At 61.0% G+C, this 57,671-nt stretch carries 40 protein-coding genes, 1 pseudogene and 1 riboswitch (1 of these 42 running past the window's edge); of the genes and pseudogenes, 27 read left to right on the top strand and 14 right to left on the bottom strand.

Features of this window, described 5'->3' with window-relative positions; genetic code table 11:
- Positions 1 to 298: 298 nt before the first annotated feature.
- The 4 genes and pseudogenes from AC3WN7_RS02515 to AC3WN7_RS02500 all read left to right on the top strand — a co-directional run bounded on the left by AC3WN7_RS02515 (position 299) and on the right by AC3WN7_RS02500 (position 2,866).
- A complete protein-coding gene (locus tag AC3WN7_RS02515; protein ID WP_007971835.1) occupies positions 299 to 529 on the top strand; it encodes a hypothetical protein in 231 nt (76 codons plus the stop codon).
- The gene (locus tag AC3WN7_RS02510) at positions 526 to 828 is read left to right on the top strand and encodes a cell division protein ZapA (RefSeq protein WP_007981180.1); all 303 of its coding nucleotides are present in this window, start codon (positions 526 to 528) and stop codon (positions 826 to 828) included. The genes AC3WN7_RS02515 and AC3WN7_RS02510 overlap by 4 nt, the downstream gene beginning before the upstream one ends.
- 100 nt (positions 829 to 928) lie before the next feature.
- Positions 929 to 2,002: pseudogene (locus AC3WN7_RS02505) on the top strand (HAMP domain-containing protein); the annotation flags it as partial.
- Between the two features lie 18 nt (positions 2,003 to 2,020).
- A complete protein-coding gene (locus AC3WN7_RS02500; RefSeq protein WP_409077336.1) occupies positions 2,021 to 2,866 on the top strand; it encodes a methyl-accepting chemotaxis protein in 846 nt (281 codons plus the stop codon).
- Between the two features lie 117 nt (positions 2,867 to 2,983).
- On the opposite strand, the gene AC3WN7_RS02495 is transcribed toward AC3WN7_RS02500, so the two are convergent.
- Complete coding sequence (locus AC3WN7_RS02495) at positions 2,984 to 4,786, bottom strand: acyl-CoA dehydrogenase (RefSeq protein ID WP_102673192.1); 1,803 nt, start codon at positions 4,784 to 4,786, stop codon at positions 2,984 to 2,986.
- A gap of 256 nt (positions 4,787 to 5,042) precedes the next feature.
- Positions 5,043 to 8,993: a trifunctional transcriptional regulator/proline dehydrogenase/L-glutamate gamma-semialdehyde dehydrogenase gene (gene putA / locus AC3WN7_RS02490; protein WP_102673191.1), complete on the bottom strand. Its 3,951-nt coding sequence runs from the start codon at positions 8,991 to 8,993 to the stop codon at positions 5,043 to 5,045.
- Between the two features lie 461 nt (positions 8,994 to 9,454).
- On the opposite strand from putA, the gene putP reads away from it, so the two are divergent.
- The gene (putP, locus tag AC3WN7_RS02485) at positions 9,455 to 10,939 is read left to right on the top strand and encodes a sodium/proline symporter PutP (protein WP_102673190.1); all 1,485 of its coding nucleotides are present in this window, start codon (positions 9,455 to 9,457) and stop codon (positions 10,937 to 10,939) included.
- A gap of 81 nt (positions 10,940 to 11,020) precedes the next feature.
- Here the strand turns inward: putP and AC3WN7_RS02480 are convergent, their stop codons facing one another.
- Entirely contained in the window at positions 11,021 to 11,515 is a 495-nt protein-coding gene (locus AC3WN7_RS02480) for a DUF2165 family protein (RefSeq protein ID WP_102673189.1), read from the bottom strand.
- 207 nt (positions 11,516 to 11,722) lie between these two features.
- Here AC3WN7_RS02480 and AC3WN7_RS02475 point away from each other — a divergent pair, with 207 nt between their 5' ends.
- Complete coding sequence (locus AC3WN7_RS02475; protein WP_095964657.1) at positions 11,723 to 12,559, top strand: 23S rRNA (adenine(2030)-N(6))-methyltransferase RlmJ; 837 nt, start codon at positions 11,723 to 11,725, stop codon at positions 12,557 to 12,559.
- An 83-nt stretch (positions 12,560 to 12,642) separates the two neighbouring features.
- Here AC3WN7_RS02475 and msrA read toward each other — a convergent pair whose 3' ends face one another.
- The 5 genes from msrA to aceE form a co-directional block, all read right to left on the bottom strand.
- Positions 12,643 to 13,293 (bottom strand): peptide-methionine (S)-S-oxide reductase MsrA, encoded by a 651-nt coding sequence (msrA, locus tag AC3WN7_RS02470; protein ID WP_102673187.1) that lies wholly within the window; start codon positions 13,291 to 13,293, stop codon positions 12,643 to 12,645.
- Positions 13,294 to 13,466: 173 nt separating this feature from the next.
- Positions 13,467 to 16,160 (bottom strand): putative bifunctional diguanylate cyclase/phosphodiesterase, encoded by a 2,694-nt coding sequence (locus tag AC3WN7_RS02465; protein WP_095964659.1) that lies wholly within the window; start codon positions 16,158 to 16,160, stop codon positions 13,467 to 13,469.
- 229 nt (positions 16,161 to 16,389) lie between these two features.
- Complete coding sequence (locus AC3WN7_RS02460; RefSeq protein WP_102673186.1) at positions 16,390 to 17,784, bottom strand: alkaline phosphatase D family protein; 1,395 nt, start codon at positions 17,782 to 17,784, stop codon at positions 16,390 to 16,392.
- Positions 17,785 to 18,053: 269 nt separating this feature from the next.
- Positions 18,054 to 20,006 carry a dihydrolipoyllysine-residue acetyltransferase gene (gene aceF, locus AC3WN7_RS02455; protein WP_102673185.1) on the bottom strand — a complete coding sequence of 651 codons (1,953 nt, stop codon included), beginning with the start codon at positions 20,004 to 20,006 and terminating at the stop codon, positions 18,054 to 18,056.
- Between the two features lie 11 nt (positions 20,007 to 20,017).
- On the bottom strand, positions 20,018 to 22,663 hold the full coding sequence (gene aceE / locus AC3WN7_RS02450; RefSeq protein WP_015093183.1) for a pyruvate dehydrogenase (acetyl-transferring), homodimeric type: 2,646 nt from the start codon (positions 22,661 to 22,663) through the stop codon (positions 20,018 to 20,020).
- A 383-nt stretch (positions 22,664 to 23,046) separates the two neighbouring features.
- On the opposite strand from aceE, the gene glnE reads away from it, so the two are divergent.
- The 15 genes from glnE to AC3WN7_RS02375 all read left to right on the top strand — a co-directional run bounded on the left by glnE (position 23,047) and on the right by AC3WN7_RS02375 (position 41,240).
- Positions 23,047 to 25,986, top strand: a complete 2,940-nt coding sequence (glnE, locus tag AC3WN7_RS02445; RefSeq protein WP_102673184.1) for a bifunctional [glutamate--ammonia ligase]-adenylyl-L-tyrosine phosphorylase/[glutamate--ammonia-ligase] adenylyltransferase — start codon at positions 23,047 to 23,049, stop codon at positions 25,984 to 25,986.
- Positions 25,987 to 26,293: 307 nt separating this feature from the next.
- On the top strand, positions 26,294 to 27,328 hold the full coding sequence (waaF, locus tag AC3WN7_RS02440) for a lipopolysaccharide heptosyltransferase II (protein WP_102673183.1): 1,035 nt from the start codon (positions 26,294 to 26,296) through the stop codon (positions 27,326 to 27,328).
- Position 27,329: 1 nt separating this feature from the next.
- Positions 27,330 to 28,391, top strand: coding sequence for a lipopolysaccharide heptosyltransferase I (gene waaC, locus AC3WN7_RS02435; RefSeq protein ID WP_007971808.1), 1,062 nt, complete (start codon positions 27,330 to 27,332; stop codon positions 28,389 to 28,391).
- The gene (locus AC3WN7_RS02430) at positions 28,391 to 29,512 is read left to right on the top strand and encodes a glycosyltransferase family 4 protein (protein ID WP_102673182.1); all 1,122 of its coding nucleotides are present in this window, start codon (positions 28,391 to 28,393) and stop codon (positions 29,510 to 29,512) included. The genes waaC and AC3WN7_RS02430 overlap by 1 nt, the downstream gene beginning before the upstream one ends.
- Positions 29,513 to 30,319: a lipopolysaccharide core heptose(I) kinase RfaP gene (gene rfaP, locus AC3WN7_RS02425; RefSeq protein ID WP_102673181.1), complete on the top strand. Its 807-nt coding sequence runs from the start codon at positions 29,513 to 29,515 to the stop codon at positions 30,317 to 30,319.
- A complete protein-coding gene (locus AC3WN7_RS02420) occupies positions 30,319 to 31,053 on the top strand; it encodes a lipopolysaccharide kinase InaA family protein (protein ID WP_015093188.1) in 735 nt (244 codons plus the stop codon). Before rfaP ends, AC3WN7_RS02420 begins: the two co-directional genes overlap by 1 nt.
- Positions 31,050 to 31,802 (top strand): lipopolysaccharide kinase InaA family protein, encoded by a 753-nt coding sequence (locus AC3WN7_RS02415; protein WP_015093189.1) that lies wholly within the window; start codon positions 31,050 to 31,052, stop codon positions 31,800 to 31,802. The genes AC3WN7_RS02420 and AC3WN7_RS02415 overlap by 4 nt, the downstream gene beginning before the upstream one ends.
- On the top strand, positions 31,802 to 33,253 hold the full coding sequence (locus AC3WN7_RS02410; protein ID WP_102673180.1) for a lipopolysaccharide kinase InaA family protein: 1,452 nt from the start codon (positions 31,802 to 31,804) through the stop codon (positions 33,251 to 33,253). The genes AC3WN7_RS02415 and AC3WN7_RS02410 overlap by 1 nt, the downstream gene beginning before the upstream one ends.
- Positions 33,254 to 33,487: 234 nt before the next feature.
- Positions 33,488 to 33,823: a YceK/YidQ family lipoprotein gene (locus tag AC3WN7_RS02405; RefSeq protein WP_102673179.1), complete on the top strand. Its 336-nt coding sequence runs from the start codon at positions 33,488 to 33,490 to the stop codon at positions 33,821 to 33,823.
- 166 nt (positions 33,824 to 33,989) lie between these two features.
- Positions 33,990 to 35,747 (top strand): carbamoyltransferase family protein, encoded by a 1,758-nt coding sequence (locus AC3WN7_RS02400; protein WP_015093192.1) that lies wholly within the window; start codon positions 33,990 to 33,992, stop codon positions 35,745 to 35,747.
- Positions 35,731 to 36,861 carry a glycosyltransferase gene (locus AC3WN7_RS02395; RefSeq protein WP_102673178.1) on the top strand — a complete coding sequence of 377 codons (1,131 nt, stop codon included), beginning with the start codon at positions 35,731 to 35,733 and terminating at the stop codon, positions 36,859 to 36,861. Before AC3WN7_RS02400 ends, AC3WN7_RS02395 begins: the two co-directional genes overlap by 17 nt.
- Positions 36,861 to 37,757 carry an antimicrobial resistance protein Mig-14 gene (locus AC3WN7_RS02390; protein ID WP_102673177.1) on the top strand — a complete coding sequence of 299 codons (897 nt, stop codon included), beginning with the start codon at positions 36,861 to 36,863 and terminating at the stop codon, positions 37,755 to 37,757. The genes AC3WN7_RS02395 and AC3WN7_RS02390 overlap by 1 nt, the downstream gene beginning before the upstream one ends.
- Positions 37,758 to 37,765: 8 nt before the next feature.
- Positions 37,766 to 39,208 (top strand): PIG-L deacetylase family protein, encoded by a 1,443-nt coding sequence (locus tag AC3WN7_RS02385; protein ID WP_102673227.1) that lies wholly within the window; start codon positions 37,766 to 37,768, stop codon positions 39,206 to 39,208.
- Positions 39,205 to 40,359, top strand: coding sequence for a glycosyltransferase family 4 protein (locus AC3WN7_RS02380; RefSeq protein WP_102673176.1), 1,155 nt, complete (start codon positions 39,205 to 39,207; stop codon positions 40,357 to 40,359). The genes AC3WN7_RS02385 and AC3WN7_RS02380 overlap by 4 nt, the downstream gene beginning before the upstream one ends.
- Entirely contained in the window at positions 40,356 to 41,240 is an 885-nt protein-coding gene (locus AC3WN7_RS02375) for a glycosyltransferase (protein WP_015093197.1), read from the top strand. Before AC3WN7_RS02380 ends, AC3WN7_RS02375 begins: the two co-directional genes overlap by 4 nt.
- An 84-nt stretch (positions 41,241 to 41,324) precedes the next feature.
- On the opposite strand, the gene AC3WN7_RS02370 is transcribed toward AC3WN7_RS02375, so the two are convergent.
- Positions 41,325 to 43,187 (bottom strand): bifunctional O-antigen ligase/aminoglycoside phosphotransferase family protein, encoded by a 1,863-nt coding sequence (locus AC3WN7_RS02370; protein ID WP_102673175.1) that lies wholly within the window; start codon positions 43,185 to 43,187, stop codon positions 41,325 to 41,327.
- 154 nt (positions 43,188 to 43,341) lie between these two features.
- Between AC3WN7_RS02370 and msbA the strand changes: the two genes are divergently transcribed.
- Both msbA and hldE read left to right on the top strand, forming a co-directional pair.
- A complete protein-coding gene (msbA, locus tag AC3WN7_RS02365) occupies positions 43,342 to 45,144 on the top strand; it encodes a lipid A export permease/ATP-binding protein MsbA (RefSeq protein WP_095964674.1) in 1,803 nt (600 codons plus the stop codon).
- Between the two features lie 176 nt (positions 45,145 to 45,320).
- On the top strand, positions 45,321 to 46,745 hold the full coding sequence (hldE, locus tag AC3WN7_RS02360; RefSeq protein WP_102673173.1) for a bifunctional D-glycero-beta-D-manno-heptose-7-phosphate kinase/D-glycero-beta-D-manno-heptose 1-phosphate adenylyltransferase HldE: 1,425 nt from the start codon (positions 45,321 to 45,323) through the stop codon (positions 46,743 to 46,745).
- Between the two features lie 142 nt (positions 46,746 to 46,887).
- Here hldE and AC3WN7_RS02355 read toward each other — a convergent pair whose 3' ends face one another.
- The 4 genes from AC3WN7_RS02355 to AC3WN7_RS02340 form a co-directional block, all read right to left on the bottom strand.
- Positions 46,888 to 47,856 carry a hypothetical protein gene (locus AC3WN7_RS02355; protein WP_007977441.1) on the bottom strand — a complete coding sequence of 323 codons (969 nt, stop codon included), beginning with the start codon at positions 47,854 to 47,856 and terminating at the stop codon, positions 46,888 to 46,890.
- A 32-nt stretch (positions 47,857 to 47,888) separates the two neighbouring features.
- Complete coding sequence (locus tag AC3WN7_RS02350) at positions 47,889 to 48,701, bottom strand: aldo/keto reductase (RefSeq protein WP_095964675.1); 813 nt, start codon at positions 48,699 to 48,701, stop codon at positions 47,889 to 47,891.
- Positions 48,698 to 49,873 carry an NAD(P)/FAD-dependent oxidoreductase gene (locus AC3WN7_RS02345; protein WP_102673172.1) on the bottom strand — a complete coding sequence of 392 codons (1,176 nt, stop codon included), beginning with the start codon at positions 49,871 to 49,873 and terminating at the stop codon, positions 48,698 to 48,700. Before AC3WN7_RS02345 ends, AC3WN7_RS02350 begins: the two co-directional genes overlap by 4 nt.
- A gap of 201 nt (positions 49,874 to 50,074) precedes the next feature.
- On the bottom strand, positions 50,075 to 50,407 hold the full coding sequence (locus AC3WN7_RS02340) for a DMT family transporter (protein ID WP_007977444.1): 333 nt from the start codon (positions 50,405 to 50,407) through the stop codon (positions 50,075 to 50,077).
- Positions 50,408 to 50,510: 103 nt separating this feature from the next.
- On the opposite strand from AC3WN7_RS02340, the gene AC3WN7_RS02335 reads away from it, so the two are divergent.
- Together AC3WN7_RS02335 and waaA are read left to right on the top strand one after the other, a co-directional pair.
- Positions 50,511 to 51,413: a LysR family transcriptional regulator gene (locus AC3WN7_RS02335; RefSeq protein ID WP_015093203.1), complete on the top strand. Its 903-nt coding sequence runs from the start codon at positions 50,511 to 50,513 to the stop codon at positions 51,411 to 51,413.
- Between the two features lie 11 nt (positions 51,414 to 51,424).
- Positions 51,425 to 52,702 carry a lipid IV(A) 3-deoxy-D-manno-octulosonic acid transferase gene (waaA, locus tag AC3WN7_RS02330; protein ID WP_095964677.1) on the top strand — a complete coding sequence of 426 codons (1,278 nt, stop codon included), beginning with the start codon at positions 51,425 to 51,427 and terminating at the stop codon, positions 52,700 to 52,702.
- 83 nt (positions 52,703 to 52,785) lie between these two features.
- On the opposite strand, the gene AC3WN7_RS02325 is transcribed toward waaA, so the two are convergent.
- Positions 52,786 to 54,225 (bottom strand): TolC family outer membrane protein, encoded by a 1,440-nt coding sequence (locus tag AC3WN7_RS02325; protein WP_095964678.1) that lies wholly within the window; start codon positions 54,223 to 54,225, stop codon positions 52,786 to 52,788.
- Positions 54,226 to 54,430: 205 nt separating this feature from the next.
- Positions 54,431 to 54,536: riboswitch (TPP riboswitch) on the top strand.
- A gap of 150 nt (positions 54,537 to 54,686) precedes the next feature.
- Here AC3WN7_RS02325 and thiC point away from each other — a divergent pair.
- On the top strand, positions 54,687 to 56,576 hold the full coding sequence (gene thiC, locus AC3WN7_RS02320; RefSeq protein WP_015093206.1) for a phosphomethylpyrimidine synthase ThiC: 1,890 nt from the start codon (positions 54,687 to 54,689) through the stop codon (positions 56,574 to 56,576).
- A gap of 103 nt (positions 56,577 to 56,679) precedes the next feature.
- A protein-coding gene (gene cytX / locus AC3WN7_RS02315; protein ID WP_102673171.1) for a putative hydroxymethylpyrimidine transporter CytX crosses the window boundary here: on the top strand, positions 56,680 to 57,671 show its 5' portion. It continues 301 nt past the right edge of the window; the window shows 992 of its 1,293 coding nt (coding positions 1-992); the start codon lies at positions 56,680 to 56,682; its stop codon lies beyond the right edge, outside the window.

The raw sequence follows: 57,671 nt of genomic DNA, 5'->3' as shown, positions 1-57,671 counted from the left end.
AAAAGCTTTTGAAACGCAGAACCCTGTAGGAGCGAGCTTGCTCGCGATGGGCGTCAACGATAACGCGTACTGCCTGACTCAACGCGTCGCCATTGAAATCATCGCGAGCGAGCTCGCTCCTACACAAGTTGGGGGCGGGCGACGAAGTGCAGGAACCAGATTGGCTTATCACAGTCTTTAAAACTCGCGAGGAAGGTCGCCCGTCAGCAAAATCAAGGCTTTGCGCCTGTATAACCCTGGCATCCACGGTGACTTTTCTTTATCGTACGCGCCCTTTGAAAAAGCCCGGAATATCAAAATGTTGGAAGCATCCCTAAGCCAATTGGAACAACTGGTCAGCGACCTGGTGCAACAGAACCAGACGTTGCTCGGCACCAACCAGACCCTGACTGCAGAACTGGCCCAGGCCAAGGATGAAAACGAAAGCCTGCAACTGAGCCTGATGGAGCAGGAAGAGAAACAAGGCGCCACGGCGGCTCGCATCCAGGCCCTGGTTGAGCGCGTCAGCGCAGGCCCTGTCAGCGCATGAGTTACAACGCCGCAGGGGTAAAAGTCGTCTCGATCCTGGGGGAGGACTATTCGATCAAGGCACCGGCCGGGGAAGAACAAACCCTGCTGGACGCCGCGATGATGTTGAAAGCAGCCCTGGCCGAAACCAAGAGGAAGTACCCGACGCTGATCGGTGACCGACTGCTGGTGCTGGCGGCGATGAATCTGTGCTCCCAGCAGATTGAAATGCAGAAACAGCACAAGCTCGAACTCGACCGTTACCAAGAGCAAGTCAGCGCCACGGTTGAAGTGATCTCCAAGACGATCAATCAGGCCTGATCGGCTTTGCGCACAACCAAAGAATAGATTGTCGATTGGTTTGTATACAATCGGCACGGCTGTTGCAGTGTTTCAGCCTCTTATTCTTTGGGGGTGCTCCATGCAGTTCTGGCGACGCAGTATTCAATGGCAGTTGATCCTGAGCATGGGCACCGCCCTTCTGGTCAGTATCCTGATCGTGGTTGGCATTTATACCCTCGTGGTCAACCGTCTCGCCCAGAGCTATCTGGTCGAGCAGGCATTGCCGTCGAGCATCGAGGCGATGCGCAACGACATCGAGCGGATCCTCGTCCAGCCCCTCACCGCCGCGAAGGACATCGCCAGCAACAGCATGGTGCGCGACTGGTTGGCCGGGGGTGAAGACAGTGCCCAGACCAGCACCTTTGCCACCTATCTGGAAGGCATCCGCGCCGAACACAAAGCCTTTACCGCGCTGATTGTCGGCACCGCGTCCAATCACTACATCACCGAAAAGGGCCTGGACCGCACCCTCAGCCGATCCAATCCCAAAGATGCCTGGTTCTACGCGTTCCTCGACAGCAATCAGCCGCGCACCCTCAACATCGATAACGACACGGCCACCGGAGAATTGGCGCTGTTCATCGACCTCAAGGTCGAGCAGGCCGGCAAAGTCGTGGGCGTTGCCGGGCTTGGCCTGAGCATGAAAGAGCTGTCGGAGCTGATTCACAATTTCAGCTTCGGTGAGCGCGGCAAGGTCTATCTCGTGCGTTCCGACGGTTTGATCCAGGTGCATCCCGAGGCGCAGTTCAGCGGCAAACGCACCTTGGCCGAGCAGATTGGTGCTACAGCGGCGCAAGCGGTGATGAGTCAAAAAGCCGCCACCAGCAGCGGCTTCCAGCGCGACGGCGAAGACTTCCTCGCCTTGAGCTTGCCGCTGCGTGATCTCGGCTGGACCCTGGTGGCCGAAGTGCCGCAATCGCAGATCTACGCCGAAGCCCGCCGTGCCATGTGGATGAGCAGCGGCATCGGCCTGGCGGTGGCACTGGTGTGCCTGTTGCTGGTGGTGTTGCTGGCCCGTGGGCTGGTGCGGCCGATTCGCCAGGTAACAGCGGCGCTGGTGGCCATCGGTAGCGGTGGTGGAGATTTGACCCAGCGGCTGGATTCCAGCCGCGCCGATGAGCTGGGCGATCTGGCGCGCGGTTTCAATCGGTTCCTGGATAGCCAGCGCGACATGATCGGCGAAGTGCTGACAACCAGCGAGCGCCTGCGCACCGCTGTCGGCCAGGTGGCGCGGGTGGTGGACAACACCGCCGAACGCTCTGGTCGTCAGCAGGAAATGACCGACATGGTCGCCACCGCTGTTCACGAAATGGGCCTGACCGTGCAGGACATTGCGCAGAATGCCGGCAACGCGGCGTTCGCGTCACAAACCGCCCGTGATGAAGCGCTGCAGGCGCGGGAGGTGGTGGGTGGTTCTATCCGCCACATTGAAAGCATGTCCAGGGAAATCGGTGTAGCGGCCACGGCGGTGGCCGAGCTGGCTCATCAAGTGGCATCCATCGATCAGGTGCTGGCGGTGATTCGCGGGATTTCCGAGCAGACCAACCTGCTGGCGCTCAATGCCGCTATCGAAGCGGCGCGTGCGGGCGACATGGGCCGTGGGTTCGCCGTGGTGGCCGATGAAGTGCGTACCCTGGCGCGGCGTACGCAATCGTCCACCGATGAAATCCAGCAGATGATCGGCAGCCTCAAGCAAGGCGCGGAGAACGCGGTGACGTCGATGCATTCCGGGCAAGCTGCGACGGGCACGGGTGTCGAGTCGAGCCAGCGTACCGGTACCTCGTTGACCGCGATTACCGGACAGGTGGAGCGCATCAGCGACATGAACCATCAGGTGGCGACGGCGACGGAAGAGCAATCGGCAGTGACCGAGGAAATCAATCGCAACGTGCAGGGCATTTCCGATCTGGCGCGAGCGACGGCGGGGGAGGTCAGGGCTTGTCGTGAGGATTGCCAGACGTTGCAGCGGTTGGCGGATGATCTGGCGCGGCAGATGGGTGGGTTCAAGCTGGGGTGATGTGGCGTCTGCGCGGACGTCTTCGCGAGCAAGCCCGCTCCCACATTTGAAATACATTCATCTGTGGGAGCGGGCTTGCTCGCGAATGGATCTAAGCAGCACTACAAGTATTTGGAGCTAGAACCACTCATCCTGCATGCCCAGGCACACATCATCCCGCGCCTCAAGAATCGCCAGTTCATGGTGGCACCCCGGCACTTCCCATGTCAGGAAGTAGCGCGCCGCCTGCAGCTTTCCTTTATAGAAGCTCACATCCGCCGCATTGCCTTTTGCCAGCCCGTCCTCGGCACGAATCGCCTGTTCCAGCCAGCGCCAGCCGATCACCGTGTGCCCGAACACCTTCAGGTACAGCGCCGAGTTCGCCAGGCTGCTGTTGACCTTGCCTTGCGCCAGGTCGGTCAGCAGGCCGATGGTCACGGCCTGCAGGCGCGCCACCAGTTTCTCCAGCGGCTCGCGTAGCGGCGTCAGCGACTCGAACGCCTGGGCACGTTCGGCGGTGTCGGCGATCAGGCGGATCAGTTGCTTGAGCCCCGCGCCACCGTTTTGCGCCAGTTTGCGGCCCAGCAGGTCCAGCGATTGAATGCCGTGGGTGCCTTCGTGAATCGGGTTCAGGCGATTGTCACGGTAGTACTGCTCCACCGGGTATTCACGGGTGTAGCCGTGGCCGCCGAGGATCTGGATCGCCAGTTCATTGGCCTTCAGGCAGAACTCCGAGGGCCAGGATTTGACGATCGGCGTCAGCAGGTCCAGCAATTCATGGGCCTGCTTACGTTCGGCTTCGGTTTCAAGGGTGGTGGTGTCGTCGAACAGTCGCGCCGCGTACAGGCCGAGGTCGAACGAGCCTTCAACGTAGGCCTTTTGTGTCAGTAGCATGCGCTTGACGTCAGCGTGCTGGATGATTGCCACTGGTGCAGTGTTCGGGTCCTTGCTGTCCGGCACGCGTCCTTGCGGACGTTCGCGGGCATATTCCAGCGAGTACAGGTAGCCGGCGTAGCCGAGCATCACTGCCCCCATGCCGACGCCAATCCGCGCCTCGTTCATCATCTGGAACATGTAGCTCAAACCCTGGTGCGGCTTGCCCACCAGATAGCCGACACACTCACCGTTATCGCCGAAATTCAGCGCGGTGGACGTGGTGCCACGCCAGCCCATCTTGTGGAATAGCCCGGCGAGCAGCACGTCGTTACGCTGGCCGAGGCTGCCGTCATCGTTGACCAGGAACTTGGGCACGATGAACAGCGAGATGCCCTTCACCCCGGCCGGCGCATCCGGCAGCTTGGCCAGGACCATGTGCACGATGTTTTCCGACAGCGGATGATCGCCACCGGAAATGAAGATCTTGTTGCCCTTGAGGCGATAAGTGCCGTCGGACGCAGGCTCCGCGCGGGTACGAATATCCGACAGCGATGAGCCCGCGTGGGGTTCGGTCAGGGCCATGGTGCCGAAGAAACGGCCGTCGATCATCGGTTGCAGGAAGCGGCGCTTCTGCTCATCGGTGCCGAAGCTTTCGATCAGGTTGGCCGCGCCCATGGTCAGGAACGGATAAGAGGTCGAAGCGGCGTTGGCCGACTGGAAGTGTGCGAAGCAGGCTTGGGACAGTAGCGTAGGAAGTTGCATGCCGCCGGCTTCGAAACTGCGCGCGGCGTTGAGGAAGCCGGCTTCGAGGAAAGCATCCACCGCCGGTTTCACTTCTGGAATCAGGATTGCCTGACCGTTCTCGTAGCGCGGCTCGTTCTCGTCGCCTTTGCGGTTGTGCGGGGCGAAGAACTTCTCGGCGATGCTGCGGGCGGTGCCAATGGCTGCATCGAAGGTTTCGCGATTGTGCTCGGCGAAACGTTCACGCTGGGTCAGGCCCTCGGCATCGAGGACTTCATACAGCTCGAAAGCCAGATTGCGGGAACTGAGCAACGTCTCGGACATGGCGGCCTACCTTTTGTTGGGATGGGCCGAGTCTAGGCGGGGGAATAGAGGCTGAACAGGATGATTGATGAGCGTGATGGTAGGGCAGAGCGCCAACTTAACAGGCACCACAAAACAATTGTGGGAGCGGGCTTGCTCGCGAAGAGGTCGTCACATTCAACATTTAAGTTGACTGACAGTCCGCTTTCGCGAGCAAGCCCGCTCCCACAGGGATTTGATTGCCAGGCAGCTATCGTGGCTGCCCGGCTTATCGGGTTTAGCCGATGGTCATCAAACTGGCATTACCACCCGCCGCAGCGGTGTTGACGCTCAACGCACGTTCAATCACCAGGCGCTCCAGCGCAATGTTGGTTTCGCCTTGCGACAGACCCTGCACACCGACAATCGCACCGGCACGCTTGGCCACCTGCTGGCAAACCGCACGCAACTGGTCGGAATGGCCGTGATGCACAACCGCGTCAAACACCACTTCGTCCTTGTTCCAGTCGGAAACCAGCTTGATGCGCGCCTGAATATCCTTCGGCAGGCGTGCGAACAGCGCCTTGGTCAGTTCACCTTCCGGCCACACCGCCGAACCGCCGACAGCCAGTACCGCCGCCAGTTGAGTCAGCAGGTCGCCTTCGACTTCCGCCAGGCACAGCACGTGTTCCCGTGGCAGGATCGCGTAGCTGTTGCGCTCGCCGGTCGGGCCGGCCAGAACGCGGGTGATGCCGCTTTGCGATTGCGCGGCGAACTGCACGCACAGGGTGCTCAGGTCGGCAAACTTGTGGCTGTCGGCCCAGGCTTTCAGGGCGGTCAGCGGCTTGCTCATGGCGTCGCGCAGTCGAACGTCCGGTGCTGCGGCGGCATCGCCACGAGCGAAGGATTGTTCGATCGCATCCGCAGGACGGGTCGAGAGCAGGCGGTACAGGTACAGCGGGCCACCGGCTTTCGGACCGGTCCCCGACAGGCCTTCGCCGCCGAACGGCTGCACGCCGACCACGGCACCGACGATGTTGCGGTTGACGTAGACGTTACCGGCATTGACGTTGTCGATCACCTTGGCGATGGTCTCGTCGATGCGGGTGTGCACGCCCAGGGTCAGGCCGTAGCCGGAAGCGTTGATCTGGCCGATCAGTTGATCGATGTCCTTGCGCTTGTAGCGAACCACGTGCAGCACCGGGCCGAAGATCTCCCGTTGCAGTTCGTCGAAGCTTTCCAGTTCGATCAGGGTCGGCATCACGAAGGTGCCGCGTTTGACTTCTTCAGCATCGGCGATGGCCACCTGGTACACGCTGCGACCTTTGTCGCGCATGGCCTGGATGTGCTTCTCGATGCCGGCCTTGGCTTCGGCGTCGATCACCGGGCCGATGTCCACGGACAGACGCTCAGGGTTGCCGAGACGGCTTTCAGCCATCGCGCCCTTGAGCATTTCGATGACGCGGTCGGCGGAATCTTCCTGCAGGCACAGGACGCGCAGGGCCGAGCAACGCTGGCCGGCGCTGTCGAAGGCCGACGAAACCACGTCGATCACCACTTGTTCGGTCAGTGCCGAAGAGTCGACGATCATCGCATTCTGGCCACCGGTTTCGGCGATCAGCGGGATCGGACGGCCCTGGCTGTCCAGGCGGCCAGCGATGTTGTGTTGCAGCAAGCGTGCGACTTCGGTGGAACCGGTGAACATCACGCCTTTGACGCGATCGTCGCCGACCAGACCGGCACCCACGGTTTCACCGCGACCCGGCAGCAGTTGCAGCACGCCCTCGGGAATGCCGGCTTCGAGCAGCAGGCGCACGGCTTGAGCGGCGACCAGCGGAGTCTGTTCCGCAGGCTTGGCCAATACCGGGTTGCCGGCGGCGAGGGCGGCAGCCACTTGACCACTGAAGATTGCCAGCGGGAAGTTCCACGGGCTGATGCACACCACTGGACCCAGCGGGCGGTGAGCGTCGTTGGTGAAATCGTTGCGTGCCTGCACCGCGTAATAACGCAGGAAGTCCACGGCCTCGCGAACTTCAGCGATGGCGTTGGCGAAGGTCTTGCCGGCTTCGCGGGCCAGCAGGCCCATCAGCGGCTGGATCTCGGCTTCCATCAGGTCGGCGGCACGTTCCAGGATCGCGGCGCGTTCGGCGGGCGGGGTGGCCTGCCAGATCGGTGCAGCGTTGAGGGCGCACTGGATCGCGTTGTCGACGTCTTCGACGGTGGCTTCCTGCACATGGCCGACCACGTCACGCAGATCGGACGGGTTCAGCACGGGAGCCGGGGCTTCGTTGCTGGACGCGCAGCCGAGTATCGGTGCGGCTTTCCAGTGGTTGTGCGCGGTAGCGAGAAGTGCGCAGGACAGCGACGCCAAACGATGTTCGTTGGCCATGTCGATGCCGCTGGAGTTGGCGCGTTCGGCGCCATACAGGTCACGCGGCAGCGGAATGCGCGGGTGCGGCAGGCCGAAACCACCTTCCACGGTTGCCATCTGCTCAATGCTGGCTACCGGATCGGCTACCAGTTCCTGGATCGAAATCGACTGGTCGGCAATACGGTTGACGAACGAGGTGTTCGCGCCGTTTTCCAGCAGGCGACGCACCAGGTAAGCCAGCAGGGTTTCGTGGGTGCCGACTGGCGCGTACACGCGGCACGGACGGTTCAGCTTGCCTTCGGAGACTTTGCCTACAACCTGTTCGTACAGCGGTTCACCCATGCCGTGCAGGCACTGGAACTCGTACTGGCCCGGGTAATAGTTCTGACCGGCGATGTGATAAATGGCCGACAGGGTGTGGGCGTTGTGCGTGGCGAACTGCGGGTAGATGACTTCCGGCACCGACAGCAGCTTGCGCGCGCAAGCGATGTAGGACACGTCGGTGTACACCTTGCGGGTATAGACCGGGTAGCCTTCCAGGCCTTCGACCTGGGCGCGCTTGATTTCGCTGTCCCAGTACGCGCCTTTCACCAGGCGGATCATCAGGCGATGACGGCTGCGACGAGCCAGGTCGATCACGTAGTCGATCACGTACGGGCAACGCTTCTGATAAGCCTGGATCACGAAACCGATGCCGTTCCAGCCGGTCAGTTGCGGCTCGAAGCACAGGCGCTCGAGCAGATCCAGCGACAGCTCGAGGCGGTCGGCTTCTTCGGCGTCGATGTTCAGGCCGATGTCGTACTGCTTGGCCAGCAGGGTCAGCGACAGCAGGCGCGGGTACAGCTCATCCATCACGCGCTCGTACTGGGCGCGGCTGTAGCGAGGGTGCAGGGCCGACAGCTTGATGGAAATGCCCGGGCCTTCATAAATCCCGCGACCGTGGGACGCTTTGCCGATCGAGTGGATGGCTTGTTCGTACGAGGCCAGGTACTTCTGTGCGTCGTGCTCGGTGAGTGCAGCTTCACCCAGCATGTCGTAGGAATAGCGGAAGCCCTTGGCTTCGAACTTGCTGGCGTTGGCCAGGGCTTCGGCGATGGTTTCGCCGGTCACGAACTGCTCGCCCATCAGGCGCATGGCCATGTCGACGCCCTTGCGGATCATCGGTTCGCCGCTCTTGCCGATGATGCGGCTCAGGGACGAAGTCAGGCCGGCTTCGTTGTGCGTGGATACAAGCTTGCCGGTCAGCAGCAAGCCCCAGGTGGCGGCGTTGACGAACAGCGAAGGGCTGTTGCCCAGGTGCGGGTGCCAGTTACCGGTGCTGATCTTGTCGCGGATCAGGGCGTCACGGGTGCCTTTGTCCGGGATGCGCAGCAGCGCTTCGGCCAGGCACATCAGCGCCACGCCTTCCTGGGACGACAGGGAGAACTCCTGCAGCAGGCCCTGGACGATGCCGGCACGGCCGCCAGCGCTCTTCTGATTGCGCAGTTTTTCAGCAATCGAGGCGGCGAGTTTGTTGGTGGCTTCGGCCATCGGGGCCGGCAGGCGAGCCTGCTCGATCAGCATCGGCACGACTTCCGGCTCAGGGCGGCGGTAGGCGGCGGTGATCGAGGCGCGCAGTACCGACTGCGGCAGGATGCTTTCGGCGAATTCGAGGAAGCACTGGTGGGCGTGATCCAGAGGCGCGTCGACGCTGTCGTCGGAATCCTTGGTCAAACCGCTCAGCTCGGTCAGGGTTGCACCACCCTCGAGTTTTTCCAGGTAATTGAAGATTGCCTGCTTGATCAACCAGTGCGGCGTGCGATCAATCGAGGTCGCGGCGGCCTTGAGGCGTTCGCGGGTCGGGTCGTCAAGTTTGACCCCAAGGGTGGTGGTAGCCATGTTTTTATCCTCATGTTTGCCACGACTGCGTGGCATCAGCTGGCGCCAAGATTAGCCGTGCAACTGTTGAGGTGCAACCGGGTGCAACCCTTTTTTTGTCGGAATATTACGCGACTCGTCAGGAAATAAATTCTGGTACGTCTGTACCGCGCTTGCTTGGTGCTTTTTCTTCTAGCAAAGCGGCTGGACTGCGCTAAAAGGGAGCAAAAACCGTAGGATTTGTCGCAAATTGAAAAGGGTGCAACTTATTCTCAAGAAACAGGTTGCACCATATTTACTTTGTTGAATAGCATTCGCGCCCAAGGTGCAACCCGAACAGAAACCGGGTGCTCCGGCTGATGGCTTTCCTGGGGAAACATCAGTCATAAATGCGCGGGAATCCGGATCGTCTGTCAAACGTATGCGTTTGCGAGCGGTTCACCAGCCGCCGCTACATAAAAACAAAGCCAGGGCGTAACTTAATGAGCGTAAGCAATCCAACCCTGATCACGTTCGTGATCTACATCGCAGCAATGGTGCTGATCGGCTTGATGGCCTATCGCTCCACCAACAACCTTTCCGACTACATTCTGGGCGGTCGCAGCCTGGGCAGCGTCGTGACTGCACTGTCCGCCGGTGCCTCCGACATGAGCGGCTGGTTGTTGATGGGCTTGCCCGGCGCGATCTACATGTCCGGTCTTTCCGAAAGCTGGATCGCCATCGGCCTGATCGTCGGCGCCTACCTGAACTGGCTGTTCGTCGCCGGCCGTCTACGTGTACAGACCGAGCACAACGGTGATGCACTGACCCTGCCGGACTACTTCGCCAGCCGCTTCGAAGACAAGAGCGGCCTGCTGCGGATCATCTCTGCGGTCGTGATCCTGGTGTTCTTCACCATCTACTGCGCTTCCGGCATCGTGGCCGGTGCCCGTCTGTTCGAAAGCACCTTCGGCATGTCCTACGAGACGGCGCTGTGGGCCGGTGCTGCGGCGACGATTGCCTACACCTTTATCGGCGGATTCCTGGCCGTAAGCTGGACCGACACCGTACAAGCCACCCTGATGATCTTCGCGTTGATCCTGACGCCAATAATCGTGCTGCTGGCCACTGGTGGTGTCGACACCACCTTCCTGGCCATCGAAGCGCAAGATCCAAGCAACTTCGACATGCTCAAGGGCACCACTTTCATCGGCATCATCTCGCTGATGGGCTGGGGTCTGGGCTACTTCGGTCAGCCGCACATCCTCGCGCGCTTCATGGCGGCTGATTCGGTGAAATCGATTGCCAAAGCCCGTCGCATCTCCATGACCTGGATGATCCTGTGCCTGGGCGGCACCGTGGCTGTGGGCTTCTTCGGTATCGCCTACTTCTCGGCACACCCGGATGTGGCTGGCGCGGTTTCCGAGAACCACGAACGTGTGTTCATCGAACTGGCCAAGATCCTGTTCAACCCATGGATCGCGGGTATCCTGCTGTCGGCCATTCTGGCTGCCGTCATGAGCACCCTGAGCTGCCAGTTGCTGGTGTGCTCGAGCGCCCTGACCGAAGACTTCTACAAGACCTTCCTGCGTAAATCCGCTTCGCAGCTGGAACTGGTCTGGGTCGGTCGTGCCATGGTGTTGTTGGTTGCCCTGGTGGCTATCGCCCTGGCAGCCAACCCGGAAAACCGTGTACTGGGTCTGGTGAGCTACGCCTGGGCCGGTTTCGGTGCCGCATTCGGTCCGGTCGTGTTGATCTCCGTGATCTGGAAAGACATGACCCGCAACGGCGCACTGGCCGGTATCCTGGTCGGCGCGATCACCGTGATCGTCTGGAAACACTTCGAACTGCTGGGCCTGTACGAAATCATCCCGGGCTTCATCTTCGCCAGCCTGGCGATCTACTTCGTCAGCAAAATGGGCACGCCGACTGCCGGCATGTTCCAGCGTTTTGAGGCTGCAGAGCGTGATTATCGTCTGAACAAGTGATGAGTGATGGGGGGGACGCTTCCCGTCCCTGATAAAAGAACGGCTCGCAGCTTTATGGTGCGGGCCGTTTTTTATTGGGGATCAGTCAAGATCGGAATCGGGCTGATTCAGAAAGATCAGCACGCCCAGTATTGCCATGTAGAACCTGAAGGCTGCGTCCTGACCATTCCAAATGTCGGATTGCCACATCAGAAACCACTCACCTCCAACAACCATGAAGCCGAAAAACCACACGAAAAACCCGGTCGTCAAACCCGCTACGGCCCACTTCCTGGCCTGTCTGAACTCATGCCCACCGGCTGACCGTGAGCGCCAGAGTTGTAGTGCGCCGTAGCCAAGAAGTCCACAGGTAATGGCCTCGCCAAGGATGATCAGCCAGTAAGCCCCATGCCACACCCAAGGCAGATCAATTGCGCGATACCGGGCGGCGTTGTCAGGGAAGGTGGTATCCATGCTCAGCACATGCCGGACGAAGTTGAAGTTGGAACCGTAGTCGGTGATGTTGTTGAACACGGTCATGAAGGCGAATGCGGCGAGCGCCAGGGTCATTGCAATCTTTGCGTAGCGAATGGTCATTTGTGCGTCCTTTGCTTTTTTCGACAAAGAACGCTATCACACCGGTTTGCAGGTTCGGGAGTCTTCCTGTGGTGAGGCGTTTCTGAATTTATCGAGTGATGGTGCGTGCTTGTTGCCGCTATGAATGCTCGAAGTGTCCGCTCAGCCGCGAACCCCTGACTTGCCGGCCGGTAAAAGGTAAACTCCCCGGCCTTCGCAGGAGCAACCATGAATTATCGTCACGCCTTCCATGCCGGCAATCACGCCGATGTGTTCAAACACCTGACCTTGACCCGCCTCATCGCCCTGATGTCGCGCAAGGAGCAGCCGTTTGCCTATCTCGACACCCATGCCGGCATCGGTCTGTATGACCTTCAGGGTGACCAGGCCAGCCGTACCGGTGAGTACCTGGAAGGCATTGCGCGTTTGTGGGGTCAGCCGGATCTGCCGATCCTGACCGCCGATTACATGCAGGTGCTGCACGAGATGAACCCGGATGGCCAGTTGCGCTATTACCCGGGGTCGCCAGAGCTGGCGCGACGTTTGACTCGCCCGCAGGACCGCGTGTTGCTCAACGAGAAGCACCCGGAAGACGGCGTGCTGCTCAAGGACAACATGGCCGGCGATCGTCGGGTCAAGGTGCACCTGGGCGAAGGCTGGCATGTGTCGCGGGCCTTGCTGCCGGTGCCGGAGAAGCGTGCGGTGATGTTGATCGATCCGCCGTTCGAGAAGCTCGACGAGATGCAGCGTTGTGCCGCGTCGCTCAAGGAAGCGATTGGCCGGATGCGCCAGACCGTGGCGGCGATCTGGTATCCGGTGAAGGATCAGCGTGCGCTGCGTCGTTTCTACCAGGATCTGGCGGGTACCGGTGCGCCGAAGTTGTTGCGGGTGGAGTTGCTGGTGCATCCGTTGGATACGCCGAACAGTCTGAATGGCTCCGGGTTGGCGATTGCCAATCCGCCGTGGGGGCTGGAGGAGGAGTTGCGTGAGCTGCTGCCGTGGTTGTCCGAGAAGTTGGGACAGACCCAGGGTGGGTGGCGGATGGATTGGTTGATTGCTGAGTAGCAGCTGCAAGTTTCAAGCTACAAGCTGCAAGTTGAAGTTGCGAACACAGGGCTTGCAGCTTGAGGCTTGCAGCTTGTCACTGCTTATATAGGGCAGGTCACGCCTGTACCGCCGATGCCGCAGTAGCCTTCCGGATTTTTGGCCAGGTACTGCTGGTGATACGTCTCTGCAAAATAGACGGTCGGGGCCTGGTCGATTTCGGTGCTGATTTCACCGAGGCCGGCCTTGGACAGCTCAGCCTGGTACGCTTCTTTGCTCTTGAGCGCGGCGTCCAGTTGTTCAGGCGAGGTGGCGTAGATCACCGAGCGGTACTGGGTGCCGATGTCGTTGCCCTGACGCATGCCCTGAGTCGGGTTGTGCAGTTCCCAGAACATCGCCAACAGCTCCTGGTAGCTGACCTTGGCCTTGTCATACACCACCAGCACCACTTCGGCGTGGCCGGTCAGCCCCGAGCAGACTTCTTCGTAGGTCGGGTTTGGGGTGAAGCCGCCGGCGTAACCCACAACCGTGCTGACCACGCCGTCGCGCTGCCAGAAGCGGCGTTCCGCACCCCAGAAACAGCCCAAGCCAAAGATCGCGAACTCGACGTCCTCGAAGAATGGACCCAGCAGAGGGGTGTCTTTGAAGACAAAGTGCTTCTCAGGCAAGTTCATCGGGGTTTCGCGGCCAGGCAGAGCTTGTTCTTTAGTAGGGAGCACGTTTTTGTTCACCAGAATTTCCGAGCGCAGAACCATGATCAGTCCTCTCAGTCAGGTTGGGTTGTAAATAAACAGACCGTCAGTGTGCCCAAATACTGCTGGTTAAGCACTACCAAGGTGGGAGCGGGCTTGCTCGCGAAGGCGTTGGGACAGTCGACATCAATGTTGCCTGATCTACCGCTTTCGCGAGCAAGCCCGCTCCCACAAGGTCAGGCGATTGGGCCACGCGGGTAGCGTTTGAGCTTTTCGATCAGCTCATTGCCCGGGATCGGACGGTCGAACAGGTAGCCCTGGCCGACGTCGCAGCGGTGACGGCGCAGGAACGACAACTGCTCGGCGGTTTCGATGCCTTCAGCCACGACCTTGATTTTCAGGTTGTGGGCCATGGCGATCACCGCGGAGGTGATTTCCATGTCGTCCTGGTTGTCCGGGATTTCGTGGATGAAGCTTCGATCGATCTTGATGATGTCGATGGGGAATTTTTTCAAGTAACTGAGCGACGAGTAACCGGTGCCGAAGTCGTCCATGGCCAGGGTCAGGCCCAGGCGCTTGAGCTGGTCGAGTTGCAAGTGGGTGTCTTCGGTGGCCTCCAGCAGCAGGCCTTCGGTCAGCTCCAGCTCCAGCAAATGAGCGGGCAGGGCTTCTTCCTTGAGGATGGCGGCGATGGAGGCCACCAGGTCCGGATCGGAGAATTGCTTGGGCGACAGGTTGATCGCCACTTGCAGGTTGCCCAGGCCGGCGGCGGTCAACGCTTTGCTCATGCGGCAGGCCTGGCGGGCGATCCATTTGCCGATCGGAATGATCAGCCCGGTTTCTTCGGCCACGCTGATGAACTGATCCGGGCGGATCATGCCCTTTTCCGGATGATCCCAGCGCAGCAATGCTTCCATGCCCAGCAAGCGGCCGCTGCGCAGGCACAGCTTGGGCTGGTAGAACACGTCGAGTTCGTTCTGTGTCAGGGCGCGGCGCAGGTTGTTTTCGACGAACAGCTTGTAGCTGGCCTCGGCGTTCAGCGCTTCGGTGAACACTTGCACCTGATGTTTGCCGTTGGCCTTGGCCTTGTGCAGCGCCAGCCCGGCGTTGCGCATCAGGGTTTGCGGGTCGCGCCCGTGCAGCGGCGCGCAGGCCAGGCCCACGGAGCCGGTGACGCTGATCAACTGGTTGTCGACGAACATCGGTTTGTCGAGGGTCGCCAGCAACTGATTGGCCACCTGCTGACCCATCGTGAGGTCGCTGTTGTCCAGCAACACGGCGAATTCGTTACTGGCGAATCGCGCCAGGCTGCCGCTCGGGATCAAGCTGTTGCGCAGGCGTCGGGCCAGACTGATCAGCAATTTGTCGCCAGTCTGGTGGCCGAGGCTGTCGTTGATCCGCTTGAAGTTGTCGATGTCCACCAGCAACAGGCTGATCGGCGCGTCGCTGTCGCGGGCGAAGCGTTCATCGAGGTTGCGGATGAACGCCGGGCGGTTGCCGAGATTGGTCAGGTTGTCGGTGTAGGCAAGGCGCTCGATACGCTGCTGAGCGAGCTTTGTCTGGGTGATGTCTTCGTAGATGCCGATGTAGTGGGTCAGCTCGCGGTTGTCGCCATAAACCTTGGAGATCGACAACTGGCCCCAGTAGGGTTCGAGGTTTTTCCGGCGGCTCTTGAATTCGCCCTGCCAGCTGTTGCTCTTGGCCAGTGCCGAAGGCGCGTCGAACAGCAGTTCGCTGAGGTTTTCCAGGGCTGGAAGTTCCGACAGGCGCTGACCGTGCACTTCTTCGGTGGAGTACTGGGTGATTGCGGTGAAGCTCGGATTGACGTACTCCACCACGCCGTCGCAGTTGACCAGCAGAAAGGCGTTGGCACTTTGCTCGACCGCACGCTGGAACAGGTGCAGGGCGCTGGTAGCGGTTCGCCGGTTGTGGTTGCTGATGACTTGGGCGAACTGGTCCGCCAGTTCGCCGGCGAAGGCGATTTCATCCGACTGCCAGGCACGGGTGGCACCGATTTGCTCCAGGCACAAAACACCAACCACCTGGCCATCGACACGGATGCTGGCGTCGAGCATTGCGTTGACGTCGCGTGGGCGCAGGCTTTCGGCCATCTCCCGGGTGCGCGGGTCGTGCATGGCGTTATGGGCGTCGATGGCGCGACCGGTGTGCAGGGCGTCGAGGTAATCGGGGAACACGCTGACGTCGATCGGCTGCGGCAGCAGGTATTCCTGATTCGTGCGGTGATAGGCCGAGATCGGCACCAGCATCGAACCTTCGAGGCTCCACAGGCTGGCGCAGTCGATTTGGTAAATGTCGCAGGCACTGCGGGTGATCAGCTCGGCGGCTTCGCGCAAGGAGTTGTTGCTGCTGTAGCGCTGCCGGGTAAGCAGCAGGATCAGGTCCTGCTGGGCGCGCACCCGGTCCAGATGCAGCAGCTGCTCCTGCTGGGCGCGCTGATTGAGCTCCAGGGCGATTTGCAGGCGCGAGTTCCGGGTTTCCAGATCCAGGGCCGGTTGCAGCGGGTCATCCTCGTACAGGCCGTCAATGACCAGCAAGTAGCCGCGCAACAGGTGGCGATTGTGTTGTTTGTAGGCTTCGCCCAGTTCCAGCAGATTCAGGGAGCCGGAGGCCGTGTGCAGGGTGTAGCGGATCAGGTAATGCGTGCTTTGAGTCAGCTGGTGCTGGACCGCATCATGAAGTTGATAGCGCGCTTCCGGCTCCATCAGGCTGGCGTAGGGCGAGCCCACCAGTGCACACAGCTCCACGGCCGGCAGGCCGAACTGGCGTTCGCAATTGGGGTCGAGAAACAGGAGCGCCCAGCTGGGTTCATTAAGCCGTTCGAAACGCAGCATGCCGAGCCGCGAGGGCACAGGCAACTGCGTCACTACCTCGGCCACCATACGGCTGGCGGCATCGGGTTGGCTTTTCATGGAGGGAAACTCGCTTCGAATATGCTGAACGCGCTGGGCTCACGCCCTCTTTACTGTTGCCTGCGGCAAGGTTGCATCATTGCGACACCGACTGACAAGAGAGATGAAGGCTAAGTGCTATAAGAATATGTCGGCAGGCGCGAAGATTTCTGCAGTTTCCCAAAAAAGTACGGCTATTGATCAGGTCGCAGCCTTGAGGGGGCGTCTCGAAGGCTGCAATTTTTTGCCATCAGCGCAAATTGATGTCTGTCGATTGCAGCAACTTGCCATCCCGATCGTGGTAATTCACCTGAATGCGCTCTGCATCGATGACCAGGTGCGCGAAGTTATCCTGGCTGATGACCTTGCCGGTCAATTCCTGCCGATATTCGCCAGCGGCGTTCCCTGCCAGCGGCCGGTCGAGGATAAAGCTGGATTGACTGGCATAGGGCAGCAGTTTGGTGTTGCACAATGGCGACGACACGATGGTGTGCACTTCGAAGTCCGGGTCTTCGCTGTGGGTCAGTCGGCTGGTCAAGGAGGCGTGGATGTCACCGGAAACGAAAATGACATTCTTCAGCCAGTGTGAACGAATGAACTCCAGCAACCGCAATCGTTGCGCGGGAAAACCGGCCCAGGCGTCATTCCCATCGTGTTTGGCGTCGGGAAAGAACATCACACTGGTAACCACCAGCTTGACCCGGGCGGGGCTATGGATCAGCCATTGGCACAAGGCATGTTCCTGTTCGAGATCAAGCATGCGTCGATCATCGGCGGACAAGTCGCGCCGGGTGCGACTATCGGTGACGAACCATTCGATATCGCCATCGGCGAACTGATACCAGTAGTGATTCGGGATCCGGCTGATCCGGCCATCGTCAAGTAATTCAAATACCGGGCTGTGGCTAGCTTGATATAACTCATATGCAGTGATGGCGTTTTTGTATAAGACCTCATCGGTCGAACTTTTCTTGTCCGGCCAGTTGTCTTTAATTTCATGATCGTCGAGGATCATGTAAGTCGATACGTTGGCCATTAACCTGGAAATATGCGGTTGGGAGAAAGCCGCATGGTATTTTGCGAGTATTTGCTGATATTCGCGGTCAGGCGCAAAAAAATTCAAGTCATCGGCATAGATCTGGTCGCCAGTCATCAGTACTGCGCTGACCGGTGGGTCGGCTTGCTCTGCCAGTTGTGCCATCGAGGCAAATATCCGGTCACCCTGTTGTGGTGCCGACGGGATGCCAGCTGTCATCCGCAGGTAACGACATGAGCCGACGAAATAGGCTTGTGGCGTACCGGCGGCGCCAGACCGGGTGCGCAAGCGATAGAGCTCTGGTGGCCATTGCAGCGGCAGTTCCTGCAGCGAATCTGCTGTGTGTTCGGTACTCTGGGTGCTGAACCAGCCGGCCTGGTATTCGTACTCGGTATCGGCGGCCAGGTTATTGAGAACAATGACATCGGACATGTCCTGCAGGTATGTCAGCCTTGCAAAGACACTGTTAAGCCATTGTTCATGCCCGGACTGCCGATAACGAATGCCGGCAAATACGGGCGCACTGTTTTGCGCTTGTCCGCGTACAAAAATACGCGCGTGATTAGTTGTTGTATGGCCAATAATCGGGCCGACAGTTGGTTTTAGCATGCTTGAGTCCATTCGCTGCCAGTTAATCAGGGAGTTGGTTGTTTCGGATGTTATTGGGTGTTAAGCCAAGACTAATTATTTGGCCTGAATAAATACCTGGCAGAAATGGATTCAAGTTGTGGGCAATAGCAGCCACAAATGTAGGAAGGTGTTTAAACAAGAACTTCAGGCAAAAAAAGCCCCGCCAAATTGGCGGGGTTGAGGTACGAGCGTGGCGCTCGGAAACGTGGAACGCGATCGGCCCTCCGGTGAAGGAGGGCCGGTCGGTATTACAGGAGCATGGTGCGGATGTCGCCCAGCAGGTCGCTCAGACGCTTGGTGAAGCGTGCAGCAGCGGCGCCGTTGATCACGCGGTGATCGTAGGACAGCGACAGTGGCAGCATCAGTTTCGGCTGGAAGGCTTTGCCGTCCCAGACTGGCTGGATGGTGGCCTTGGAAACACCGAGGATCGCCACTTCCGGCGCGTTGACGATCGGCGTGAAGCCGGTGCCGCCAATGTGGCCGAGACTGGAAATGGTGAAGCAGGCGCCTTGCATCTCGTCCGATGAAAGCTTCTTGGTCCGGGCTTTTTCAGCCAGGGAAGCGGCTTCGGCAGCCAGTTGCAGCAGGCTCTTCTGGTCGACGTTCTTGATGACCGGTACCAGCAGGCCATCCGGGGTGTCGACGGCGAAGCCGATGTTCACGTACTTCTTGCGGATGATCGCTTTGCCGCTTGGCGCCAGCGAGCTGTTGAAGTCCGGCAGTTCCTTGAGCAGGTGCGCGCAGGACTTGAGCAGCAACGGCAGGACGGTCAGCTTGACGCCGGCCTTCTCTGCAACGGCTTTCTGGGCAACACGGAACGCTTCGAGTTCGGTGATATCCGCCGAATCAAATTGCGTCACGTGCGGCACGTTCAGCCAGCTGCGGTGCAGGTTGGCCGCACCGACCTGCATCAGGCGGGTCATCGGCACTTCTTCGATTTCACCGAAGCGGCTGAAGTCCACGACCGGAATCGGCGGGATGCCCGCGCCACCGGTTGCGCCGGCAGCAGCGGCCGGTGCTTCCTTGGCCTTCTGCATCATGGCCTTGACGTAAACCTGCACGTCTTCTTTCAGGATGCGGCCGTGCGGACCGCTGGCGCCGACGGCGCTCAGCTCGACGCCGAACTCGCGGGCCAGTTGACGCACGGCAGGGCCGGCGTGAACTTTCGCGCCCGGCTTGGCTGGAGCGGCAACCGGGGCAGCAGGTGCGGCGGCAGGTGCAGCAGCGGCTTGAGCCGAAGCAGCAGCGCTCGGAGCAGCAGCGGCAGGTGCGGTCGCAGCAGCCGGAGCAGCGCCTTTGACTTTCAGCTTGAGGATCAGGTCGCCGGTACCGACTTCGTCATCGAGCTTGATGGAAACGCTTTCCACCACGCCAGCGGCTGGCGATGGAATCTCCATGCTGGCCTTGTCGGATTCCAGGGTGATCAGCGACTGGTCGGCCACAACGGTGTCGCCGGCCTTGACCAGGACTTCGATGATCTTGGCCTTGCCCGCCGAACCGATGTCCGGAACGTGGATGTCCTGGACGCTGTCGGCAACCGGTGCAGCCGGAGCTGCTGCAGGTGCCGGTGCAGCGGCAGCAACTGGAGCGGCAGCCTGGGCCGGGGCGGCAGCCGGTGCCGCAGCACCTGCCACTTCCAGATCCAGGATCAGGTCGCCGGTGCCGACTTCGTCGTTGAGCTTGACGCTGATGGCCTTGACCACGCCAGCGGCAGGCGACGGGATTTCCATGCTCGCCTTGTCGGACTCCAGGGTGATCAGCGATTGATCAGCCGCAACGGTGTCGCCAACCTTGACCTGGATCTCGATGATCTGGGCCTTGCCCGACGAACCGATGTCCGGCACGTGCACTTGCTGAACGCTGGCGGCAGCCGGCGCAGCAGCAGGGGCGGCAGCTGCAGGAGTAGCAGCCGGCTTGGCTTCAGCCTTGGCCGCCGGTGCAGCGGCAGCCGCAGGGGCCGCAGCGGCACCTTCGACTTCCAGTTCCAGCAGTTCGTCGCCTTCTTTCAGGCGATCGCCCAGCTTCACTTTCAGGCTCTTGATGATACCGGCCTTCGGCGCAGGCACTTCCATGCTCGCCTTGTCCGACTCAAGTGTCAGAATGCTCTGGTCGGCTTCGATACGGTCGCCGACCTTCACAAACAGTTCAATTACTTCACCTTCACCGCTGCCGATGTCAGGTACGCGAATGAGTTCGCTCACAGAATCTCTCCTCAGCAGTCCAGTGGGTTGCGTTTTTCCGGGTTGATACCGAACTTGGCGATGGCCTCGGCCACAACCTTAGGTTCGATGTCACCACGGTCAGCCAGTGCTTCCAGGGCTGCCAACACCACGAAATGACGGTCGACTTCGAAGAAATGACGCAGTTTCTTGCGGCTGTCGCTGCGGCCGAAACCGTCGGTGCCCAGGACTTTGAATTCCTTGGACGGTACCCACTGACGGATCTGCTCGGCGAACAGTTTCATGTAGTCGGTAGAGGCGATGACCGGACCCTTGCGGCCGTTCAGGCACTCTTCGACGTAGCTCAGCTTAGGCTTCTGGCCAGGGTGCAGGCGGTTGCTGCGCTCAACGGCCAGGCCGTCGCGACGCAGTTCGTTGAAGCTGGTAACGCTCCACACGTCGGCGCCGACGTTGAACTCTTCACGCAGGATCTTCGCGGCTTCACGGACTTCACGCAGGATGGTGCCGGAGCCCATCAGCTGAACGTGGTGCGCCGCTTCGCGGTTGTCTTCCTCGAGCAGGTACATGCCTTTCTTGATGCCTTCTTCGGCACCGGCCGGCATGGCTGGCTGCTGGTACGACTCGTTCATCACGGTGATGTAGTAGAAGACGTCCTGTTGCTCTTCGGTCATCTTCTTCATGCCGTCCTGAATGATCACCGCCAGCTCGTAGCCGTAGGTTGGATCGTAGGTGCGGCAGTTCGGGATGGTGGCAGCCAGCAGGTGGCTGTGACCGTCTTCGTGTTGCAGGCCTTCACCGTTCAGGGTGGTACGGCCGGCGGTGCCGCCGATCAGGAAGCCACGGGTGCGGCTGTCGCCAGCGGCCCAGGCCAGGTCGCCGATACGCTGGAAACCGAACATCGAGTAGAAGATGTAGAACGGCAGCATCGGCTGGTTGTGGCTGGAGTACGAAGTACCGGCAGCGATGAAGGAGCTCATGGCGCCCGCTTCGTTGATGCCTTCTTCGAGAATCTGGCCCTTCTGGTCTTCCTTGTAGAACATCACCTGGTCTTTATCGACTGGCTCGTAGAGCTGGCCGACGGAGGAGTAGATGCCCAACTGACGGAACATGCCTTCCATACCGAAGGTACGGGCTTCGTCAGGGATGATCGGCACGATGCGCGGGCCGATTTCCTTGTCCTTGACCAGTTGCGCGAGGATCCGCACGAAGGCCATGGTGGTGGAGATTTCACGGTCGCCCGAGCCGTCAAGGATCGCCTTGAGGGTGTCCAGTGGCGGAGTCGGGATGTTGAAGCTCTTGGCGCGACGCTGAGGCACGAAGCCGCCCAGTGCGGTACGGCGCTCGCTCAGGTAACGGGCTTCGGCGCTGCCTTCTTCCGGTTTGAAGAACGGCAGGTTTTCCAGCTCGTCGTCCTTGACCGGGATGTCGAAACGATCGCGGAACAACTTCAGGCTGTCGACATCGACTTTCTTGGTGTTGTGCGCAGTGTTTTTCGCTTCGCCGGCACCGGTGCCATAACCCTTGATGGTCTTGGCCAGGATGACGGTCGGTTGTTCTTTGTGGTTGACCGCTTCGTGGTACGCCGCGTAGACCTTGTACGGGTCGTGGCCGCCACGGTTGAGTTTCCAGATCTCGTCGTCGGACAGGTCTTCAACCATCGCCTTGAGTTCCGGCGTGTTGAAGAAGTGTTCGCGCACGAACGCGCCGTCTTTGGCTTTGTAGTTCTGGTACTCGCCGTCGATGACTTCGTCCATGCGGCGTTGCAGGATGCCGTCGACGTCCTTGGCCAGCAGTGGGTCCCAGAAACGGCCCCAGATGACTTTGGTCACGTTCCACTGAGCACCGCGGAACACGCCTTCGAGTTCCTGGATGATCTTGCCGTTACCGCGAACCGGGCCGTCGAGGCGCTGCAGGTTGCAGTTGATGACGAAGATCAGGTTGTCCAGCTTCTCGCGGCCGGCCAGGGAGATCGCGCCCAGGGATTCCGGCTCGTCGCACTCGCCGTCGCCCAGGAAGCACCAGACTTTCTGTTTGCCTGGCTGGATGAAGCCGCGGTGTTCCAGGTACTTCATGAAGCGTGCCTGGTAGATCGCCTGGATCGGGCCCAGACCCATGGATACGGTCGGGAACTGCCAGAAGTCAGGCATCAGCCAAGGGTGCGGGTAGGACGACAGGCCCTGACCGTCGACTTCCTGGCGGAAGTTGTTCATCTGGTCTTCGGTGATGCGGCCTTCCATGAATGCGCGGGCGTAAACGCCTGGCGAGGTGTGGCCCTGGAAGTAGATCAGGTCGCCGCCGTGTTCGTCGGTCGGGGCCTGGAAGAAGTAGTTGAAGCCGATGTCATAAAGGGTCGCACTGGAGGCGAAGCTGGAGATGTGACCGCCGAGGTCAGAATCTTTCAGGTTCGTACGCATCACCATGGCCATCGCGTTCCAGCGTACCAGCGAGCGAATGCGGCGTTCCATGAACAGGTCGCCAGGCATGCGTGCTTCGTGGGTAACGGGGATCGTGTTGCGGTAAGGCGTGGTGATGGCGTAAGGCAACTGCGAACCGCTGCGGGTCGCCAGTTCACCCATACGGGTCATCAGATAGTGAGCACGGTCTTCGCCTTCTTTGTCGAGAACCGATTCCAGGGCGTCCAGCCATTCCTGGGTTTCGACGGGATCGAGGTCTTGCATGGCTTGCTCCAGGGCGGAAAGGCTACCAGAATCGGTTGCCTGAGTTAGCGACTGGCCTTGTGGGCAGACGTTATGAATTCTTGGATTGCCGACAGGTTGTTCCGGCGGCGTGTAGTTTTACTACAAATCTTCCGGCATTTCAGCCCGTCTAATGTATATACGAGTAGTAAAACTACAGATGAGCGGCTTGTGGCCCCCGGCTGCGTTGTGAGAATAATCGTTAAGGTTGGTCTTTTTCCAACTACAAAAGGTAAAAGCTTGATGCTGGCTGCCAAAATTAAAGAAATTTCAGCTATTTCTAACTTTTGTTCGACGCTCCCTCAGGTAGTGGGTTTTCGCAAACCACTACATGCAGTCCGTTGTACGCCGATCAAGGATAGACCATGAGCCTCCCTTCGCTTGCCGAACTGCCCGCCATTCTCCAGCCGTTTGTCACCCGTGCCGAGCAGTCGTTCCGGGCTGCCGTCGCCACTCTGGACGATGATCACGGGCTGTCTGCCTGGTCGCCGGAGCGCTGGGCGCAATTTGCCCGCGTCACCGCCGCCAGCGATTTCGTGATTGAACAGTCTGTTCGTGACCCTTTGATGTTGCTGCAACTGGTGCAGTCCGGTGAACTGGACCGCAGTTACGCGCCGGGTGAATTGTGCGCGCAGATCGCGGCCGCCGTGAGCACGGCCGAGACCGACGATCTGCTTGGCCGTGCCCTGCGCCGCCAGCGCGCGCGCCACCAGGTGCGGATCATCTGGCGCGACCTGACCCGCCAGGCCGATTTGGTCCAGACCTGCCGCGACCTCTCGGACATGGCCGATGCCAGCATCGATCAGGCCTATCAATGGTTGTACGTGCGGCATTGCCAGCAGTTCGGCGTGCCGACCGGGCGGCGCAGCGGCGAGCCGCAGCAGATGGTCATCCTCGGCATGGGCAAGCTCGGTGCCGTGGAGTTGAACCTGTCGTCGGACATCGACCTGATTTTCGCCTATCCCGAGGGTGGCGAAACCGTCGGCGTGAAGCGCGCGCTGGATAACCAGGAATTCTTCATTCGTCTGGGCCAGCGGCTGATCAAGGCCCTGGACCCGATGACCGTCGACGGCTTTGTGTTCCGCGTCGACATGCGCTTGCGCCCCTACGGTTCGGCGGGCGCGCTGGTGCTGAGCTTCAATGCGCTGGAGCAGTATTACCAGGATCAGGGTCGCGACTGGGAACGCTACGCGATGATCAAGTCGCGGGTGGTGGCCGGCGACCAGATGGCTGGCGCGCAACTGCAAGAGATGCTGCGGCCATTCGTTTACCGGCGTTACCTGGACTTCTCGGCCATCGAAGCGCTGCGCACCATGAAGCAGTTGATCCAGCAGGAAGTGCGGCGCAAGGGCATGGCCGACAACATCAAGCTCGGATCCGGCGGCATTCGCGAAGTCGAGTTCATTGCCCAGGCGTTCCAGCTGATCCACGGCGGCCGCGATCTGAGCTTGCAGCAGCGCCCGCTATTAAAGGTGCTGAGCACGCTGGAAGGTCAGGGTTATCTGCCGCCGGCGGTGATCAGCGAGCTGCGCGAAGGCTACGAATTCCTGCGTTACACCGAACACGCGATTCAGGCGATCGCTGACCGCCAGACACAAATGTTGCCCAGTGGCGAGCAGGATCAGGCGCGCATTGCCTTTATGCTGGGTTTCGCCAACTGGACGGCGTTCCACGAACAACTGATGTATTGGCGTGGCCGCGTGGCCTGGCACTTCGGGCAGGTGATCGCCGATCCCGACGAAGAGCAGGGTGCTGAAAGCGAAGTGGTGGTCGGCGGTGAGTGGTTGCCGCTGTGGGAAGAGGCTCAGGACGATGAGGCTGCTTGCCGCCAACTGGAAGAAGGTGGTTTCAAGGATGCGCCCAAGGCCTTGAACGCCTTGGCCGGCTTGCGCAGCAGTCCGCAATTGCGGGCGATGCAGCGTCTGGGACGCGAACGTCTCGATGCGTTTATTCCGCGTTTGCTGGCGCAGGCCGTGGAGCATGCCAATCCGGATCTGGTGCTGGAGCGCGTGTTGCCGCTGGTTGAAGCCGTGGCCCGTCGCTCCGCGTACCTGGTGCTGCTGACCGAGAACCCTGGCGCCTTGCGGCGTTTGCTGACGCTGTGCGCCGCGAGCCCGTGGATCGCCGAGCAAATCACCCGTTTCCCGCTGCTGCTCGACGAATTGCTCAACGAAGGCCGACTGTTCAAGCCGCCACTGGCGCCAGAACTGGCCGCCGAGTTGCGCGAGCGCCTGACGCGGATTCCCGAGGACGACCTCGAACAGCAAATGGAAGCGCTGCGTCACTTCAAACTGGCGCACCGCTTGCGGGTGGCCGCCTCGGAAATCGCCGGCAGCCTGCCGCTGATGAAAGTCAGCGACTACCTGACCTGGCTCGCCGAAGCGATTCTTGAACAGGTGCTCGCACTGGCCTGGCGCCAGACCGTGGCCAAGTACGGCACGCCGCTACGCACCGATGGCACCTTGTGCGATCCCGGCTTCATCATTGTCGGTTATGGGAAAGTCGGCGGCCTGGAACTCGGGCATGGTTCGGACCTGGACCTGGTGTTCATCCACGACGGTGATCCGCAAGCTGAAACCGATGGGCCCAAACCCATCGACGGCGCGCAATTTTTCACCCGTCTGGGGCAGCGGATCATTCACCTGCTGACGGCGCAGACCAACTCCGGGCAGTTGTATGAGGTGGACATGCGCCTGCGGCCGTCCGGTGCGTCGGGATTGCTGGTGAGTTCCCTGGGGGCGTTTGCCCGTTATCAGGAGAACGAAGCCTGGACCTGGGAGCATCAGGCGCTGGTGCGGGCGCGGGTGCTGGTGGGCAGTCAGGATGTCGGCCAGGCCTTCGAGAAAGTCCGTGCCGCGATATTGGGCAAGACGCGTGATTTGCCGACCTTGCGCCAGGAGGTCAGCGAGATGCGCGCCAAGATGCGCGATAATCTTGGCAGCAAGAGCACGGCGGCCGGTACCGGGGCAAATGCCTTCGAAGCCACGGCGCCGTTCGATATCAAGCAGGACGCCGGAGGTATCGTCGATATTGAATTTATGGTGCAATACGCGGCCCTGGCGTGGTCCGAAACACACCCGCCATTGCTGCGCTGGACCGATAACATCCGCATTCTGGAAGAGCTGGAGCACGAAGGGCTGATGCCCGTCGAAGATGCCAGCCTGTTGCGTGAGGCGTATAAAGCATACCGTTCCGCCGCCCATCGACAGGCTCTGCAGAAGAACCCGGGAGTGATACCGGCCGACCAGTTCGCGGACGAACGGCAGCAGGTCATGCGGATCTGGCGTGAGCTGGGGCTACGCTGAAACGCGTCAATCGGAGCGACAAGATTCAAAGGTGGGAGCGGGCTTGCTCGCGAAGGCGGAGTGTCAGTCGATAGAGATATTGAATGTGATGGCCCCTTCGCGGGCAAGCCCGCTCCCACAGTAGATCTGCAGTGTCATGCCGATCGAAGTACACCAATACCCAATGTGGGAGCGAGCCTGCTCGCGATAGCGGAGTGACAGTCGACAGCAATGTTGAAGGTGATGACCCATCGCAAGCCAGCATGCTCCCGCAGAGATTCTCGAGGCGGGGAGGCGTAGGCCTCCCCGGTTCGTTTATGGAAACCACATGAAAATTCTGATCGTTGGGCCCAGTTGGGTCGGTGACATGGTGATGGCGCAGACACTTTTCCAGTGTCTCAAGCAACGCCACCCGCAGTGCGAAATCGACGTGCTGGCCCCCGAGTGGAGTCGGCCGATTCTTGAGCGCATGCCCGAAGTTCGCCAGGCCTTGAGCTTTCCGCTCGGTCATGGCGTGCTGGAGTTGGCGACGCGCCGGCGCATCGGCAAATCCCTGGCCGGCCAGTACGACCAGGCGATCCTGTTGCCCAATTCCCTGAAGTCGGCGCTGGTGCCGTTCTTTGCCGGCATCCCGAAGCGCACCGGCTGGCGTGGCGAATTCCGCTATGGCCTGCTCAATGACGTGCGCACGCTGGATAAGGATCGTTATCCGCTGATGATCGAGCGCTTCATGGCCCTGGCCTTCGAGCCGGGCGTCGAGTTGCCGAAACCCTATCCGCGTCCGACGCTGCAGATCGACCCGGTCACCCGCGAGGCGGCGCTGGCCAGGTTCGGCCTGACCCTCGACCGTCCTGTGTTGGCCCTGTGCCCCGGCGCCGAGTTCGGCGAGTCCAAGCGCTGGCCGTCCGAGCATTACGCCAAGGTCGCCGAAACGAAGATTCGCGAAGGCTGGCAAGTCTGGCTGTTCGGTTCGAAAAACGACCACGCCGTGGGCGAAGACATTCGCGCGCGGCTGATTCCCGGCCTGCGTGAAGAATCGGTCAACCTCAGCGGCGGCACCTCGCTGGCCGAAGCCATCGACTTGATGTCCTGTGCCGATTCGGTGGTGTCCAACGACTCCGGCCTGATGCACGTCGCTGCCGCGCTGAACCGCCCGCTGGTCGCGGTCTACGGCTCGACGTCGCCGGGTTTCACGCCACCGTTGGCCGAGCACGTGGAAATCGTACGCCTGGGCATCGAGTGCAGTCCGTGCTTCGATCGCACCTGCCGTTTCGGCCATTACAACTGCCTGCGCCAACTCATGCCGCAGGCCGTGAACGAAGCCTTGCAGCGGTTGCAAGGCACTGTGGTCGAGGTCAAATAGCTTGCGGGTTCTGTTGATCAAGACGTCTTCGCTGGGCGATGTCATTCATGCGTTGCCGGCGTTGACCGACGCGGCGCGGGCGATTCCCGGCATCAAGTTCGACTGGGTGGTGGAAGAAGGCTTTGCCGAAATCCCGACCTGGCATCCGGCGGTGGGCAAGGTGATTCCGGTGGCGATCCGTCGCTGGCGAAAAAACATCTGGCAGACCATCAAGAGCGGTGAGTGGAAGCGCTTCAAGCAAAGCGTTCGCGCCACGAAATACGACTTGGTGATCGACGCCCAGGGCTTGCTGAAAAGCGCCTGGCTGACCCGTTACGTCAAGGCACCGGTGGCCGGCCTCGATAAAAGCTCGGCGCGCGAACCCATCGCTGCGCGCTTTTACAATCGGCGTCTGGCCGTTGCCCGCGGGCAGCACGCGGTGGAGCGAGTGCGTCAGTTGTTCGCCATCGCCTTGGGCTATGACTTGCCAAAAGGCATGGGCGACTACGGTCTGAATGTCGAGCGCCTGGTGGAATTGCCGCGCAAGAACCCGTACGTGGTGTTTCTGCATGGCACTACCTGGGACACCAAGCACTGGCCTGAAGCTTACTGGCGCGAGCTGACCGAGCGGGTCGGCTACCTTGGCGTTGGGGTCAAGTTGCCTTGGGGCAATGCGCAGGAGAAAGCCCGGGCCGAGCGCATCGCTGCCGGTTTCAAACACGCCGAAGTGTTGCCCAAATTGAACCTGGCCGGTGTTGGCAAGGTGCTGGCTGGCGCGCAAGCCTGCGTGGCGGTGGATACCGGCCTGGGCCATCTGGCTGCCGCGCTGGATGTGCCGACGCTGTCGCTGTTCGGTCCGACCAATCCGGGCCTGACCGGCGCCTACGGCAAGGTGCAGATTCACCTGGCCAGCGACTTCCCGTGTGCGCCGTGCCTGCAAAAGAAATGCACCTATCAACCGACGGCCGAAGATGCCCGTCAATTTGACCTGAAACGCGAGTGGCCCCTGTGCTTCACGCGTCTGAACCCCGAGCGTGTCGCCAGCCGACTGAGCACGTTGTTAATGGCTGAGGAGCTGCGCTGATGCAATTGGCATTTGTCCTGTACAAATATTTTCCGTTTGGCGGCTTGCAGCGCGATTTCATGCGCATTGCCCTGGAGTGCCAGAAGCGCGGCCATCAGATTCGCGTCTACACGCTGATCTGGGAGGGCGACGTACCGCCGGGTTTCGAAGTGCTGGTGGCGCCGGTCAAGGCGTTCTTCAACCATCGACGCAACGAAAAACTCAGCGAATGGATGGAAGCGGACCTGGCCAAACGACCGGTCGACCGCTTGATTGGCTTCAATAAGATGCCGGGCCTGGACGTCTACTACGCCGCCGACGGCTGCTTCGAAGACAAGGCGCAGAACCTGCGCAACTCGCTCTACCGCCGCTGGGGCCGCTATCGCCACTTCGCCGAATACGAGCGCGCGGTGTTCGCCAGGGATGCGAAGACTGAAGTGCTGATGATTTCCGAGGTCCAGCAGCCGCTGTTCATCAAGCATTACGACACGCCGCTGGAGCGTTTCCACCTGCTGCCACCGGGTATCGCTCAGGACCGTCGCCGACCGGCTGATGCTGATGACATTCGCGCCGGGTTCCGCGCTGAGTTCGACCTCAAGGACGACGAACTGCTGCTGGTGCAGATCGGCTCCGGGTTCAAGACCAAGGGCGTCGATCGCAGCCTCAAGGCACTGGCGGCGCTGCCTGCCGAGTTGAGGAAGCGCACCCGGCTGTTTGTAATTGGCCAGGATGACCCCAAGTTATTCCAGATGCAGAGTGCGACATTGGGGTTGGGCGACAACGTCACGTTCCTCAAGGGCCGCAGCGATATCCCGCGTTTCCTGTTGGGTGCCGATCTGTTGATCCACCCGGCGTACAACGAAAACACCGGCACCGTGCTGCTCGAAGCACTGGTGGCCGGCTTGCCGGTGTTGGTGAGCGCGGTGTGCGGTTACGCCCATTACATCGCCGAGGCCGATGCGGGCCTGGTGTTGGACGAGCCCTTCGATCAGGCGCAGCTGACGCAATACCTGACCGGCATGTTGAACGACGCTCAAGCAAGGGCGGCCTGGAGCCGCAATGGTCTGGCCTTCGCCGAAACGGCCGACCTCTACAGCATGCCGCAACACGCGGCCGATGTGATTCTGGCGGAGCACGCTTAAATGAAGTTGATGCTGGCTGAACCGTTCAAGAGCCTCTGGGCCGGACGCGACCCGTTCGCCGAAGTCGAGGGGCTCAAGGGCGAGGTGTACCGCGAGCTGGAAGCGCGCCGGACATTGCGCACGGAAGTCGACGGCAACGGGTTTTTCGTGAAAATCCACCGTGGCATCGGCTGGGGCGAAATCTTCAAGAACCTGCTCACGGCCAAGCTCCCGGTACTGGGTGCCGGCCAGGAGTGGAGGGCCATTCAGCGCCTGCAGGAAGCCGGCGTGCCGACCATGACCGCTGTCGCGTATGGCGAGAAGGGCAGTAACCCGGCCGACCAGCACTCGTTCATCGTTACCGAAGAGTTGGCGCCCACCGTCAGCCTCGAAGACTTCAGCGTCAACTGGGTCAAGCAGCCGCCGGAGCCAAAACTCAAGCGCGCGCTGATCGCCGAAGTCGCACGCATGACCGGCATGATGCACCGCTCCGGGGTCAACCACCGCGACTGCTACATCTGCCATTTCCTGCTGCACACCGACAAACCGGTGACCTTTGATGACTTCAAGCTTTCGGTGATCGACCTGCACCGCGCCCAGACCCGTCCGGCGATCACCTCGCGCTGGCGCAACAAGGATCTGGCCGCCCTGTACTTTTCCGCCCTGGACATCGGCCTGACCCGCCGCGACAAATTGCGTTTTCTCAAAGGCTATTTCCAGCAGCCGCTGCGGCAGATCCTGAGCGAAGAAGCCGGGCTGCTGAGCTGGCTCGATGGCAAGGCCAACAAGCTCTACGAGCGTAAACAGCGATACGGGGATGCGCTCTGATGTCGGGTTGGAAACTGGAACCGGCCTACAGCGATCTGGCCGATGACTTCGGCAGCCTTGAGGCGGTGTTTGCGCTTCAGGGCGAGCGGTTGACCAAGGACCTGCTCTCCGAGGTCATTCGCGTTCAGCGCAATGGCGTCAACTATTACGTCAAGCGCTACGTGGGTGCCGGCAAAGGCTTGCGGCGTTACCTCGGCAAGCCTCGGGTGAAGATGGAGTGGCAGAACCTCAAGCGTTTCGCCAAGTGGGGCATTCCCACGGCCGAGGTGGTGGCCTGGGGGCTGGAACGTCGCGGTGCGGCCTACGCTCGCGGTGCGATGATTACCCGGGAACTGCCGCGTACCGAAGACTTGTCGGCACTGGCCGAGCGACGCGATCCGAAACTGTCGGATCGCGCCTGGGTCGATGCCGTCAGTCGTCAGTTGGCCCAGTACACCCGGACCATGCACGATCACCGCTTCACCCATAATGATCTGAAGTGGCGCAACCTGTTGATCGACGACGAGGCTCGACTGTTTCTGATCGACTGCCCCAATGGCGATTTCTGGCGCGGTTTCTGGCTCAAGTACCGAATCACCAAGGATCTGGCGTGCCTGGACAAGGTTGCCAAGTATCAACTGTCGGCTACCCAGCGCCTGCGCTTTTACCTGCAATACCGCAACCGGACCCGGCTCAACGCTGCGGACAAGAAACGCATCCGGCACGTGGTGAGATTTTTCGAGGGACGCGAATGACTGATTTTCTGGCCGCTGAAGACCGTGCGCTGCTTGAGCGCCATGGTCTCGGCACGTTCGAGGCGCTCTGGGCCAAGCAGCTCGATGCGGTGGACGAACCCAACACCGGTCGCGGCGGCTGGAGCAGCGTGTTTCGGCTGGATCTGGAAGGTCATGGCTACTACCTCAAGCGTCAAAGCAACTACCTGACCCGCACCTTGCGCGCGCCGTTCGGCGAGCCGAGTTTTGCCCGTGAGTTTCGCAACATCTCCCGTTACCGGAAGATGGGCATTCCGGCGCTGGAAGCGGTGTTCTACGGGCAGCGCAAGGTCAATGGCGAAGTCCGCGCAATCCTGCTGACCCGCGCCCTGGATGGCTGGGACGACCTCGACTCGTTGTTGCAGCGCTGGGCTCAATTGAGCCCTGAACAGCACTCGGAGATCCTCAAGGCCAGTGGCGAACTGGCCCGGCAACTGCACGCTGCACGCCAGGTGCACGGGTGTTTCTATCCCAAGCACATTTTCATGCGTGCCACCGGCCACGGCTACCAGGCTCAATTGATCGACCTGGAAAAGACCCGGCCGCTGCTGTACGGGCAGCGTGACCGCATCAAGGACCTGGAACCGCTGACGCGCCGCGCGCCCGAGTGGGGCGAATCGCAGCTGCGGCAATTGCTGGCGGCCTATCTGGATCAGCCGCAGGACAGCTCGCTGATCGACAGCTGGCTGCAGCGCTTGACCGCACGGCGCAGCCAAAAGGGGCCACGTTGATGCGTTTGTCCGAATTGAAATCCGCTGGCCGCCATCCGGCTTTGCCGCTGAGCGTTTCGCTGGCCGATGCCGCCGGCCCCGCCGATTTGCAGCTGTTGAGCCTGTTGCGGGTATTGCCGGGGCAGCGTTATGTCGGTGCCGGTGTCTGGCGTGGCCGGCCGGTGTTGGCCAAGTTGCTGGTCGGCAGCAAGGCTGCACGGCATTTTCAGCGTGAACTGGACGGCGTGCGCCGACTTTCCGACCAGGGCCTGACCACGCCGCAGTTGTTGGCCGACGGCCTGAAAGACGGCGAGGGTGGCTGGCTGCTGTTTGATTTCCTTGAGCATGCCGAAAGCCTGGGCGACACCTGGAAGCAGGTTGAGCAGCAGCCCGTACTGTCCGATGGACAAGGGGCGGTGCTGGCCGAGGCGTTGGGTGCAATCGGTCAGATGCATCGCAAGGGCCTGTGGCAGGAAGACCTGCACCTGGACAATCTACTGCGCCAGGGCGGCCGCCTGTACCTGATCGATGGGGCCGGTATCTGCTGCGAGACGCCTGGCCAGCCGCTGTCGCGGCAGAAAGTCCTGGAAAACCTCGGGGTGTTCTTCGCCCAGTTGCCGAAGTCGATTGAACCCTTCATTGAAGAGTTGCTGGTGTATTACCTGCTCAGCAACGGCGAGCACGCCTTGCCCATGGAGGCGTTGCAGAAGCAGATCGACAAGGTCCGCAACTGGCGCCTCAAGGACTACCTGATCAAGGTCGGTCGCGAGTGCACGCTGTTCAGTGTCCAGCGCGGCGCCTTCGGACTGCGGGCGATTCGCCGCGAGGAAGAGGCGTCCATGGTACCGGTGCTGGAGCAGGCCGATGCCTTGCTCGATCAGGGGTATCTGTACAAGACCGGCGGTGCGGCGAGTGTTGGCAAGGTCGAGGTGGATGGCCGCACGCTGGTGATCAAACGCTACAACATCAAGGGTTTTGCCCACTGGCTCAAGCGTTTCTGGCGCCCGAGCCGGGCCTGGCATTCATGGCGCGAAGGCAATCGCCTGGCGTTCCTCGGGATTGCCACGCCCAAGCCGCTGGCGTTGCTGGAGAAGCGTTTCCTGTGGCTGCGCAGCCGGGCGTACCTGATCACCGAGTATCTGCCGGGGCCGGACATCATCGAGCGTTTTGCGCCCTATGTTGAAAGCGGTGACGCACCGCAGGCCGAACTGGCGGCGCTGGATCATCTGTTTGCCGAGCTGATTCGTTTGCGTATCAGTCATGGCGACTTCAAGGGCCATAACCTGTTCTGGCAGCAGGATCGCTGGGCGTTGATCGACCTCGACTCGATGTGCCAGCACGGCTCGCTGACCAGTTATGCACCGGCATATGCGCGGGATCGGGCGCGGTTCATGCGTAACTGGCCTGAAGGCAGTGCGCTTTATCAGGTCATCGATCAGCGTTTGCCCAAAGATATCTCCAGCGCGGCCTGAATCGGACCTTTGGTCCTTTCGCGAGCAAGTCGGATCGCCGCACCGCCGCTCCCACAGTGGTTCCGGTCGCTCAGAAATCCCTGTGGGAGCGGGCTTGCTCGCGAAGGGGCCGGAACTGCCAACCGAGAAAGCAGACAGGTTCTTGTGAACCGTCCTACGCGATCTTGGGAAGCCATGAACTGTGGCCGAAATCGCCCCGATGCTAGTTTGCCTGACGTTCTCGGAGGGCCGGCTGTGTCGATCAAAATGGCAGTTTCATCGGGTGTTTTGTCCGTGTCGCTAATGGGCTGCGGGACCGCCGCTACGGTCCTGCAGGATGAAGCCGAAGCCGCGCACGGGCTGCGCAGGCAAAAGACCTATTGCCAGTCCATCCCCCGGGTCTATAGCGGCCTCGCTTATGACTTCTGCGTATTGAACGCACCGCCCGATCCCACGGGTGTCCTTCTACCGCTCATTTTGCTCGACCTGGCCCTGTCCGGCGCACTGGACACCGCCGCCTTGCCCTACACGATTTACCGGCAGAGCGTGGACGGCAATATCCTTGTCTACTGGCGGCCTTCGCGCGGTTAAAAGTAATCGCAAGGTCACCACCCTGGTGGCTTGCCGCTTGTAGCTAGAGGCTAGCCGCTGCTTTTACGCTATAATCCCGCCCTTTAGCTGTCTCTCGCCCCTTGCGAGGGCACATTAATTTTTGAGGCGCTTGCGCCTGCATGCAGACTAAAGAGGCTAGACCCCTGTGGCATTGACGATTCTTGGCCTGTCCGGCGCCCTTAGCCATGATCCTTCCGCAGCCCTGTACATCGACGGCAAGCTGGTCGCGGCGGCTGAAGAGGAACGCTTCGTACGCGATAAACATGCAAAGAACCGCATGCCCTACGAATCGGCGAAATTCTGCCTGGAACAGGCCGGCATCAAGCCGTCCGATGTCGACGTGGTTGCGATCCCGTTCGCCCCGATCAGCCTGTTCGGCAAGGCCCGCTGGCAGTACGCCAAGCGTTACTGGTACGCCCCGGACCGTGCACTCGACGCGATCCTGATGGGCAACCGTCGCTACAAGCGCTATCGCAACAAGATCGTCTGGTGCCTGGAGCAACTGGGCTTTGATCCGAAGAAGATCAAGATCGAGCCGGTCGAGCATCACCTGGCCCACGCCTCCAGCGCCTACCACTGCTCCGGCTTCAAAGAGAAAACCGCGATCCTGGGCATCGACGGCAAGGGCGAGTACGCCACGACCTTCTTCGGTTACGGCGAAAACGGCAAGATCCACAAGATCAAGGAATTCTTCGATCCGGACTCCCTCGGCGGCCTGTACGGCGCGATCACCGAGTTCCTCGGTTTCGACATGCTCGACGGTGAGTTCAAGGTCATGGGCATGGCGCCGTACGGCGACGCCAGCAAATACGATTTCTCGCGCCTGGCTTCGTTCGAAAACGGCGAGCTGGTGATCAACACCGACTACGCCAACGTCATCGGTCTGCGTCGCTATAAAGAGAAGGGCAAGGGTTACTACTTCTCGCCGAAGCTGATCGAGTGGCTGGGTCCCAAGCGCGAAGGCGACATCGCCGACGAGCCTTACATCCACTACGCCGCCAGCATTCAAGCGCTGTTCGAAAAGATTGCGCTGCAGATGATCGACTACTACCTGGGCGGCGTGCTCAAGGAAACCGGCAAACTGGCCTACGCCGGTGGCTGTGCGTTGAACGTCAAGCTCAACCAGAAAATCATCGCCCGCGACGACGTCAAGGAGCTGTTCGTACAGCCTGCGTCCGGTGATGCCGGTACCGCGGTCGGCGCCGCGGCCTATGTGTCTCACGCCCGTGGCGTACCGGTGGAGAAAATGGAACACGTCTACCTCGGCCCGTCGTACAGCAACGAAGACGTGATCGCCGCCTGCGCCCGTCACGAGAACAAACCGACCTGGCGCAAGCTCGACAACATGCCGGAGCAGATCGCCAAAATCATGGTCGATGGCAACCCGGTGGCCTGGTTCCAGGGCCGCATGGAGTTCGGTCCGCGTGCACTGGGCGGTCGTTCGATCATCGGTTGCCCGAGCGTGCCGGGCGTGGCCGATCGCATCAACCACCAGATCAAGTTCCGCGAGCGCTGGAGGCCTTTCTGCCCGTCGATGCTCGACACCGTGGCGCCGCAGATGATCAAGATCGATCACCCGGCTCCGTTCATGACCTTCACCTTCGAAGTGGCGGAAGAATGGAAGACCCGCGTGCCGGAAGTCGTCCACGAAGACGGCACCTCCCGCGCCCAGGTGCTCAAGCGCGAATACAACCCGCGCTACTACGACATGATGAAAGCGCTGGAAGTGCTCACCGGCAACGGCGTTTCGCTCAACACCTCGCTCAACCGTCGCGGCGAACCGATGATCTGCTCGCCGACCGATGCGCTGAACATGTTCTTCGGTTCGGATCTACAGTATCTGATCATGGAAGACATCCTGGTGGTCAAAGAGGGCGCAAACGCCTATGACACGTTCGGCTGAACGTCATGTGCTGCAGTTCTGCCACGGCTATGACGGGCCGTTCCTGGACTGCGCACGGCAGTACGCCAGCCTGTTCGCGGGGACTGGCTATCGCGTGACCACGGTGTTTCTCACCGGGGTTGCCGATGCCGAAGTCGCCGCGGGCTGCGCCTCCGACGAGGTGCTGTTCATGGAGTACAGTTCCAAGGCCATTCGTGGCCTGAAACTGGGCGCCATCGGCGATCTGCGCAAGATCGCCGCGTCGCGCAACTTCAGTTTCTGCATCGCTCATCGTTTCAAGCCTATCTATATCGCCTTGCTCGGTACCTCGTTGCCGGTCATTGGCGTGCACCACGGGTTTGAAGACTACAAGCGCGGCAGCCGCAAACTGTTCGCCCATATATTCCGCAAGCGTTTGAGCCTGCTCGGTGTGTCCGACGCGGTGCGCGACGACATGCGCAGTTGCCTGCCGAAGTGGCCTGCTTCGCGAATTCAGACGCTGTACAACCGCATCGACGTCGATGCCTTGCAAGCCACGCAGGTGTCGGCTCGCGAGGCCCGGGAAACCCTCGGGCTGGCGGCGGATGCCTGGATTGTCGGCAACGTCGGACGCCTGCATCCGGACAAGGACCAGGCCACTCTGCTCGATGGTTTCGCCCAGGCATTGCCGCAGTTGCCGGCCAACAGCCAGTTGGTGATTCTCGGCAAGGGGCGCCTGGAGGAAGACCTCAAGGCTCAGGCCCGCGAGCTGGGTATCGGCGACCGGGTGCTGTTCCTCGGTCAGGTGCCGGATGCGCGCAACTATTTCCGCGCCTTCGATGTGTTCGCCCTGAGTTCCGATCACGAACCGTTCGGCATGGTACTGCTGGAGGCCATGGCTGCCGGCGTACCTTTGCTCGCCACAGCGTGCGGCGGAGCGAAAGAAGTGGTCGAGGGCGTGGGCATCCTGTTCCCCTTGGGCGATGCCGGACATCTGGCCCAGGGCTTGCAACACCTGGCTGCCATGGATGATCAGCAACGCCGGCAGTGTGCCGAGATGATGCTCGAGCGCTTGCGCGAACGCTTTTCCGACCGCGCAGTGCGCGATGCTTTCTGGCACTTGCCGCACGTTACCGAACTGGCACAGAGGGGCTGATGCTCAACCGATTTCAAGGCTGGCGCGAGCGTGGCTGGGCGGTAGTCGACGCCTCGACTTACGCCGAAACCTGGCAGCGTTATGGCGGCAGCGTCGCAACTCATCCCATGGTGGTCGAGCGCCTGGCGCAACTGGCCGACATCCCGGTGCGCTACCTGGCCTGGATGCAGGGTGATGAGGTCAAGGCGGCGATCCCGACCTGGGGTCGCGACCTGGCCTTGTCCAAGGACGTGCTCAAGCGTCGCGGCAAGAAAGGCCTGTTCGACCTGGGTAACGCCGAGATCATCCTGCCGGCCGCGGCCGATACCCAGGCGCCCTTGCGCCATCGGGGGCGCTATCTGTCGGCGTTGAACGAGGGGCGGTTCACCGGTATCCGGTTGCAGGCCGAGCAACTGGCCATGGCTCGTACCCCCGAGGAGCTTTCGAAGAAGTTTCGCTACAACCAGCGCCGCGAATTGCGCTTGCTGGAAGAGGCGGGGGGTGTGGTACGGCCGGTATCCGAATTCTCCAGCGCTGAGTTGGCGGCGATTTATTGCGACCTGTTCCAGCGTCGTTGGGGCTTCCCGGCGACGGGTGCCGAACGCATGGCTGAGGTCATCGAGTTGCTGCGCGAGTTGCTGATCGGTTCGGTGATTTTTCTCAACGATGCGCCGATTGCGATTCAATTGGTGTACCGCGTCGAAACTTCGCAGTGGATCAGCGTCGAGTACATCAACGGCGGGGTCGATCCCGAGACTCGCGAGTTCAGCCCCGGCAGCGTGCTGAGTTTTCTCAATACGCAAAGCGCTTGGGAGCATGCCCGGGCGCAGGACAAACCGTTGCGTTTTTCTTTCGGTCGCGCCGACCGTGAATACAAGGATCGCTGGTGCAACCCTGTGCCGGTCTTCACCGTATGAGCCAAGCCATGAGCCGCAAACAGCAACTGCTCAAGCGCCATCGGCGCACTAAACGCATCGGTCTGTTGATTGCGCTGGTGCTGTTGATCGTCATCGGTGTGCTGGTGGCCTGGTGGTTGCCGCTGGTGCTGGCGGTACTGGGCTGGATGGCACACGAAGCCTGGTTTGCCGACCATCTGTTCTACTCGCCGAAAGACGATTATCAGTACAGCTTTCCCCCGTACACGCCACAGCCCAAGGTGCACCTGAGCGGTGAACATTTGCGGCTGGACGAGGGCGTGATGCTGGTCGACGACGCGACGCTGGTGTTGGCCCTGCGGGTAAAAAGCACCTGGCTGGGGCGGTTTATCGATCCGGTGGTCGAGTTGGCGGGGGGCGAAAATCCTGACCGGCAAACCTTCGAGCGGGGCGTGAACGGCCTGCGTTACCTCAATCTCAGTGGTCAGGCCCAGGCGCTGTCCCGTGGTGACCTGCGCTTGCGAGGGCGTTTCTGTCGCGTACTCGGCGAGCCTGTGCTGTGGGCGTTCGAGCATCCGGATTATCGGCGTCAGCGGGTGATGGTCATCGCGCCCCACGCCGATGACGCCGAGCTGGCGGCCTACGGTTTGTACAGCCAGGCCGACGAAACCTGGATCGTCACACTGACTGCCGGTGAAATCGAAGCCGAACACTATCGGCAGATGGGTCTGAACAAGGTCGATGCGGCCCGCTTGAAAGGCCGTCTGCGTACCTGGGACAGCATTGCCGTGCCGCGTTGGGCCGGTGTGCCCGAGGCTCACTGCGTACAGCTGGGTTATTTCTGTCTGCAACTGGCGAGCATGCAGGCCGCGCCAGCCGTGGCGGCGGGGTCGCGGGAAGCCGACCTGAGTGATACCCGACTATTTCGCCAGCTGAATCCGTTCACGCTGCCAGGCGATGCCGATGGCGCGCCGACCTGGAACAATCTGCTGGCGGATCTGCGTGAGTTGCTGCTGCGGGCCCGACCCGAGGTCATCGTCCTGCCGCACCCGACCCTGGATCCGCATCCCGATCATATCTGCGCCCAGGCGGCAGTCCTCGAGGCCTTGCAAGGCCTGGACTGGCAACCGACCACGCTGTTGGGCTACGCCAACCACCTGCACGACAACGACCGTTGGCCGATGGGCGATAGCGGTGACGGCATCGCCTTGCCGCCAGCCTTCGATTCCGTCCAGCCGATGCAGCCTTATTGTCTGCCGATGCCGCTGGAGCAACAGTGGGACAAGGCCATGGCGTTGGGCATGATGCACGACCTGCAGCCGCCGATGCCGTTCAAGCGCCGCTTGCGTCGCTTGATCCAGCGGTTGTTGGCCGGCCGGGTGCCGCCCGCCTATGGCGAGAACGAATTCTTTCGCAAGGCCGTCCGGCGCCACGAGCTTTTGTGGTCCATCAAGCACACACCAGGTAATGTTTCTCAGCGGGGAGAGTTATGAGTCAGCGGTCAAAGGTCCTGCAGCTGCAGCCTGACTACAACGTCAAAGCCCATGATTTCGCCGACCTCGCGGAGCAAATCGTCAAGGCCCTGCCCACCGATCGATATGAAGTGACCGCCGCGTTTCTGCGGGGCAAACCCGGGCCGGGCGAAGCAGTGAGCCGGGCTGATCGTTCGGTGTATTTCGAATTTTCCGACAAGTCCCTCAAGGGCATGCGCCTGAGGGCGATGTGGCAGCTGTACAAGTTCTGCCGCCGGGAAAAATTCGATGTGGTGATCTGCAACCGCTTCAAGCCGGTGAACATGATGCTGGCGCTCAACCGCTGGTTGAAAGTGCCGCTGTGCATCGGCATTTCCCACGGCTTTGGCGAGTACGACCGTTTTTACCGGCGCCGCCAGACCCAGCGCCTGATCGATCGTCACTGGCGCTTCGTCGGCGTGTCGCCAGCGGTGAAACAGTATCTGCTGGATTGTGACTGTGGCTTCACCGACCAGAATACCTATGCCATCACCAATGCCATCGACATCGAGCAGGCCGAAGGTCTGCAGCACAGCCGCGACAAGGCCCGTGAAATGCTCGGCATCGATCCGTCGGTACGGCTGATCGGTGCACTGGGGCGGCTGGTGCCGGTCAAGGGCCACATCTATTTGCTGCAGGCCTTTGCCGCGCTCAAGGACAAGTACCCGAATACTCAGCTGGCGATCATCGGTGCCGGTCGCGAAGAGTCGCGCCTGGCCGCGGAAATCGACCGCCTCGGCCTCAGCGGTCGTGCCCATTTGCTGGGGTTCAAGGAAATCGCCCTGCAGTACATTCGCGCGTTCGACATCTGGACCATGCCATCCCTGGCCGAAGGCCTCGGGCTGGCGCTGCTAGAAGGCATGAGCGGGCATTTGCCGGTGATTGCCTCGAACGTGCCGGCCATGTTGCCGCTCATCGAGGGGGCCGGTGGCCTGGCGATTACGCCCAAGGATGTGCCGACGCTGCAGGCTGCGCTGGACACCTACCTCGGGCTGTCGGATGACGAACTCAAGGCCAAGGGCGAGCAGGCTTTCCGCTATCTGCAACAACACCATGACATCGAGGAGTTCCGTCGCGAATACCTCAATCTGATCGACTCCGGCCTGGAACAGGCCCGCAAGGAACAGCCATGAACGACGCGCAACCCATCGTCACGGTCATTATCGCGTCGTACAACCACGGCCCCTACATCGAGCAGAGCATTCTCAGCGTCCTCAACCAGACCTATCGAAACATTGAGTTGCTGGTGATCGACGATGGCTCGAAGGACGACAGCGTCGAGCGGATCAAGGCGTTGCAGGCCACCCATGGTTTCGACTTTCGGGTCCAGGAAAACCAGGGGCTGACCAACACCCTCAATGGGGCGATTGCCCGGGCAAAGGGCAGCCTGATCGTGCCGTTCGGTTCGGATGACATCATGTTGCCGGAGCGAATCGCCATCCAGGTCGCACATATGGACGGCAAGCCCGAGGTCGGCATTTGCGCCGGCAACATCGAGCTGATCGATGCCGACGGCAACCTCTACCCGGAGAAGCGCCAGCGCCGGGATGTGCCGTTCCGTCGCCTGGACTTCGATGACATGTTCCTGGAGCGCAAGCCCTATCCTCCGGCCCCCACCCTGATGATCCGGCGCGAAGCACTGGAGAAGGTGGGCGGTTTCGACCCGACCATTCGCCTGGAAGATTTGCTGATCGAGTTGAAGGTGACCCATGCCGGTTACTTCATCGATGGTCTGAACGTGTTGATGGCGCGCTATCGCAAGCACGCCACCAACTCCTACAAGAACCACCGCTTCATGATCGACAGCATCCTGCGCACCTACGCACTCTTCAGCGATCACCCGCTGTACGACGAGGTGCGCTACAAGTTTCTCAATTCCATGTTCCTCAAGACCGCCAACCGTGATCGCAAGCTGGCGCGTGAGTTGCTGGCGCAGATTCCTTTCAAGGCCTGGAACAAGAAAACCTGGCGCGGGTTGGGCCGGATGTATTTCTCACGGCTGGAGAAAGACTGAGCCAGGGGTTGGAAGCTTTGCCCGGCGCGGTCGCGATAGCCGGCCGGTAGGCCGTCATCGCGATCAGCGGGCTGGTTTACGTCATCAGTGAGCCTGGGTCGAAGGGCTCCCGGCCAGCACTTGCCTGTGCAAATTATCCACGTCGGCTTTCGAGGCCACCGCGGCGTATCCCTGCAGCAGCGCTTCGAAGTGGTCCTCGAACAGCCAGCGCCGATCTTCTGCGTAGCGCTGCATGTGGCGCAGATTGCGTCGACGCAGGGAAGGGCTCAGTGATGACGGGTAGATTCGCAGGTCGGCCAGGTCGATCAGGCCGAACTCGCCGTCCTCCAGCACCAGCACATTGCCCAGGTGCAGGGAACGGAAGTAGATCCCTTTCTGATGCAGTTGAGCCATGAACTTGCCGAAGCGCTCCACCAGTGCCTGGCGCACTGCCGGGGCGGTGATGCCTTGCAGGATCTGGCGTAGCGTGTTGCCCGGCAACGGCGAGTAGTGCACCGCGGTGCTGCCGTCTTCGAACCGGTAGAGATCGAGGATTTGCGGGGTCGGGATGCCCAAGCCGCGCAGTTGCATACTGTTGACGGCAAAACGATCGGAATAGGGCGTGAAACTGCCCGAGGTATACCAGCGGCGACGGCGGAACAGCTTGAGAAAGCTGCCGTCGGTCAGGCGCAGGACTTTGGGGCCCAAGCCGTCTTCTTCGATGACTCGGGCATCGGCTGTCAGCTGCTGCAGGGCGCTTGGCGTCGCGGTCTTGATCGGCAAGTCCAGCAGGCGTCTGGCCCGTTGATTGATGCTCAATGCGGCAACCAGCGCCAGGGGGATCCACAGCAGGAACCAGTGCTCCTTGGGGCGCGAGATAATCCCGCCGCCTTCAGTCAGGCCCGCGCCGATACCGAAGGCCAGCCAGGCGGAGGCAATGATGAACAGCGGTTGCACGCGATGGCGCTGGCTACTGATGAGGCCCCATGCAAGGAAGAACAACCATGGCAGCAGGCCGATAATGCCGACGTAGTAGAGCACGCCCAAGGCAAAGCTATGGGGTTCTTGCAGGGAGTAGCCGACGCCCGGGTCCAGGCTCAACTTGGCGTTGTAGCCATGTCCGATCCACGGATGTTCAGCGACCTTGCCCAGGGTCAATTGCCAGAGCTCGATGCGGAAGGAGCTGCCTCTTGCGACGATTTTGTCGGTAAATAGCGCGAAAGTCGCCGTTCCGGCGATGAACATGGAGGCAAGCAAGAGTGCCGAGCGTCGATTCCAGCAGATGAAACACAGCCACAGCGCCGCGATCACCAGTGCAACCAGTGGCGTCCTGGAACCGGTGGCCAGCACGGCGGCGAACATGATCGCCATCGCTGGCAAGCTCAACCAAAGTATCCGGGGGCGCTTGCAGGTCATGCTCAGGCTTAGCCAGTAAGTACAGAAAAAGCCGAAGACGTGGGAGCTGAGCAGTGGATTGTCGAACGCGCCGACACCGATCAGGCGCATTTCCGGTTGGTAGATCAGGCCGAACCTGTACAGGTTGTAGGCAGAGACGATCAGCGCCAGCGTCGCGGCGCAGAACAGCAGGGGCTGAATGATTTCGCTGCGATGGCGCACCAGCAGGTAGCAGCCAACGAACAGCATCAGGGTATGCAGTGACGGTTTGATCTGACCGGCGGGGACGTCATTTTCCGGCCCCCAGTTCAGGCTGAGCAATGCCCACCCCACAAATAGCAGGACTGCAACGACGATCGGTTCGTGCAGCAGCTCCTTGGCGAGCCGCGGTCGCAAGCACAGTGCAATCAGCGCCGGAATGCTGAACAGGCCATAGTAGAGCTTGTGATGCTCACTGCGCCCCGGCAGGAAAAACAGTGCACAAAGCAGCAATAAGTAACCGAGTGGAAGGATCCACAAACAAATTAAATCGAAGATTCTGTTGGGCGTGCTGTTCAAAGCGTTTAATTGCATGCTGAGTAACTTATTCCTGAATTGAGCGACCGTACCAAGGCAGGGGTAGCGGGTGGCTATTTGACGCGCCACAATACACAGACTGTATGCGATTGCCAGAACCCTGGGGAAGCTGTGCTAAAGTCAGCGTCCTTTTCATCGACATTCGCGTGATATGACCGACTCCAGTCTCTGCGCAAGCCCATCGAGCTTGAAAATCTACTTCCGTCTGCTCGGCTATGTCCGGCCGTATATCAGCCTGTTCCTGATCAGCATCGTCGGTTTTCTGATTTTCGCTTCGACGCAGCCAATGCTGGGCTACATCCTCAAGTACTTCGTCGACGGTCTATCCAATCCTGAAGCGGCGCTGTTTCCAACCGTACCCTACCTGCGCGACCTGCAACTGCTGCAGGCGGTGCCGTTGCTGATCATCCTGATCGCCGCATGGCAGGGGCTGGGGTCGTACCTGGGCAACTACTTCCTGGCCAAGGTTTCCCTGGGCCTGGTCCATGACTTGCGGGTCCAGCTGTTCAACAACCTGCTGGTGTTGCCGAACCGGTATTTCGACAAGCATAACTCGGGGCACCTGATTTCACGTATCACCTTCAACGTGACCATGGTCACGGGGGCGGCAACAGATGCGATCAAGGTCGTAATTCGTGAAGGCATGACGGTGGTCTTCCTGTTTGCCTCGCTGTTGTTCATGAATTGGCGCCTGACACTGGTGATGGTCGCTATCCTGCCGCTGATTGCCCTCATGGTGCGCACGGCCAGCAAGAAATTCCGCAAGCAGAGCAAGAAAATCCAGCTGGCCATGGGGGACGTGACGCACGTGGCGTCCGAAACGATCCAGGGCTATCGCGTGGTGCGCAGTTTCGGCGGTGAAAAGTACGAAGAGAAACGCTTCTTCGACGCCAGTCAGGGCAATACCGACAAGCAATTGCGCATGACCCGCACCGGCGCCATCTATACGCCGCTGCTGCAACTGGTGATCTACACCGCCATGGCCGTGCTGATGTTCCTGGTGCTGTTCCTGCGGGGCGATGCGTCCGCCGGCGACATGGTCGCCTACATCACCCTGGCCGGCCTGCTGCCCAAGCCGATTCGCCAGCTGTCCGAAGTCAGCTCGACCATTCAGAAAGGTGTGGCCGGTGCCGAAAGTATCTTCGAGCAACTGGATGTCGAGCCTGAAGTCGATACCGGTACCGTCGAGCGTGATGTCGTCAGCGGCCGCCTGGACGTGCGCAACCTCAGCTTTACCTACCCTGACACCGAGCGTCAGGTGCTCAATGACATCAGCTTCTCGGTCGAGCCCGGGCAAATGGTGGCGCTGGTGGGGCGTTCGGGCAGCGGCAAGTCGACCCTGGCCAACCTGATTCCGCGTTTCTATCACCACGACAAGGGCGAAATCCTCATTGATGGCGTCGAGGTGGAACAGTACAAGCTGTTGAACCTGCGTCGGCATATCGCCCAGGTGACTCAGCACGTGACCCTGTTCAGCGACACGGTGGCCAACAACATCGCTTATGGCGACCTGGCCGGCGCACCGCGTGAGGACATTGAAAAAGCGGCCAAGGATGCCTACGCAATGGACTTCATTGCTCAATTGCCCGAAGGCCTGGACACCCAGGTCGGGGAAAACGGCGTGTTGCTCTCCGGTGGCCAGCGTCAACGCCTGGCGATTGCCCGGGCGCTGTTGAAGAATGCCCCGCTGCTGATTCTCGACGAGGCGACTTCGGCACTCGATACCGAGTCCGAGCGGCATATCCAGGCCGCCCTGGATCAGGTCATGAAAGGTCGCACCACGCTGGTGATCGCTCACCGCTTGTCGACCATCGAGAAGGCCGACCTGATCCTGGTCATGGATCAGGGGAAAATCGTCGAGCGCGGCACCCACGAGCAACTGCTGGCGCAAAACGGCTACTACTCGCGCCTCAACGCGATGGGCCTCGACGCCCCGGCCGAAGACATCGCCTGACCCCGAAAGGGCGAGCCTGGCTCGCCCTTGCGTGCCGGTGCCGTCGCCTGACGGTTCTTTTGCTCAAAAAATGAGCAAAAATACCCGGCAACTCATCCCGTTGCAGCCACCGCACAAGCCGACGCCAACCCTGTGTTAATATCGCGCCCCTGTTCATTCTGTATGTGGGTTGCACCATGAAGTTGTCCATGCCGCGATTCGATCAAGCCCCTGTCTTGGTGGTCGGCGATGTCATGCTCGACCGTTACTGGCATGGTGGTACCTCACGGATTTCCCCTGAGGCGCCGGTGCCGGTGGTCAAGGTCGATCACATCGAGGACCGCCCGGGTGGCGCTGCCAACGTTGCCTTGAACATTGCCGCCCTGGGGGCTCCCGCCTCGCTGGTCGGTGTAACCGGCGACGATGAAGCCGCCAATAGCCTGGTCAACAGCCTCAAGGGCGCTGGCGTGCGGGCTATCTTCCAGCGCATTGCGCACCAGCCGACCATCGTCAAGCTGCGGGTCATGAGTCGTCACCAGCAACTGCTGCGTATCGACTTCGAAGAACCCTTCGCCACCGACGCCCTGGCGCTGGCCGCGCAGGTCGACGAGTTGCTCGAAGGCATCAAGGTGCTGGTGCTGTCCGACTACGGCAAAGGCGCATTGAAAAATCATCAGGCGCTGATCCAGGCCGCCCGGGCCCGCGGCATTCCGGTGCTGGCCGATCCAAAGGGCAAGGATTTTTCGATCTACCGTGGCGCCAGCCTGATCACGCCGAACCTCAACGAATTCGAAACCATCGTCGGTGGTTGCGCCGATGAACACGATCTGGTCAACAAGGGCGCGCAACTGATGCACGACCTGGACCTCGGTGCCTTGCTGGTGACCCGTGGCGAGCACGGCATGACCTTGCTGCGTCCGGATCATCCGGCGCTGCACCTGCCGGCCCGTGCCCGCGAAGTGTTCGACGTGACCGGTGCCGGCGATACAGTGATTTCCACCCTGGCAGCAGCGATTGCCGCGGGTGAAGAGCTGCCTCACGCAGTGGCACTGGCCAACCTGGCGGCCGGTATCGTGGTCGGCAAGCTCGGTACGGCGGCCATCAGTGCACCGGAACTGCGTCGTGCAATCCAGCGTGCGGAGGGTTCCGAGCGCGGTGTGTTGGGTCTTGAGCAGCTGTTGCTGGCGGTCGATGATGCCCGCGCGCATAACGAGCGGATCGTGTTCACCAACGGTTGCTTCGACATCCTGCATGCCGGCCACGTGACCTATCTGGAACAGGCGCGGGCCCAGGGCGATCGCCTGATCGTCGCGATCAACGACGACGCATCGGTCAGCCGCCTGAAAGGGCCGGGCCGTCCGATCAACAGTGTCGACCGGCGCATGGCGGTGCTGGCCGGGTTGGGCGCAGTGGACTGGGTCATCAGCTTCCCGGAAAGCACCCCGGAAAACCTGCTGAGCGCGATCAAGCCGGACGTGCTGGTCAAGGGAGGCGACTACGGGATCGACCAGGTGGTCGGCGCGGACATCGTGACGGCCTACGGCGGTACCGTGAAAGTGCTGGGGCTGGTGGAAAATAGCTCCACCACGGCGATTGTCGAGAAGATCCGCAAGTCCGAATAAGGCTATAAAAGATCGCATCCTCTGTAGGAGCGAGCTTGCTCGCGATGAACTCAGCGGCACCGCATTCAATCAGTCAACACGCGGTATCGTTCACGTCCATCGCGAGCAAGCTCGCTCCTACAGGGGCTGCGATCTTTTGATTTTAAGAGCTGACCTTCTTGCGCGGCACGATTTTCTTCAGCAGCAGCTTGGCCTTCCCGCGCAATCGCGCCAAACCCGAATCCTTCCCCGGCGGGGTCAACCCCTGCTGCCTCACCCAGTCCTTCCAGCGGATTCGTTCATCGCGCACCAGCCAGCCTTCCTGTCGGGCAAAACTCTCGGCCAGGTACAGGCCGCGCGTGCTGGCCGGGTGCAGCTGATCCTTTTTCAGGGTGTAGAGCTCAGCCATCGGGTGGCCGTCCTGCAAGGGCATCAAGTACAGATCGGGGCGCTTGCGGTCGAGACGGGCGACGAGTTGATCGCCTTCCAGCCTTTCATCGACATGGAACAGACTCAGGGACTTGGCTTCCTTGGGAACGTCCAGGCGCAGGTCATAAATCAGTTGCAGCGACGCTGTCGGCAAATGCACGTAAGCCCGCGGACGCTCCATCAACGTCAGGTTGGCGCAACGCACCGGCCGCGCCGAGCCGGACAGTGGCGACAAGCGAAATGGCAGGGCTTCGCGGTAATGCAGGGCGGCCGAGTAGGGGGCCGGCAGCCAGGTGTCATTGAACCGGCCACCGAGCCAGCCCTCCGGGGTTTCCAGCAGGCATTCTTCGGCAATCTCCTGGATCGCCGTGTGCAGGGGAAGGTTCAGTTCGTGGGCCGGCACGTAACCGGAGATCAACTTGAGCACCACGTCGCCACGGTCCTGCCGACGCTGACGCACCAGCACCCAGTAGTCGCGATTCTGCCAATGCAGGGTCAGGCGCACCGAGACCCCGAGATTGGCCAGTTCCAGGGCAAATCGTTCGCTGTCGCCGACCGTGACCGGTCGACGACGTTGCAGGGTCTGGGAGAAATTCAGCGGCCTGCCGACGCTCTGGTAGCTCAGGCCTTCAGGAGTCGCTTCGACGAATAACGGCAGGGTCTTGAAGTTGCTCGGGTTCTTTCTGATGAGCGTGCGCGACATGTCGGCTCCTGCTTAAGGCCGCGTGAGCGGCGTCAGTGGCTACGTAGGACCTGGGCAACGGTCGCGACATTGTGGGCGAGGTGCAGCGGATTGATGGTCCCGACAATAGCACTGGCAACACCCGGATGTTCAAACAGCAACTCGAAACTGGCGCGCACCGGGTCCACGCCCGGACTCAGGCATACGTGACCGCTGGCGAGGGCTTTCTTGACCAGAATGGCTTTGCCGTGTGCAGCAGCATAGTCAATGACGGCCTTCTCGTTTTGTTCGTTCAGATTGTAGGTGACCATCGCGCAGTCGCCTTGCTCCAGCGCTTTCAATCCGCCTTCGACGGTCTTGCCGGAAAACCCGAAGCCGCCAATCTTGCCTTCGGCCTTGAGTTCGGCGAGGGTTTCGTAGACTTCGCAGTCATTGAGGATCGCGAGGTCGTTGCCATCGGAGTGCACCAGCACCAGGTCGATGAAGTCCGTTTCCAAGCGTTGCAGGCTGCGCTCTACCGACATGCGCGTGTGTGCCGCACTGAAGTCATGACGGGACTGGCCGTTGGCAAACTCTTCACCCACCTTGCTGACAATCACCCAATCCTGACGCTGACCGCGCAGCAGCGGGCCGAGGCGTTCTTCGCTGCGACCATAGGCCGGGGCCGTGTCGATCAGGTTGATGCCCAGGTCGCGGGCAAGCTTGAGCAGCATGCGCGCTTCATCGTCATCGGGAATCCGGAAGCCGTTGGGGTATTTCACGCCTTGGTCGCGGCCCAGTTTCACCGTGCCCAGGCCCAGGGGTGAAACCAGCAGGCCGCTGCTGCCCAGCGGGCGATGCAAGTCATGCAGGGTCGGTTGGCTCATGGCAGTAGTTGCTCCCAGGCCGGTACGCCCATCGGCGGCTTTGGCAGTTCAGGCAGCGCTGCCGGGTGGCCTGGCTGGATACCGTCGCGGGTCAGGCTGGCGATGACCCGGTCAGCGAAGTCCGGCGCCAGGGCGAGTTTGGTTGGCCAGCCCACCAGCAGCCGGCCTTCTTCTGCGAGAAACGCATTGTCGGGGCGGGTCAGGCCCGATTGCAGGGGTTCGGCACGATCCACGCGCAGGGTGGCCCACTGTACCGTGCTCAAGTCGATCCACGGCAGCAACTGGCCGAGTTCTTTCTGCGCGGTGGCGATTTGCTCCGCAGGCTCTCGGAGCACGCCTTCGCTTTCGGCGATGTCGCCACCCATGTACCAGACCCATTGACCGTCGGCGGCCGGGTGGGTGGTGACGGTAATGCGCGGTTTGGTGCCGCCGCCCAGGCAATGCGCGTACAGCGGTTTGAGGCTCGGCCCCTTGGCGATGATCATGTGCAGCGGTCGACGCTGCATCGCCGGCTCGCTGAGGCCCAATGCTTCGAGCAGTTGCGCCGTGCCCGAGCCGGCGCTCAAGACGATGCGCTGGGCGCGGATCTCGCGCTCATCGACGATCAGGCCGACCAGCTTGCCACCTTCCAGCAGCGGTTCGATTTTCTGCCCGGCGAGCAAGCCGTCACCGGCAAGGTCGGCGAGGCGCTGGATCAGGCTTGGCACATCGATCACCAGTTCCGCCAGGCGATAGACCTTGCCCTTGAAGCGCTTGTCTTGCAGCGCAGGCGGCAACTGGTCGCCCTTGACCTGATCGACGCGACCGCGCACGGCCTTGCTGGCGAAGAAACTGGTCAGGTTGCCGGCGAGGGTGCCAGGGGACCACAGGTAATGGGCTTCGGAGAGCAGGCGCACACCAGACAGGTCCAGCTCGCCGTCACCGGCCAGGGCTTCACGCCAGCGGCGCGGCATATCGGCGATGGCTTCCGAAGCGCCGGTCAGGGCACCGTGCAATGCGTACTTGGCACCACCGTGGATAATGCCCTGGGACTTCACGGTCTGCCCGCCGCCGAGGCTGGCGCTTTCCACCAGCACGGTCGAAAAACCCTGGCGGCGCAGGCGCGCGTTCAGCCAGAGGCCGGCGACACCAGCGCCGACAATCAGAACGTCGGTGGAAATAACGGATGGCATGCAGCGACCTCTGTGTTCAAGACGAGGGCGCAGTATACAGACTCGAAGATTGGAGGGGCTGATGCCAGTACTCTCGAGCCAACGAGTAACCCTGTGGGAGCGAGCTTGCTCGCGATAGCGGTGGGTCAGTCAACATTGATGTTGAATTCCATGCCGTCATCGCGAGCAAGCTCGCTCCCACAGGGGGTCGCGTTTCGAGTTCTAATGCCCTGCAGTCTTGGAGAACAGCTGGATGACCACAACGCCAAGGACGATAAGCGCCATCCCCAGCATCGCCGGCACGTCCAGCTTCTGCCCGTAGATAAACAGCGCCGCGACGCTGACCATCACGATCCCCATGCCGGCCCATACGGCATACGCCACACCCACGGGAACGCTGCGCACCACCAGGGTCAGCATCCAGAAGGCAATGCCATAGCCGAGGATGACCAGCACCAATGGCAGCGGGGTGCTGAGGCCTTTGACGGCTTTCATCGAAACAGTGGCAATCACTTCGGCGCAGATGGCAATGGCCAGGTAGTAGTAAGCGGTCATGGGTCAATCCTCGTGTGAAGTGTTGCTCTCTGAGGTCGGCATTCTAGTGATTTGCCAGATGCGGTAAAGTCATTACCTATCTGTTCAAGAGATGGGTTGAGCCATGAGCATGCAGTGGAATCTGGAGCAACTGCGGTTGTTTGTCAGCGTAGCGGAGCAGCGTTCGTTTTCGGCAGTGGCGCGGGATCAGCGCAAGGCGCAGTCGGCGGTCAGCAGTGCGATAGCGTTGCTGGAGGATGACCTGGGCGTCAGCCTGTTCGACCGCAGCAGCGGCCGTCAGCCGAAGCTCACTGAAGCCGGTACCGCTTTGCTGGACGAAGCACGGGAAGTGTTGCGTCAGTGTGAACGACTCAATGGCCGGGCATTGGCGATGATGCGCGGTCAGGAGGCACGACTGCGCGTGGCGCAGGATGAGGCGATGCCTTATCAGCCGATCATCGAAAGCTTCGAGGCCCTGGCGGAAAAATTCCCCAGCCTTGAAGTGCAGCTGACCAGCGCCGCTCAGGGCGATGTCGCGCGCAAGCTGGTGGAGCGGCGCGCCGATCTGGGGTTGCTGTTCTTTCACGATCAGATTCCCGAGGCGCTTGAGCGTCGTGTGCTGGGCAGCGTGGAAATGGTCACGGTGTGCGGCAAGGACCATCCGTTGGCGGGCAAAGGCACGGTGGACGGCCAGCAGTTGGCGCAGCATCGGCAGTTGCTGATGTCCACGGAGTCGAGCATTTATCCCGGCAGTGATCCCGCCAGTCCGCAAGTCTGGCGCGCCGACAGTTTCTATGTGATGGCCGAATGGCTGGTGCGCGGCCTCGGCTGGGCGTGGTTGCCGCGCCACGTGGTGCAATACCCGACCTATCAGAACCAGATGGTCGAACTGGTCAGCGAATGGACCCCGCCGGCCCTGGTGGTGGAGCTGGTATGGCGCCGGGACGAGCCGCTTGGTCCGGCCGCGCGCTGGCTCGCCGAACGTTTTGCCGTGCACTTGCAGACGATTGGCGAAAAAAGCCGATAAACTCCGCCGCCATGAATAGAACTCTCTACACCGCGCTGTTTTATCTGGGGCTGCCACTGGTAGCGATTCGGCTTTGGCTGCGCGCGCGCAAGGCGCCGGCGTATGCCAGGCGCATCGGCGAGCGCTTCTCCTACGGGATGCCGGCGATGAAACCGGGCGGCATCTGGGTGCATGCCGTGTCGGTGGGCGAAAGCATTGCTGCTGCGCCGATGATCCGCGCCTTGCTGGCGCGTTACCCGGACCTGCCGATCACCGTGACCTGCATGACGCCGACCGGTTCGGAACGCATCCTGGCCCTGTTTGCCAATGAGCCGCGCATCCAGCACTGCTATCTGCCGTACGATTTACCGTGCGCCGCCCGGCGCTTCCTCGATCGGGTCCGGCCGAAACTGGCAGTGATCATGGAAACCGAGCTGTGGCCCAACCATATCCATCAATGTGCCAAGCGCGGGATTCCCGTGGCGTTGGCCAATGCGCGACTGTCCGAGCGCTCGGCCAGGGGCTATGGTCGCTTGCGCAATCTGACCCAGCCGATGCTGGCCGAGATGAGCCTGTTCGCGGTGCAGACCGAGGCCGAAGCCCAGCGCTTCCGTGATCTGGGCGCGCGGACGGAAACCGTCGAGGTCACCGGGTCGATCAAGTTCGACCTGACCATCGACCCGCAACTGCTCGAGCGCGCCAGCCAGTTGCGCGGGCAATGGCAGGCGCTGGAGCGACCGGTGTGGATCGCAGCCAGTACCCATGACGGCGAAGACGAGGTCGTGCTGGCGGCTCATCGTCAGTTGCTGGTCAGTCACCCCGATGCGTTGCTGATTCTGGTGCCGCGTCATCCGGAACGCTTCAATTCGGTGTACGGGCTGTGCCAGCAACAAGGGTTTGCCACCGTCCGGCGCTCCAGTGGCGACGCGGTCAGTGCCGATACTTCCGTGTTGCTGGGCGACACCATGGGCGAGTTGCTGTTTCTCTACGCCCTGGCTGACAGTGCTTTCGTCGGCGGCAGCCTGGTGCCGAACGGCGGGCATAACCTGCTGGAGCCGGCGGCCCTCGCCAAACCGGTGCTGAGCGGGCCGCATCTTTTCAACTTCCTCGAAATCGCTGCGCAGTTGCGCAGTGCCGGGGCGTTGCAGGAAGTGGAGGATGCCGAAGGGCTGGCGGTGGCGGTGCAGCGGCTGTTCGAACTGCCCCGTGATGCAGAGCGCATGGCAGAGGCCGGGTTGAAGGTGATGCGCGCCAATCAGGGGGCGTTGCAGCGCTTGCTGGACGGGTTGGGGAGGTTGATCGAGCGGTAGACCGCGCTGCCTTCATTCGCGAGCAAGCCCGCTCCCACACTCGAAACACTGTGGGAGCGGGCTTGCTCGCGAAGCTTTTGCTTTTACTGCTCCGGCCGCGCTTTCAACTGTTCCTCTGCCGCCTTGGCCAGATCCGGTGGCAGGAAATCCTTGTCCGGGTTGTAGTTGGGATTGAGCCAGCGTGCCAGGTTTTGCAGGTCCCCCGGATTCAACGTGCCGGCCTGTTGCTTCAGGCGCAGGTTGTCGAGGATGTAGTCGTAGCGGGTGTTGTTGTAGTCGCGCACCGAGTTGTAGAGCGAGCGCTGCGCATCCAGCACGTCAACGATGTTTCGCGTCCCCACCTGATAGCCGATTTCAGTCGCTTCCACCGCGCTCTGGTTGGAGATGATCGATTGCTTGCGTGCCTGTACCTGCTCGACATCGGTGTTCACCGCGCGGTGCAGGTCGCGGGTGTTTTCCACGATGCTGCGGCGCAGGGCTTCGCGTTGCTGCTCGGTCTGGTCCAGTTGTGCATACGACTGGCGCACCTGGGAGTTGATCAGGCCACCGCTGTAGATCGGGATGTTCAGTTGCAGGCCGACGGTGGTTTGATCGACGTCGCCACCGTACGCCTGGGGCAGGTTGTTCGGGTTGCTGAAGCCCAGTGCATCGTTGTCGCCTTTCTCGTACTTGGCGATCGCGTCAACCGTCGGCAAGTGCCCGGACTTGCGTTGCTTGAGGGTTTGCTCGGCGGCGCTGACGGCATAGTTGCTGGCCAACAGATTGAGATTCTGCCTGCCCGCGGTTTCGACCCAGGCCTTGGCGTCGTTCGGTACTGGCGGCAGGATCGGCAGGTTATGGCTGATGCCCCAGATCGAGTTGTACTGACGGTTGGTCAGGGTGATCAATGCTTCAAAGGCGTCGTCCACCTGACGCTGCGCAACGATGCGGTTGGCGCGTGCGGTGTCGTAGCTGGCCTGCGAGTTCAATACGTCGGTCTTGTCCGAGAGGCCGACATCGAAACGCTCGTTGGATTGATCGAGCTGGCGTTTGAACGCCGCTTCTTCGGCCTTGGTCGAGGCCAGGTTGTCCTGGGTGCGCAGCACGTTGAAATAGCTGTCGGCGGTTTGCAGGATCAGGTTCTGCTCGGTCGCCGAGAGTTGCAGGGCGGCTTGTTCGTTGACTTCCTTGGCGGCCTGGAACTGGAACCAGCGATCAGCCCGGAACAGCGGCTGCGCCAAAGTGGCCTGGTAGGAATGAGCATCGCGGTTGGTCGTGCCCGAAGGTTGATCGAGCGAGGTCCGCACCTCGGAAACATTGGCGCCGCCCGAGAGGTTCGGCAGCAGCCCGGCGCGGGCCTGGGGCACGACTTCCTTCTGCGCGCCGTATTGGGCGATGGCAGCCGCCAGATCGGCGTTGTTGTTGACGGCTTCCTGATAAACGCTGACAAGGTCCGTCTTGTTCGATAAGGGCGCATCTGCTGCCCAGGCCAATCCGTTGGACGCACAAGACACGGCAAGGGCCAGTGAGAGTTTGCGCAGCATAGACGATCCCTAGAATTGATATTACAGAGGTAATTTGAGCGCCAAGGCTAAGGCTCTGCTTCGACAGCGTCAATGCGCGGCTCAGCGTAGCGAGTGTAGTTGCGCATTGGGGTGGCAACAATCCTGATACTGCGTGTTATTACGCCATTCATCATGGTATTTGCCGGAGGGTTGGCGTTCTCTGCCAGTTGTGTCTAGACTGGCCGGGTTCTTGTCGGGGTGCCTTGCTATGAGGCTGAGATCGAATAATTTCGGATCCCGTTGAACCTGATCAGGTTAGCGCCTGCGTAGGGAACAAGATTTCTCGTCACCCGGCGAGTCCTCTTGTGCTTCGTCCGGGAAATTGTTCGACAATCGAACGCTCCCCGTGTGACGACGCACAGCACCAGTCCTGGTGCGTCCGTGCCTTTCAGGTTCTGCTCCGACAATCCACTGCCTGGATGCTGTCTGGAGAGCCCGTGATGACCATAAAAGCAAAAAACGCGATCAACCTCAGTGAGTCGGCCAAGGTCGATGAGCAGTCGGTTCAACCCTTTACCCGTTCGCAAAAAATCTACGTCCAGGGCTCTCGCCCGGACATCCGCGTGCCGATGCGCGAAATCACCCTGGACGTGACGCCGACTGACTTCGGCGGCGAAATCAACGCCCCGGTGACTGTCTACGATACCTCGGGCCCTTACACCGATCCCAACGTGGTGATTGACGTGCGTAAAGGCCTGGGCGACGTGCGTTCGGCGTGGATCGACGACCGTGGTGACACCGAACGCCTGAGTGGCCTGAGCTCGAACTTCGGTCAGGAGCGCCTTGCCGATCCAGAGCTGACCAAACTGCGCTTTGCCCACGTGAACAACCCGCGCCGTGCCAAGGCCGGGGCCAACGTCAGCCAGATGCACTACGCGCGCAAAGGCATCATCACCGCCGAGATGGAATACGTCGCCATCCGCGAAAACATGAAGCTGCAAGAGGCCCGCGCCGCCGGCCTGTTGAAGCAACAGCACGCCGGCCACAGTTTCGGCGCGAGCATCCCGAAAGAAATCACCCCTGAATTCGTCCGCGAAGAGATCGCCCGCGGTCGCGCGATCATCCCGGCCAACATCAACCACACCGAACTGGAACCGATGATCATCGGCCGTAACTTCCTGGTGAAGATCAACGGCAACATCGGCAACAGCGCCCTGGGTTCGTCCATCGAAGAAGAAGTGGCGAAACTGACCTGGGGCATTCGCTGGGGTTCGGACACGGTCATGGACCTGTCCACCGGCAAGCACATCCACGAAACCCGTGAGTGGATCATCCGCAACTCGCCGGTGCCGATCGGTACGGTGCCGATCTACCAGGCGCTGGAGAAGGTCAACGGTGTGGCCGAAGACCTGACCTGGGAGCTGTTCCGCGACACGCTGATCGAACAGGCCGAGCAGGGCGTCGACTACTTCACCATCCACGCCGGCGTGTTGCTGCGCTACGTACCGATGACCGCCAAGCGCGTGACCGGCATCGTGTCCCGTGGCGGCTCGATCATGGCCAAGTGGTGCCTGGCGCACCACAAAGAGAACTTCCTCTACACCCATTTCGACGAAATCTGCGAAATCATGAAGGCCTACGACGTCAGCTTCTCGCTGGGCGACGGCCTGCGTCCGGGTTCGATTGCCGACGCCAACGACGAAGCGCAGTTCGGCGAACTGGAAACCCTCGGCGAGCTGACCAAGATTGCCTGGAAACACGACGTGCAGTGCATGATCGAAGGCCCGGGCCACGTGCCGATGCAGTTGATCAAGGAGAACATGGACAAGCAGCTGGAGTGCTGCGACGAGGCGCCGTTCTACACCCTCGGTCCGCTGACCACCGACATCGCGCCGGGCTACGACCACATCACCTCGGGCATCGGTGCGGCAATGATCGGCTGGTTCGGTTGCGCCATGCTCTGCTACGTCACGCCGAAAGAACATTTGGGCCTGCCGAACAAGGATGACGTGAAGACCGGCATCATCACCTACAAGATCGCCGCGCACGCCGCCGATCTGGCGAAGGGGCACCCGGGCGCACAGATCCGCGACAATGCCTTGAGCAAGGCGCGTTTCGAGTTCCGCTGGGAAGACCAGTTCAACCTGGGCCTCGATCCGGACACCGCGCGTTCGTATCACGACGAAACCCTGCCGAAGGATTCGGCCAAGGTCGCGCACTTCTGCTCGATGTGCGGGCCGAAGTTCTGCTCGATGAAAATCACCCAGGAAGTCCGCGAGTATGCGGCCAACCAACGGATCGAAGCGGTCGACGTGGACGTCGCCCAAGGCATGGCCGAACAAGCTGAGCGCTTCAAGCAGGAAGGCAGTCAGCTTTATAAAAAGGTTTAAGCGGCAAGCTACAAGCTGCAAGTTAGAAGCAGGCGCAAAGCCTGCTTTTTCTTAAAGCTTGTAGCTCGTGGCTTGTAGCTATCATTCCTATGAGACAACACCCTTGAGCATTCAACCCAGCACTTATTCACCCGACATCGTGGTGCCGACCGACAAGCGTGTGTTCGGCGGTCGCGATCTGTTTTCCCTGTGGTTCTCCCTCGGCATCGGCCTGATGGTGTTGCAGACTGGTGCATTGCTCGCACCGGGCCTGGGCCTGTCCGGTTCGTTGCTGGCGATTTTTCTCGGCACCCTGGTCGGCGTTCTGCTGCTGGCGGCGGTCGGGGTGATTGGCAGTGACACCGGCCTGTCGTCGATGGCCGCTCTCAAGCTCAGCCTCGGTACCAAGGGCGCGAGCCTGCCGGCAGTGCTGAACCTGCTGCAACTGATCGGTTGGGGGTCGTTCGAAATCATTGTCATGCGCGATGCCGCCAGCCTGTTGGGCGCGAAGGCCTTCAGCGAAGGCAGCCTGCTGTCGAATCCGCTGCTCTGGACCCTGTTCTTTGGCGGCCTGGCGACCCTGTTGGCGGTCAGTGGTCCGCTGACTTTCGTCCGGCAGATCCTGCGCAAGTGGGGCATCTGGCTGCTGCTGGCCGCGTGCATCTGGCTGACCTGGAACCTGTTCGCCAAGGCTGACCTGGCCGCGTTGTGGGCCCAGGCCGGTGATGGTTCGATGCCGTTTGCCGTGGGTTTCGACATCGCCATTGCCATGCCGCTCTCCTGGCTGCCGCTGATCGCCGACTACTCGCGGTTCGGCAAGCGGGCGAAAAACGTCTTCGGTGGCACCGCCATCGGATTCTTCATCGGTAACTTCTGGCTGATGAGCCTGGGCGTGGCCTACACCCTGGCGTTTGCGCCGAGCGGTGAAGTCAATGCCTTGCTGCTGGCGCTGGCTGGGGCCGGCCTGGGGATTCCGCTGCTGCTGATTCTTCTGGATGAGTCGGAAAACGCCTTTGCCGATATTCACTCGGCGGCGGTGTCCAGCGGGATTCTGTTGCGTGCCAAAGTCGAGCATCTGGCCCTGGCCATCGGCGTTATCTGCACGCTGATTGCCCT

It is taken from the genome of Pseudomonas sp. FW305-70 (assembly GCF_058783925.1).
Note: the sequence above shows the minus strand (reverse complement) of the source record. Positions and strands in the feature narration are given on the sequence as shown.

Coding starts and splice junctions, on each gene's coding strand:
- AC3WN7_RS02515 (WP_007971835.1), top strand. CDS start 299: ATGTTGGAAGCATCCCTAAGCCAATTGGAACAACTGGTCAGCGACCTG.
- AC3WN7_RS02510 (WP_007981180.1), top strand. CDS start 526: ATGAGTTACAACGCCGCAGGGGTAAAAGTCGTCTCGATCCTGGGGGAG.
- AC3WN7_RS02500 (WP_409077336.1), top strand. CDS start 2,021: ATGATCGGCGAAGTGCTGACAACCAGCGAGCGCCTGCGCACCGCTGTC.
- AC3WN7_RS02495 (WP_102673192.1), bottom strand. CDS start 4,786: ATGTCCGAGACGTTGCTCAGTTCCCGCAATCTGGCTTTCGAGCTGTAT.
- putA (WP_102673191.1), bottom strand. CDS start 8,993: ATGGCTACCACCACCCTTGGGGTCAAACTTGACGACCCGACCCGCGAA.
- putP (WP_102673190.1), top strand. CDS start 9,455: ATGAGCGTAAGCAATCCAACCCTGATCACGTTCGTGATCTACATCGCA.
- AC3WN7_RS02480 (WP_102673189.1), bottom strand. CDS start 11,515: ATGACCATTCGCTACGCAAAGATTGCAATGACCCTGGCGCTCGCCGCA.
- AC3WN7_RS02475 (WP_095964657.1), top strand. CDS start 11,723: ATGAATTATCGTCACGCCTTCCATGCCGGCAATCACGCCGATGTGTTC.
- msrA (WP_102673187.1), bottom strand. CDS start 13,293: ATGGTTCTGCGCTCGGAAATTCTGGTGAACAAAAACGTGCTCCCTACT.
- AC3WN7_RS02465 (WP_095964659.1), bottom strand. CDS start 16,160: ATGAAAAGCCAACCCGATGCCGCCAGCCGTATGGTGGCCGAGGTAGTG.
- AC3WN7_RS02460 (WP_102673186.1), bottom strand. CDS start 17,784: ATGCTAAAACCAACTGTCGGCCCGATTATTGGCCATACAACAACTAAT.
- aceE (WP_015093183.1), bottom strand. CDS start 22,663: ATGCAAGACCTCGATCCCGTCGAAACCCAGGAATGGCTGGACGCCCTG.
- glnE (WP_102673184.1), top strand. CDS start 23,047: ATGAGCCTCCCTTCGCTTGCCGAACTGCCCGCCATTCTCCAGCCGTTT.
- waaF (WP_102673183.1), top strand. CDS start 26,294: ATGAAAATTCTGATCGTTGGGCCCAGTTGGGTCGGTGACATGGTGATG.
- AC3WN7_RS02430 (WP_102673182.1), top strand. CDS start 28,391: ATGCAATTGGCATTTGTCCTGTACAAATATTTTCCGTTTGGCGGCTTG.
- rfaP (WP_102673181.1), top strand. CDS start 29,513: ATGAAGTTGATGCTGGCTGAACCGTTCAAGAGCCTCTGGGCCGGACGC.
- AC3WN7_RS02420 (WP_015093188.1), top strand. CDS start 30,319: ATGTCGGGTTGGAAACTGGAACCGGCCTACAGCGATCTGGCCGATGAC.
- AC3WN7_RS02415 (WP_015093189.1), top strand. CDS start 31,050: ATGACTGATTTTCTGGCCGCTGAAGACCGTGCGCTGCTTGAGCGCCAT.
- AC3WN7_RS02410 (WP_102673180.1), top strand. CDS start 31,802: ATGCGTTTGTCCGAATTGAAATCCGCTGGCCGCCATCCGGCTTTGCCG.
- AC3WN7_RS02395 (WP_102673178.1), top strand. CDS start 35,731: ATGACACGTTCGGCTGAACGTCATGTGCTGCAGTTCTGCCACGGCTAT.
- AC3WN7_RS02390 (WP_102673177.1), top strand. CDS start 36,861: ATGCTCAACCGATTTCAAGGCTGGCGCGAGCGTGGCTGGGCGGTAGTC.
- AC3WN7_RS02385 (WP_102673227.1), top strand. CDS start 37,766: ATGAGCCGCAAACAGCAACTGCTCAAGCGCCATCGGCGCACTAAACGC.
- AC3WN7_RS02380 (WP_102673176.1), top strand. CDS start 39,205: ATGAGTCAGCGGTCAAAGGTCCTGCAGCTGCAGCCTGACTACAACGTC.
- AC3WN7_RS02375 (WP_015093197.1), top strand. CDS start 40,356: ATGAACGACGCGCAACCCATCGTCACGGTCATTATCGCGTCGTACAAC.
- AC3WN7_RS02370 (WP_102673175.1), bottom strand. CDS start 43,187: ATGCAATTAAACGCTTTGAACAGCACGCCCAACAGAATCTTCGATTTA.
- msbA (WP_095964674.1), top strand. CDS start 43,342: ATGACCGACTCCAGTCTCTGCGCAAGCCCATCGAGCTTGAAAATCTAC.
- hldE (WP_102673173.1), top strand. CDS start 45,321: ATGAAGTTGTCCATGCCGCGATTCGATCAAGCCCCTGTCTTGGTGGTC.
- AC3WN7_RS02355 (WP_007977441.1), bottom strand. CDS start 47,856: ATGTCGCGCACGCTCATCAGAAAGAACCCGAGCAACTTCAAGACCCTG.
- AC3WN7_RS02350 (WP_095964675.1), bottom strand. CDS start 48,701: ATGAGCCAACCGACCCTGCATGACTTGCATCGCCCGCTGGGCAGCAGC.
- AC3WN7_RS02345 (WP_102673172.1), bottom strand. CDS start 49,873: ATGCCATCCGTTATTTCCACCGACGTTCTGATTGTCGGCGCTGGTGTC.
- AC3WN7_RS02340 (WP_007977444.1), bottom strand. CDS start 50,407: ATGACCGCTTACTACTACCTGGCCATTGCCATCTGCGCCGAAGTGATT.
- AC3WN7_RS02335 (WP_015093203.1), top strand. CDS start 50,511: ATGAGCATGCAGTGGAATCTGGAGCAACTGCGGTTGTTTGTCAGCGTA.
- waaA (WP_095964677.1), top strand. CDS start 51,425: ATGAATAGAACTCTCTACACCGCGCTGTTTTATCTGGGGCTGCCACTG.
- AC3WN7_RS02325 (WP_095964678.1), bottom strand. CDS start 54,225: ATGCTGCGCAAACTCTCACTGGCCCTTGCCGTGTCTTGTGCGTCCAAC.
- thiC (WP_015093206.1), top strand. CDS start 54,687: ATGACCATAAAAGCAAAAAACGCGATCAACCTCAGTGAGTCGGCCAAG.